Genomic DNA, 57671 nt, shown 5'->3' with positions numbered 1-57671 from the left:
ATTTGTTCAGGAAAAGTGGTTTGTATATACTCATTGCAATTTGCCCATTTGAAAAAGGACCTTAAAGTAGAGAGGGATTTATTAATTGTAGCAACCTTCATCCCTCTATTCATTAGCAGATCTCGGTATCTAACAAAATCCTCTTGATGAAGTTGGTTCAAATCCTTTTGCATTGATTGAAGCCAAGAATAAAACTGTTTAGTCTCATGGACATACATTTTTATTGTACTTTCTTCCTTCTTTTGTTCCTTTAAAAACGATTGATAATCTTCCAGTAACTCTTCCATGGTCACACCTACTAGTAAGTGATATTCAACATATAACTGAAAATTTTATGATGAATGAATAATTCTACGATGAATATTATTATATAATGATTTAATATATTTAGACAATTCGCATATATCTGGATATTTCCTCTCATTTCCAGTTTATTATTGATAGAGGACGTTTACCTTACGAATGCTTATAAGTACTGCCCTATCCTCTAAGATACAAGGGATTACTCCAAATATCCTAAAAACATCGAACATCTATGATTACTTATATCAGGATTACACTTAAATTATTTATAATCAAAAACACACCCAACGAATTTCCTCATTAGGTGTGTTTTGCTTTACTATCACTCTATACAAAATAGTTCATTTACCAACAGCCTATTTCACTTTTCTCGCCGCCTGCTGTATTGGATCCCATACACCATTATATGGTGGTGCATACGCTAAATCTAACTCTAACAATTGGTCGGTTGTCATTGAATTAAACAATGCTGTTGCCAGGACATCAATCCGTTTATCTACACCTTTTTCTCCAATAATCTGTCCGCCAAGTATCCTGTGTGTCACTTTGTGATAAACCAGTTTAACAGTCATTTTCTTTTCATTCGGATAGTAACCCGCAATATCAGAAGCTTTAATTGTCACTGATTGATACGGTATATTCAGTATCCTTGCTTCTTTCTCTGTAATACCAGTCCGTCCAAGTGTTAAATCAAAAAATTTTATAATTGAGGTTCCTACCACACCTTTAAATGTCTGGTGTTTATTCACAATGTTTAAGCCGGCGATTTGACCTTGCTTGTTTGCATGGGTACCTAAAGGAATATGATCATCCTTCTCTTTTATACGATGATAGTGAGTCGCGCAATCACCGGCTGCATAAATATCGTCAATACTTGTTTGCATATAGGCATTTACTTGGATTGCACCATTCACACTTGTCTTCATTCCAGTACCTTCTATAAATGAGACATTAGGTCTAACACCAACCGCTATAAGTACAAGGTCTGTTTTGTATTCACCTTTATCGGTTTTTACATACTCAACATGATCAGTACCTTTAAATGCTTCAACAGATTCTTCCATTTTAAGAGTAATGTGCTGCTTCAATGATTCCTCATTTATAAGCTCTGACATATCTTTATCAAAGATTTTCGCTAATTGCTCATTTCTCTCAATAATGGTTACATTCATACCTAACTCAGCAAAACTTTCTGCCATTTCAAGACCGATAGAACCACCACCAATAACAGTTACATGTTTGATGTCTCTCTCAAGATAGTCGATAATTCCCTTTGCATCTGGGATCGTCTTTAATTTGAATATGCCTGATAGATTAACACCTCCCCACTCTGGAAGCACTGGATTAACTCCTGTAGCAATGAGCAGACGGTCATACGATAACTCGAATGGTTCACCGTTTGAATGGTCTATTCCACTGACCACTTTATTTTCGGGATCAACCTTTTTCACTTCATAATAAACTCGTGCATCAATTTTGTATTTCTCTTGAAAAGCAGTCTGCGTTCGTGCAATTAGCTTTTCTGTTGATTCAATTTTACCGCTGATTACATAGGGAAGACCACATTGTCCATATGAATAAATTCCCCCCTTTTCAAGAACTGTAATATCATGTTCAGCACTATTCCGGACAATTTGCATCGCAGCACTCATTCCCGCTGCATCTCCCCCAAGAATGATAACCTTCATGTTCATCCCTCCTTATAAACATTTAGGGTCTTCCCCCCACTGCGTTAAAGCATTAATGAACTGAGGGATCAGGCACCTTTTTGATACAAAAACCTAATTTTTCTTCAACCAATCAATCAACTCAACATATTCCTGCCATACATGTAGATGCTGCTCTGCATATATAATCGCTTCAGACTCTTCTCCTAATCCATAGGTAGCAGGGGTTGATACGGGAAGTTTCTTTTTTCGGATCAAGTAATCAATGACATATGGATTTTTGTCCTTTGCTGTTTTCAAAAGTTTTTTTGCCTTATTTGAGGGTCCATTTTTTAAATACTCGACCAATAGCTTATTGTAAGTTCCATGCGCTGTTATTTCTTCGTTGTATTGGTTTAGGAGAGATTCCGCTTCTTGGATCATCCCATTTTCGACGTAGGCGATGAATAGTTCATAGCGGACTGCTTGATTATCGTTTGGATTCAACTCTAAAAGTTCCTCATACTGTCTAATCGCTTCCTCAAGCATACCAATATCGTGTAAAAGCATACCATAATTATATTTTGCACGCATATATGGGCGTGTGCTTACGATGCCCCAAAAATGACCTTTGTTTTCGCTAAAAAATGCTTGTCCTAACTCTTTTTCGCCAGCCTCCATGCCTAGTAGGTAAAGCTTCTGTTGTTCTGCCGGGTCTGTTTCATCCTCAGCTAAAATAGTGTATGCGTCTGGACTATTTGGATACAATTTCAAGGCTTTTTTAGCAAGCTGCTGGCGCTTATTTCCGTTAGTTTCATACGCATTAAATAATAGGTCCTGCGCTTTTTCCTTGTTTGATAATTTAACTTGCGATGATTTCGGGTTGTTTATTCGTTTATTCATAAAATCTTTAACTTCGTCAATCGAGTTAAAATCTCGATTATCCATTTCACGCTCCAAATTAAGAAGCTCTCGTTCCATTGTAATTTTTGAACTAACAAAGGCGTTGTCCACATTATTATTTTCTAAGACGTCGTCTTCATCATCATCAAAATCTTCTCCGTATATATCTTCAAAATCAAAATCAATATTCTCTACTGCATCTTGTAGATTCTCAATCTCATCGGAAAGAACATACTCTAAGTCTTTATATTTTGACGAAATACTACTGCTGGATACATTGAATTCCTCAGCCAATTCTTTTTGTGTATACAACCCTCCAAACGGTTGCAACCTATCAACTAAATAGACTAACGCCGCTTCATATACGGCCGATTTTTTTATTGTTGGATTTCTTCTCATGCAGTAATTATGCCAAAGGTAAAAGCCTAATGTAATAACGGTATCTTCATGAACATCATTTTCGACATATTCTCGAAAGTTTTCCGCAACTTCCTTATGCTTTGGAGAAATCCATTCTATATCATCAATTGATATTTCATCTTTCCCAAACAAAAAGAGGTCAAGAACTTCAAGAAAAGATGAAGCCATAAAATCGATAGGACTTTCTTCCTCACTATTTTTAAATAGCTTTAAAACTGAGTTCTCCATTTCTTCTGATTCACTAGCGGGCAAATCAAGAAATGTTGTAAAGAAAACAGATGTCTCGCCAGAAGGTAAGCTTGTCCCTAATATTAAACCACCAGCCTCTACGGTATGTTCCTCATCGAAGGATTTTACCTTCTTTACCTCTTTTGTAAATAGGTCTTGAATTGTAATATACTGGTTGTCTTGATGTTTAACGGTAGAAACAGATGGCCTAGCGCTTCCCCACAACCGCACAATATCCTTTATTCTTGGCCTGTTAAACTTATGTAAATGCCTATCAATATACTCTTCCATTATCGTTTTACCATCTAACTTTACTGAAGTAATAAACCATGTGTACCCAAAAAAGCGAAACATTTCAATCGCATCATCAGGAATATCAAATTCCTCATAACACTGTTCCAAATAATCATCCATATCCTCTTGGTAGTTTTTCATTGAAAAATGAATAATATCAAGCTGGATATCATGAAGTTCCTTCTCTATTAAGAGTTCCATTGACACAACTGTTTTCTTCCCACAGCACTTTTTATACTTTTCTCCACTACCACACGTACATAAATCATTTCTTCCAACTTTTAACATTGGCTTAAATCACCTTCCTACATTTAGTTTAATCTTATTCGATACATCAAATTAACTAAGTGATAGCACTCCCTCTTATTTTCATTTCTCCTTACCTTATTATATATCACAACTATAAATCAATAAAATGATACTTTTTGTGGTTGACCCTAAACATTATTAGCACTTTAAGGGGGCAGGGGGCAGGCACTAACCAAAAGAGAAACATCAAGCAATATCTACAGGAATGTCATCATCAACAGTTATAAACAATATACTAAATTTTAAGGAACCAACTAGAAATTGGGGGTTATGTTTATATGGAAAACCAAACCAGTTCGATCGTTCAACGATCATTGGATGCATTATTGGAGGATGACACGTTTTTACCAGACTTAAAAGGGAAAACGCGAGAACAAGCGTTCACTTCGTTAGGAGCAATCCTTTCTACTCCAAACCATGTCCATAAGTCATTTTTAAGAATTCCATTAGAGGATGGGCAGGTTGTTCGAATTCCGGCCTTTCGTGTTCAACATATTAACGCACTTGGACCTTACAAGGGCGGAATTCGTTTTCATGAATCAGTCAATGAGGATGAGGTTATTAACCTTGCCTCATTAATGACCTTGAAGAATGCACTTCATGATGTTCCTTTTGGTGGCGGAAAAGGTGGGGTTGTATTAAATCCTAGGACACACACTATTAAGGAATTAAATCTAATTTGTAAAAAGTATGTTCGGTACTTTAATGATATATTGGGTCCTGATAAAGATATCCCTGCACCTGACGTTGGTTCAAGCGACCGAGAAATGGATTGGATGATGTCCGAATATAAAAGTATTAATCCCGGTCTACCTTACCGGGGTAGTTTTACAGGTAAAAGTGTAGTAAATGGCGGATCATTAGGCAGAGGAGCAGCGACTGGAAAAGGGGTTTATTTCACGTTTAGATACATGATTGATGATTTCATGAAAAAGCATACTAACTTGCTCTCAAACTCTGATAATATCTTTGCAAGAACTGTATTAGATTATAAAAGTCGCCCGCTTACCATTGCTGTTCAAGGCTTTGGCAATGTCGGCTCAGTTGCGGCACTTGAGGCATTTAATTGCTCTCAATTACAGAATAAAGTTATCGCTGTAAGCGATAGAAACGTGACATTATATAATGCAAAGGGTTTAGATATCCCAGCATTAGTTAAATTCACTTTAGATAACAATGGTGACCTACCGACTACAAATGAACAGTTAGCCCAGACAGGAGTGAATGCAGAACTCCATGACAGGGAAGAGATACTATTTCTAGATGTCGACTGCATCATCCTAGCTGCGTTAGCGGACCAAATCCATAAAGGAAATATGGATAAAATTAAGGCACGCATCATTGTTGAAGGCGCCAATGCTCCTGTGACAAGTGAAGCTGATAATTTTTTAAGTGAAAAAGGTATCATCATTGTTCCTGATATTCTCGCAAACGCCGGGGGAGTGATTGTATCCTACTATGAATGGCTGCAAGGTCGGGAAACCCAATTTTATAGTGAGGAAGAAGTATTCAAGCTCTTATATAATAAGATGCAATCAACAATGGACACCATTCTTCCAAAATTTTTTAGCGACCCGTTTCCATTGAGGCAGAATTGTTATATCCATTCCGTTATGAAATTGTCTACAGTACTTTATAGGCAAGGCAAGTTGTATTGATGAGAAGGATCAGGTAGCAAGAATGAATCATGTGCCTAATCCTCCTCCCATGTTTATGTTTTTTTAAGACAAAGGACAAGTACAAAAACAAAAGCGTAAGGCGCCCGCCTTTCGGTGACAAGCATAAGACAAGCCGGCTGGAAGGTTGTTCTTTAACCTTCCGGACGGATTGTCCGAAATGCGTAAGCGCCTTGGTCAGAAACGAGAAAACTGGTCGACAAGAATGCCACGTCCTGTGGCATTGTCGACACTTGCACATCGTGTGCTTCGGAGACTCCGCCGAAAGAAGCGTTCTTTGCTTCTGTAGGAGGAGTTGAAGTTTCCCCTCGTTTCTAGGCGCTGGAGCTAGACAGGCTTATACCATAGAGCCGGGTGGCGCCTGGAGCTGGACGCAGATAGACAAAGACTCGAAGTTATACACAACCTTACAATTTTATAATTTCCTATACAAAAAAAGAAAAGCGTAAGGCGCCCGCTTCCGAGGAACGTCACTATCTTACCAAAAACTTTAGAATTACGTGTCATAGTAGTTCTTCTTATTTTATTAAATCAAATTTGGCGTGGTGGGCATCAGATTGCTGTTTTGGTTACCGTTTTCTTATTTTTGTGCGATTTCGGGCATCAGATCGCTGTTTTGGTTACCGTTTTTTATTTTATGTGCGATTTCGGGCATCTGATTGCTGTTTTGGTTACCGTTTTTTATTTTTTTTGCGATTTCGGGCATCTGATTGCTGTTTTGGTTACCGTTTTTTATTTTTTTTTGCAATTTCGGGCATCAGATCGCTGTTTTGGTTACCGTTTTTTATTTTATGTGCGATTTCGGGCATCTGATTGTTGTTTTGGTTACCGTTTTTTATTTTTTTCGCGATTTCGGGCATCTGATTGCTGTTTTGATTACCGTTTTTTATTTTTTTCGCGATTTCGGGCATCTGATTGCTGTTTTGATTACCGTTTTTTATTTTTTTCGCGATTTCGGGCATCAGATTGCTGTTTTGGTTACCGTTTTTTTAATTTCGCGCGATTTCGGGCATCTAATTGCTGTTTTGGTTACCGTTTTTTATTTTTTTCGCGATATCGGGCATCTGATTGCTGTTTTGATTACCGTTTTTTTAATTTCGCGCGATTTCGGGCATCTGATTGCTGTTTTGGTTACCGTTTTTCATTCTTTTATGAACCATATTCATTACTCTTATATAAATGGAATGCTATAAAATAATGTATGAATCACTAAACAAATTTTTATGTTAGAATAAACGTAAGCAATTTTTTTAAATACTCTTACTGAAACTAAGGAGGTAATATAGATGAAAAAACGTACAGATCCAGTGGATGTAGTTATTAAAGAAAAGAAAAGGCAATATACAGGGGAAGTAAAGCGAGTTACCTTGTTTGCAAACGCAAAAGTAGTGGAAGCCCAGACAACTTCATCTGAACGATTCTATATCGTTTTTTACCGTGAATCCTTTATTTATGGAGAACAACTCCAAACAATTGAAAAAGATACCTTTATTGATCAGGCATGCAAGCAGGGGATAACCTTTGAAAATGGCCACCCTTTGATTTCATCCCTAGTTCCAAGTCATTCAATTAATCTCCCTAACAAAGGTAAAATTTTTACCCATCTACAAAATCAATACTCCCTTAAGGAAGTCGCGTATATTGCAACCATGCTAGATTCCTTCTTACCCAAAGAGCAAATTCTAAACGTTATCAATAAAATTTATTTCCACTTTAGAAGAAACGGTAACTATCTCATGGCCTTTCAAATCAATCACTTGCTTCCAACATTTTCTCCTTTATTGAAAGTTTCACTTGAGCGCTTGCACTCCCAGGAATATAGCTCATATAATGACTTTTACGATTCTTCTCATCTATCTTCCATTTATGAAAAAGATCCTCTTTACGTTGAGTTTTACTGCTTTAAAAATCGGTTCGAACCTAATAATTATCAATTTTTAAAGGACAACCTACTAAAAGAAGAACGTTTACTTGAAGTAGTATGTTTATGGTTGGAAAATGAGAACTCACAGGAAAAGCTTTACTCTGTTGAAGAGTATACGAATCACGCATTAACGTTTATAACATTAACACAGTGGATGACCATACTAATTAGATTAGATGTTAACGTGTTTCAAGTTTTACCAACCACGAAACGCATTATCGAAGAAATGCTAACAGAAGGCTATTATGAAGAAGCTATTGAGTGCCTGTTGCCGTTTATTCATGACTTACCGGCGTCATTTGATGATTTAATGACTGAGTTGTGGCTACAATTAGATCATAAGACAATAGAAGCTAATCTAGATAGCTTTATTCCTCTTTTTAAGCATATTGTTCAAGTAAAAGGATCAAAAGAATCGGAACAAATAATTTCTGATCTTGTCGAGAAATTATTTGTTGACCATAAGCTACAAACAATAGTTGACAAACTTGCTCCTATACGCCAACTATTACCACACTCACTAGTCATTCAAAAGATTTCTAATATGGTGAAAATTGTTGAGGATCCGGATCGAATGATGGAACTCGGTGAATATTTTGCCTACTTTAAACAGTTTGATGAAGCAATCGAATGTTTTTTCTGGGAAATGGAATGCGAACCACAAAATCCGGATCCTGTTCGGCAAATAACAAAAATGTATCAGCAAAAAGGGATGGTAAACGAAGCTTCATCCTACCAACAACTCTATAACCAGTTAAAAGCTGCTAAATAAGAAAAGCGAAAGGCGCCCACCTATCGGCGACAAGCATAAGACAAGCCGGCTAGAAGTTTGTTCTTTAACCTTCCGGACGGATTGTTCGAAGTGCGTAAGCGCCTTGGTAGAAACGAGAAAACTGGAGACTCCGACGAAAGAAGCGTGCTTTGCTTCTGCAGGAGGAGTTGAAGTTTACCCTCGTTTCTAGGCGCCTGGAGCTAGACGTAGATAGACAACACACGAAGTTATACACAATCTTACAATTTTATCAATTCCTAAACAAATAAAAAGTCCCAGGTCTTTAGGAAAACCCTGGGACGGTATTTGGAAGGAAGGTTCTGTAAGGCTTTCACTTACCTTTAGCGCCCAAGGAATTTAGTTATCATTGGACTAAATTGCCTGATTTGATTATATGCGCCTTTCATTTGTGAGGCTGTTGTTCCTATCTTTTTAAAATCAAACTTTCCGTCTTCTTTTCGAAAGAATGACAATAAATCCCCGCTTTGTCCACCCGAAGACTGAACTGGCGATGAACCTCTTCCAATAGGTGGGATTATTGGTTGTCTATTTGGTCTTACCTGTGGACGAATTGGCGAATGTGGCCTTCCAAACGGACCACCTAATTGTCTTCTATATTGTGGCGGAATCTGCCGTTGTGGAAACATAACAAACTCTCCTTTCTAGTTTTACTTATAAATATGAAAAACTAGTAAACAAAGGAAGGGTACATGTCTTGAATTTATAAATAAAGGATTAAAAAAACCACAATTTTTACTCTTTTTACTTTAAGACAGGCCGCATGTCCTCTAGCTTATCAAATAAATGCCATACAAAATTGTCTAGTCCTTTATCGCGGTACGGATGGAATTCTTCCATTTCTGGGTCATTTAAAAATGCTGAAATTGATTTTTTAGATAACCATTCTACAAGCAACAAAATTTGTCTTGGTTCAATGTCTCCAACAGGACTTGATTCTAGATTTCCTACTGCAACAACTTTGCCTCCATGTCTTGATAATGCTTTGTCAGCTTCTTTTGAATAAGTTGCATAGCTATGTTTATCTTTTAAATTAAATAAATTTAATGCGTAAACAGCCATTTTGTCTTCTCTCCCTCATGCACTTTTATTTTTTGAATTTAAACTGGTATCACATTAAAAACTGAGTTTTTTCTGATCGTTGCTCCCTTTCCATTACATACCGTCTGGTTAGTATTAACTTTACATTTTTTATAGATCTTTTTCAATGTTTTTAGAACATTCTAACTCTAATTACAGTAAAAATAATCTGAACGAAACCATGCATACATGACCTATGAAAAATATTACTCACTCTATCAAGTTAAATCACGTAACAAAAGAAGGAATATTCAAATAATAGGCGAAATAATAAAGTATACTATAAAACTTGGAGGTATCTTTATGCCTATTATTCGTACGCCGGAAGACCGTTTTACCAATCTTCCAGACTATCCATTTAAGCCGAATTACGTTGATATAAATGGTACAAGAGTCCATTATCTTGATGAAGGCGAAGGTGAAGTTATTTTATGTCTTCATGGGGAACCCACTTGGTCCTTTTTATACCGTCATATGATTCCCCTCTTGTCTCAAGAACACCGAGTAATTGCGCCTGATTTTATTGGCTTTGGTCGTTCAGATAAATATACAGAACGTGAAGAATATTCCTTTGAAATGCATATGAACACATTAAAGGAATTCATCAACTACCTACAGCTTGAACGTATTACAATTGTTGTACAGGACTGGGGTGGTCTTATCGGCCTAGGTGTTGTTGCAGATACTCCCGATCTTTTTGCTCGTTTAGTTATCCTAAATACAGGGCTTCCAACCGGTGAAACCTCCCCTACAGAAGGCTTCCTAAACTGGAGAAACTACGTGGAGCATACACTTGATCTTCCTATAGGTAAAATTATCCGCCGGAGCTTAGCTCCTGGAAATAAGCTATCTAAGGAAGTTATTTCAGCCTATGATGCTCCATTTCCAACAGCAGACTACAAGGCAGGTGCGCAGGTTTGGCCACTTCTAGTTCCAATCACTATTGATGATCCTGGAGCTGCACAAATGAGAAAAGCTAAGGATGTTCTTAAAGAATGGGATAAACCAGCATTTGTTGCATTCTCAGATTCTGACCCAGTCACCCGTGGTGGGGATCGCTTCTTCAGAAAGATCATCCCTACAGCAATAAATGAACCTGCAGTCGTCATTGAACAAGCAGGTCATTTTCTGCAAGAAGAGAAAGGTGCAGAAATCGCAGAGCATATTATCGCTTTTACCAAGCGGAATCCACTATAAGAAAAGCGCAGGGCGCCCGCCTATCGGCGACAAGCATAAGCCAATCCGTCCGGAAGGTTGTTCTTACCTTCCGGACGGATTGGCTTATGACCTCGAGTCGATGGCGCCCGGAGCTAGACACTAAAACTTGGTACAAATTTTTATGCTTTCTTATCTTTTAAGAAAAGCGCAGGGCGCCCGCCTATCGGCTTATGAGCGTGTATGTGGCGAGAATGCTAGCATTAAAAAACGCATTCATTAGAATGCGTTGGGATAACTTTTATTACGGTGGGTCTCAAAAACATAATGCACTTGGGTTATTCTTTAATGAATTCCTTTGTGCTTCGTACCGTATCAATTGGTCGAACTAATCTTTCTATTTCCTCGCGTTTCGATTCTAGGAACGGAGGTAGTGATAAATTCTCGCCAAGTGTTTCATATGGCTCATCGCCCATGAATCCTGGTCCATCTGTTGCGAACTCAAATAGGATTTGTGGTGCAACTCTTGAGTATAATGATCCAAAAAAGAAGCGATCAACAAAGCCAGACGTTTGGAACCCGAAACTTTGAAGACGATTATTCCACTCGTCTATAACTGAACGATCTTCGACACGGAAAGCCGCATGATGAACTGTACCAAAACCTTGTCGACCTTGAGGTAGGGTGTCGTTATGCTCTACAACTACCTGTGCTCCATTACCGCCTTCACCCACTTCAAATAAATGAAATGAACCCTCTTGACCTATTTCTTTAAACAGTAGAACTTTTTCCAGCATTTCTTTAAAATAATCAAAATTAGCTACACGGACAAAGATTGGTCCTAATCCTGTAATAGCAAACTCTAATGGAATTGGACCATTTTGCCAAGGAGTACCAGCTGCAACACCTTCATTGTTTTCATCTGAAATTAATTGATATTGTTGATCGTCGAAATCAACTAGGGATAGTGTTTTTGTACCAAATTGCTCTTTGATGCCTGTATGTTCTACTTCAAGACGATCAAAACGTTTTACCCAATAATCTAATGAGGCATCACTTGGCACACGAAATGATGTTTTTGAAATTTCATTTGTCCCATGAACACCTTTTGGTATACCAGGAAAATCAAAGAATGTCATGTCCGTACCAGCGCTGCCTGTGTCATCTGCGAAAAATAAGTGATAGGTTTGAATGTCATCTTGATTTACCGTTTTTTTCACTAAACGCATGCCTAATACATACGTAAAAAATTCATAGTTTTTCTCTGCACTACTTGTAATTGCTGTTACATGGTGTATTCCTTTTAAACCGTTCATCTTTCATTCCTCCAACCTAAAGACACCAATGTGCCCATTCTTTTATAATAGGGTACCTTTTTCACAATAGTTTTAATGTTATTTTTGAAAAAATTATTATTTTTTCTTTCCAGAATTATATCTTTAATTAAAGTATCTTTAGTTCAGGATAAATATATCACGTATACAAACTACTGTCAATTAGCAATAATGGCTTTCTCTAAGCAGTACCTCTTAAAATAAGAAAAGCGCAAGGCGCGCCCGCGAAGTTATACACAACCTTACAATTTTGTAAATTCCTAAACAATAAAAAAACAAGCAGTTGTTGATACCTTCTGCTTGTTTAAACTTTAAAAAGTGATCTAATTTTTAAATCTTGAAGTCTATTTAAATAATTCCTAGCGTACCAAGGAAAACAAGTATGATTGTAACTGGAACTACCCATTTCATAAGGACACTCCATGTTGTAAACATAAAAGGTGATAATGTGTTACTTAAGGTGAATTCCTCTTTTACTAATTGTTTATTCATTTTAATCGTTATAAATAGAGCAATAAGTAGACAGCCTAGCGGTAATAAAATGTTACTAACTAAGAAGTCTGTTGTATCAAATACAGTCTTGCCAAAGATCTGAAAGTCTTGTAGTAAACTAAAGGAAAGAGCAGCTGGAATACCCGCAAAAAAGACAACGATACCAGAAATCCATGCAACCTTTTTTCGTGAGCGTTTACCACTTTCTGTGAAAGCGGATACAATTATTTCTAATAAGCTAAACGATGAAGTTAATGTTGCAAATAAGAATAAGAGTAAGAATACCGCTAAAAAGAACTCCCCTAAAGGAATCTGTGAAAATACTGCAGGTAAGACCATGAACAATAGGCCTGGTCCTTCTGCTGGTTCAAAACCGAATGCAAATACAACTGGAAAAATTGCCAGTCCTGCAAGTAAAGAAACAAAAATATTCATTAGTACAATAGAACCTGCGGCAGACGGGATACTTTCCTTTTTACTTAAATAAGAACTATATGTAACCATACATGAGAACCCAACAGCAAGAGCGAAAAATGACTGCCCAAGTGCATACAACACTGATTCCCCTGTAACTTTAGAGAAATCAGGATATAAGAAAAACTTAATTCCCTCCATCGCACCATCTAATGTCAATGACCTTATCACAAGAATGATAAAGAATACAAACAGTAGCGGCATCATGTATTTGCTAGCTTTTTCTATTCCATTTTTAATTCCAACTGAGATAACAATGATGTTAATGAGTAAAAATACTGCTAATCCAAGAAGTGTCACATATGGTGTTGCAGTAATACTACCAAACAAGTCAGGATAACTTGCATCACTCTGAATGACTCTTCCACCAATCGCCATTAGGCTATAAATTAATACCCAGCCTCCAACAACTGCATAAAAAGAAAGTAATAAGAAGCAACCGATTACCCCTAAATGACCTGTAATCGCCCAAAAACTATTGGGTGCCAATTTTTTATAAGCTGTAACTGCCTCTTTCTGTGCTCCCCGACCAATAATAAATTCTGAAATTAACATCGGTAGACCAATTAGGATGGTGAAGGCAACGAAGATTAGAAAAAATGCGCCTCCTCCACTCATTCCTGTAACATAAGGTAATTTCCATATTGCACCAAGACCTATTGCAGCACCTGCTGAAGCCATAATAAAACCAAACTTGGACGACCACTGTTCTCGATTTGTACTCATAGTTCCCCCTTGTAATCTATTATTTTATAACTCTGTTCGAATAGCCCATAGCTCTGGAAAAAAGCGCTGATCCAAGACTTTTTTCAAATAGCCTACGCCTGATGATCCACCGGTACCCATTTTAAATCCAATAATTCTTTCGACTGTTTTCATATGACGGAATCGCCACTGCTGGAGCCAGTCTTCAATATCTATCAACTTTTCTGCTAACTCATACAATTCCCAATACTTATCTGTGTTTTTGTAGACTACCATCCAGGCATCCCGAACGGAATCATTATCTTTATAGGACTTCGTGACATCTCTATTTAATATATCCTCATCAATATGGAGTCCCGCTCTATGAAGTGCCCGGATAGCTACATCATAAAGACCTGGTGCTTCAAAGGCGTCTTTTAATTTACTATGTAACTCAATGTCCTTTTCGTAGATTTTTAAGACATGATCTGTTTTGTAACCAAGAGAAAATTCAACCATTCTATACTGATAAGATTGAAAGCCAGATGCCTGACCTAATGAATCGCGAAATTCCATATACTCCGATGGTGTCATTGTTGAGAGTACATCCCAAGCTTGAATAATTTGAGATTGAGTTTTTGATACTCTCGCTAAACGCTTTTGAGCCGTTGATAAATCATCCTTTTCAATTGATTGGATGGCAGCACCCATTTCATGAAGAATTAGTTTCATCCATAACTCACTAACCTGATGAATGACAATAAACAACATCTCATCATGGTGACCAGATAGTCTATTCTGTGCAGATAAAATTTTATCCAGAGCCAAATACTCTCCGTATGTCATCTTGTTCGTGAAATCGGTATGAATGTTTTTTTCTGAACTAGTTGCGTTTATTTCTTGATGATCATTTTTGTTCATTTTCTATGTCCTCCTTTATATTGATTAAACTTTATATGGTAACCTGATCTACATTCTGATTACCATTCTCACGCAAAAAACGTCATACGGTAATCAGAATAAAGAGTATAGTCACATAGAATCATAGACAACTACAAATCTATGCAACTACACCGCGTTTGTTTTCAAATTGCTTGTATTTCTCTTCTACCATAATCTCTTTTAATATTTGAACAGTCTTCCATACATCTTCAAAAGTGTTATATAGGGCAACTGGAGCAAGTCGAATTCCGTTTGGTGACCTGAAGTCTGGAATAACTCCTTCTGCTTTAAGTGCTTTACAGATTCGTGCTGCCTCAGAATGTTCTAAGTAGATATGTCCGCCTCGTTTCTTGTCTTCAATTGGGTTTCTTATATTGAAGTTGTGGCCTGCTAGTTGATCATTTATTAATTCCATCAAATACTTAGTCAGCTTTAAGGATTTGGTTCGAATTTTATCCATCCCAACCTCATTAAACATTGAAAGCGACCCTATTATTGGTGCCATACTAAAAATATTTGGAGTGCCGATTTGATATGCACCTGCGTCATCTGCAGCAGTTAGCTCATGCTCCATATCAAATTGCTTATCTTTCCTAGAACTAAACCATCCTGCAAGGCCTGGAATTGTACCAAAGTGTCGCTTGTTAACATAAAGACCACCAGAACCTCCTGGACCACCGTTCAAATGCTTGTAGTTGCACCAGAAAGCAAAGTCAACATCCCATGCACTAAGATCATGAGGTATTGCTCCAATTGAATGGCATAGATCAAAGCCGATTAAGATATTACGTTTATGTGCTTCTCTTGTCAGAGTTTCCATATCTAACACCTGGCCGCTTCGATATAGAATACTTGGTAGTACAATTAAGGCAATATCATCTGTCATTGCATTAATAATATCTTCTTCCTTTAATGTATGACCGTCTTTACTTTCCACTTGAAAAAGATGCTCAGACGGATCATAACCTTTTAACTGCATCTGGCTTTTAAGAGCATATATATCGCTTGGAAAATTTAATTCATCAGCTAATATTTTAGTTCTCTTTGAATCTGGTTTATAAAAGGTTGCAACAAGTTGGTGTAAGTTCACAGTTGTGGAACCGCTTACAATAACTTCTTTAGACTCCGCTCCCACTAGTGGTGCCATTTGTTCACCTAATGATTCAGAAAGGTAAAACCAGGGATTCTCCCCACCAGTCCATCCATCAATGCCATATGTCTTCCATGAATCTAGTAGGTCTAGCAATGATTTTTCTGCTCTTTTCGAAAGAAGTCCAAGTGAATTACCATCAAGATAAATCCCAGCCTCTTTGATATAAAATTCTTTACGATATGGTGCTAAAACATCTACTTCATCCTGTTTTAAAGCATATTCATATGTATTATCAAAATTATTTGCGCTCATAACACACCGACCTTTCAGAATATTTTGCTATTTACTGAAAATTATACCTTAATTAATGACACAGTGTCAATGATGTAATGTCAGCTTAAATTAACTATCAAGTCTATAATCGAATTATAGCTCAATACCATCACGATTGTCAGAACACTTAATAACTTGTAAACTAAGATTATACACAAAAAGGCGTTGTCATTTTGAAAGGGATGAAGACATGACAAACCCAAATAACAAACTATCTCCAAGAAAGAAACAAGCCCTAGAGACTAGAAAAAAACTTTTAATTGCGGGAAGAGAAGCCTTCTTAGAAAGCGGCTTTCAGAAAGCGACTATCTCTCAAATTATTAAAAAAGCTAATACCGGCTATGGTACAGCATATGTCTATTTTAAAAATAAAGATGAATTATTTATGATCGTGATGGAAGACCTAATGGATAAATTTTATGAAGTTGCGGAGTTCCCCTTTAAACCAACTACTAGAGATGAAGCTTATGAACTTATTTCGAAGCAGGTAGGGTTGTTCCTTAAACTAGCTGTCGATGAACGAGATATGATGAAAGTTGTAAAAGAAGCTATCGGGGTATCGCCTGAAATTGATGAAAAGTGGTATATGATAAGAGAACGATTCATCAATCGAATCTCAGTTGATATTCGGTTCGCACAAGCTAACTCCCTTGCAAAGCAACACTTAGATCCCTCTCTTGTAGCAAGAGGTTGGTTTTACTCTAATGAAATGTTCATGTGGGAATTGGTAAACAACGAGAGTAAATATTCAATCGAAGACATCATTGTTAACTTAACCAATATTTATACAAGTGGATTATATAAATAATAGTGGGTGTTTGATTTTTAGAATTCTTAAATTAAAACCAACACCTTTTTTTAGGCAAAAAGAGAGTTCAAAAAGTAATGAACTCTTTAATCTCTTAATCAAAATCATTTTTTTAAAAATCCTTTAACAATAACCTTTAACATTACATCATCCATATCTAATAACTCAATATTCGATTGTTCAATTAGCTCTTTTGTATTTTCACAAGGAAAATGGATCGTTCGACTTAAATAATTTTTGAATACTGAAAGAGGCTGGTTAAAGTTTTTTTCTTCCTCTGTTAAATCTTTCTCATTTTTATACGACATACCTTCTAGATAAGGAATATTTAATACATCCTTTATTATGTTTATTACCTTTTCTTGTGTAGACGGATTTGGATTAGCAATATTATAGACTTTCCCATTTTCTCCATATGTTAAAGCAGCTTTTAGAATGCTAGAAACATAATCTACAGGGACTAGATTGGAAGAAGCAGCTCTTTCAATTAAAATATGAAAGGTATTTGTTGTTTCCCTTTTTTCCATTCTTCTTTTCAGTATATGAATGCCTCTTAATAAACCATATAACCCAAAGTTTGTTTTCGCTTCACCTGTTTTTGAATCACCAATAATAATTGCTGGCCTTAGGATACAAACTTGCATCCTATCTTTATAGGAGTATACGATATGCTCTGCATGACACTTTGACTCTTCATAATTGTTAACAAATTGACGATTAACATCATACAACTCTTCTTTCCCCTGTGTTTCCATGCCAATTGTATAAGCAGTACTTACATATAATAATTTAGAAACAATCAGCTTTTCACAAAACTCAAGAACATTTTTTGTCCCATCTATATTTATAAAATCTGTTTTTTCTTTATCTGCTGGGTCAAATGATAATAACGCAGCCATGTGATACACTGCATCAATTTTATTTTTTAACGCCTTTAACTTATCCTTTTTAACTCCAAGCAACGGCATTGTAATATCGCCATAAACTGCTGTCACCCTATCTTGGTTCCTTACATCGCTCATTAATGATTCTGCTTTTTTTTCATTTCTAGCAAGGATAAATATATGATGACCATCTGATAGCAGATCATTTACTAATTGTTTTCCAAGAAAACCGGTAGCACCTGTAAGAAATATATTCATTTAGATCTCCTTTGAACTTATTCTTAATCTTTTTAACACTATTTATAATGTAAATATTTATAGATGTACTGTTTTTCATTTTAACAACGGAGAGTATTCTAGTAAAGGTACCGCGCCACTTAATAAGTTGGTAATAGGAGCCAGATTAAAATTAGAGATACCACTATTTTATTACTTTATTTTTGCAGTTTTATATCTTTTGTATTTAAATAGTAATCAAAGCACTAGAAAGGAGATAATCATGCAATCTACTACTTTTTATTTTACTGGTATGGATGGGAAAGAAATCTTTGCTGCAAAATGGGTGTCAGAAACGAAACCAAAAGCAATCCTTCAGATTTCTCATGGAATGGCAGAGCATGTTGGACGATATGCTGATTTCGCTAGTTTTTTAGTGGAGCATGAAATCTATGTCTATGGAAATGACCACCGAGGTCATGGGCATACAGAAACACGAGACGCGGACCGGGGTTATTTCACTGACGAAAATGGTTTTGAGACCATCGTAGAGGACATGAATGCCTTAACAAATGTCATTAAGAATGAATACCCTAATACCCCTATTTACTTACTAGGTCATAGCATGGGTTCCTTTCTTTCAAGAAGATACATTCAACTCTATGGAAGTAATCTTGAAGGCGTCATTTTTAGTGGAACTGGCGGTCATCCTGGCTTCTTAGGAAAAATCGGACACTATCTTGCCAGCCGCGAAGCAAAGAAACATGGTAGACGTACGCAAAGCACTAAGCTAAATTCTTTAACTTTTGGAAACTATAACAAAGCCTTTAAACCAAACCGGACCGAATTTGATTGGTTATCTCGTGATGAAAAAGAAGTAGATAAATATATTGAAGACCCGCTGGCTGGTGGAGTTTTCACTTCAGGATTTTTTGAAGACTTCTTTAAAGGACTATTATCAATGTATGATGAAGATCAGAAAATCCCTAAAGAGCTTCCTGTTTATTTTATGTCAGGTGATCAAGACCCAGTTGGAAAAAACACGAAAGGTGTACTGCAAAACTACCGACAGCTTCAATCTGTTGGATTAACGGATATATCCTATAAATTTTATCCAGAAGCAAGACATGAAATCCTAAACGAAACGAATAAACAAGATGTGTATAATGAAATTTTACTTTGGATTTTAGACCATCTTTCAAACGAGAACCCTGCTCGTTAATTCTATAATGTTCTAAGCCATTTGGCTGATAAGAAAAGCGCAGGGCGCCCGGAGCTAGACACTAAAACTTGGTACAAATTTTTATACTTTCTTATCTTTAAGAAAAGCGAAAGGCGCGCCCGCCTATCGGCGACAAGCATAAGACAAGCCCTGGCTGAAGGCGTTCTTTGCCTTCGGGAAGGGCTTGTCTTATACCATAGAGCAGGTGGCGCCCGGAGCTAGACACTAAAACTAGATACAAACTTTTATACTTTCTCATCTTTTAAAAAAAGACTAACTCACCCAAAAGGCATTCCTTAAGGAGAGGCAGTCTTTTTATTTGTTTACTTGATTGTTAAAGTTGCGTTCTTACTATGCTTGTCTACAAGTTTTCTAAAAATAAACGAACCACGTCGGCTCCACCAACCACCGTTCCTATTGTGCTTCCTAGATTGGCTAAAGTCACTACTAGTAGAATTCTACTTACTTTATTGTCCCAAAACCCTTTTATGCTAAAAACATCCGTAGAAAGCGTTTCAAAGTCTTTTACACTAGGTCGTCGGAAATAGGCTTGTACAAATCCTGCAAACCATCCTGCTGCAATCAGTGGATTTAGGGATGTTATCGGTGCTGCAATAAATGCTGTAACAATTGCAAGCGGATGTCCAAAAGCAATTAGTGTTCCAAGTGCCGAAAAAGAGCCATTCCATAATATCCAGCTAATTGTTTGCTGCGCTCCAGCAGTAGGATTTGCAATAAAAGTATAGGCAATAACCGCAAGAATAAGAATCGGTATTGCCCAACCAATCATTTTAGGAGCCTTGGATTTAGGCGGAATCTGGGATAAGCGTGCTAAATCATGTTCTTTTTTTATTTCTTCCTTTATGCCAGGAACGTGCGCTGCTCCTAGCACGGCAACAATCTTTTGTCCTTTAGCATCTTTGATTTTTTGGGCTAAATACTGATCTCGCTCATCAATTAGAGGAACCTTTAATTTCGGAAAGTGTTCTGTGAACTCATTAAGCATGCTGCCCAGCATATCTTGATTTTTCATCTTTTCTAGTTCTTCTTCAGATATACTCTCATTACTGAATACACTAAAGATAATTGACATAAGAAGCTTAGCTTTCCCGATAAAGCCAACACCATGCCAAATACGAGAAAAGGTTACTTGAATATTTCGATCAGCTAATACTAGTTCCGCACCTAATTCTTTCGCTGATTCGATCCCTTGAATCATTTCTTGTCCAGGATTAATACCAAATTGTGCGGCCATTCGTTTTTGAAAGGAAGATATTGCAAGATTCATTAAAAGTAAAGACGCTTTTTTATCTTTAATGACCTTAAATATATCCATCTCCCTCCATTTATTTCCATCCATAATCGATTGATATCTTTGTTTATCCAATTCTACACATACAGAGTCTGGTCTTTCAGATTCTATTACTTGCTTTACTTGTTCCGCACTTTGCTTCGATACGTGTGCTGTTCCAATAAGGATAAATTCCTTACCATCTAAATGTATTCTAGTAATATTTTCGATTTCTTCAGCCATAAACTACCATCCTTATCATGCTTCTTTCAATCATATTCTTCATATAGACAGAGATTGATGCTTATCATCCACCTTCTATTATACTAGCTTGCTATGGAATAGTGCAAAAATGTTAACGGAACCTTTATTTCCTAAACAAATTCTATAATCCAACTCCTAATACTTCAAACATGGCATACTAAATTTATAACATTTTTCAGTCAAACTACGCTACTATACGTCATTTAGTTTAAGGTGTCTCCGTATATTTCTATAGCAAGTAATCTACCTTGATTAGTTAAAACAAGTCGTTTACGATTAAATCATAAAAAATCACACGCGGAGGTAGTACCAATGAAAACTGTATTTGATTTTACTGTAAAGATGAAAAATGGCGAGGAAAAATCTTTAAATGAATACAAAGCCCAACCTCTAATTATTGTGAATACAGCAAGTAAATGTGGTTTTACCCCCCAATTTAAGGGTTTACAGGAATTATATGAAAAATACAAAGAGCATGGTTTGGTAATTTTAGGTTTTCCATGTGACCAATTTAACAAGCAGGAATTTGCTAATATTGAAGAAACTACTGAGTTTTGCCAAGTAAACTACGGAGTAACATTTCCTATATTTGCAAAAATTGATGTAAATGGTGTGAACGCAGATCCATTATTCACTTTTTTAAAAGAACAGAAGAAAGGATTGCTAACAAAGAATATTAAATGGAATTTCACAAAATTCCTTGTCAACGACAATGGTCAAGTTGTTAAACGCTATGCACCAACTACTAACCCAAACAAAATGGAAGATGATGTAGAGAAGGTATTGGTTGGTATAAATAAAAGCTAAACTTCTAAACCAGTTCGACATTCAACAGTTATAACAAACGTTTTCCTTGTTGTTTGCCTGGCATTACTAATAAATTCTATCATTGCCTCAAGTCATGCCAGGCACCCCAAAAACGAGATCACCTTATCCATTTCTTTACTAATTCCCGATTTCGCTTTTTAAAGACTTCATTATGCGAAGAAACCATCGCTACCTTATTAGCATCAGGCTCAATAAATTGTTTGGCTTTGTTTACAGCATTTGCAGCATCTTGAAATGCTCCTGCTATTAAGTTTAATTTTCCATCGTGCTTTAGAATGTCCCCAGCGGCGTATATCCCCTCTATTGATGACTCACTATGAACACTACCTGCAATATAATAACTGTCTGCTATTTCAATATTTAATTCACTATTTTCGAGCAATGATGCATCACGTTCATAACCATGACTAATCACCACTTCATCAATAGGTAGATATGAAACCACACCTGTCTCATGATTTGTTAGTTCGACACGTTCAATTACATCATGATTATTACAGGCAATTAGTTTTGTAATTGAAGTATTATAGAAGCAGACAGCAGAACTGTTCACTAGTTGAGAAACCTGTGCTTCATGACCTGCTAATGCATCTTTTCGATAAGTTATATAAATATTCTTTGCTACAGGCTCCAATTCATTGGCCCAATCTATTGCAGAGTTACCACCACCTGAGATAATGACTGTTTTATCCTTGAAATGTTTTAAAGATTTTACTGTGTAATTTAAGTTTGACACTTCATATCTCTCTGCACCTTCTATTTCAAGCTTTTGTGGATTTAAAATTCCACTGCCAACAGCAATAATTACCGTTTTCGAAAAGTGCATTTGACCAGATGCCGCTTTTAACACAAATATTCCATCCTGATTACGTGTAATCGAATCAACTTTTTCATTTAGAATGACTGTCGGATTAAATGTTAACCCTTGTTGAACAAGCTGTTCAATTAATTTAGCACCTGGAATTGGCGTAAGCCCTCCTACATCCCAGATCATTTTCTCTGGATAAACATGTACTTTTCCACCCAATTGTGATTGGTATTCAATTAACTTTGTTTTCATTCCTCTAAGTCCACTATAAAAAGTTGAGTAAAGACCCGCTGGCCCTCCTCCGATCACAGTCACATCAAACAATTCTTGCTGTTTCATTTCCGATCACTCCTTGCAACCAAATGTTATTGATTATCATTATCATTAAAATATACACTTAGTAAGTCATTTTATCAACAAAAAGATAAGCGCAAGATTCCCGCATATTGGCGACAAGTATTCTGACGGGTTCTTTAAGAAGTGGTTTTTCTTTCTTAAAGGAAATTTAGAATTGGTTTAAGGACACTTAAAAACCAAAGGAAATGAACACCATTAGATTTTATTTTAGTAATTTGTTATAATAAAGTGGTTTTAATATTAATAAGGGGGAACTTTTTTGTCAATCGAAGTAGGTAGCAAGGTACAAGGTAAAGTAACAGGCATCACTAATTTTGGGGCATTCGTAGAATTACCGGGTGGCCAAACAGGACTAGTTCATATTAGCGAGGTAGCAGATAGCTATGTAAAAGATGTTAATGATCATCTTAAAGTAGGCGACCAAGTTGAGGTGAAGGTGATTAGTGAGAAAGAAGGAAAAATTGCCTTATCCATCAAAAAAGCTATAGATAAACCAGAAGGACAAACTTCTTCTTATTCCCAACGCCCGCAACGCCAAGGAAGAGATGATAGACAGTCCAAAGACTTTCGTTCAAAAGGCAATTTCAAACCAAAGGAAAATTTTGAAGATAAAATGGTTCGTTTCTTAAAGGCTAGTGAAGAAAATTTAACTTCCCTCAAACGTAACACCGAAACAAAACGCGGTGGAAGAGGCGGAAGACGCGGATAATTATCTGCTCCATCATATAGATAAAGGTAAGCTTGACTAACTGGCTTACCTTCTTTTTGACCATAAATTCCGTTATAAATCATTTAATAGTCAAGATTACCCTATCAAGGATCTGATATTATCAGCCTTTAACGAAAGAATGAATTTATTTAAAGGAAAAAGGTCCCTTTATGTCGAAGGTATAGATAAATAGATAAAGGGGATGACCCAATGAATAAAGTTGGATTATTAAAAAATCTACACAAAGCCAGTCGAGGTAATTTGTTTTCTATAGAAATTCCCAAGGCTTCAAAAGAAGATGAAAAAAAAATTCAAGAATTGATTGGAGAATTAGAAAAAGACGGAAAAATTAAGTTAAGAGAGTGTTCACAGCGAGAGTACTCCGTCTTTTTACATGGAATCATTAAGTATGCATCCGAATAATCGGGTGTTTTTTTCTTTATATAGCCAAAAAAATCCCACAACTATAGTGCGGAATTCTCTACAATAATTTATTTGTTTACTAACATTTCAAGCTCACTAAATACCGCCTCATAATCTTCTTTCTGATCGGCTTTAAATGAGGTGTTTAAGTAGGTAATGATACCATCTTTATTTACCACAAAGACAGAGCGAATCGCGGTTTCGCCTTTTTCGTTAAACACGTTGTAACGTTTTACTGTTTGTTTATGCCAATCTGATAATAATGGATAGGGCAATGTCCCCATGCTCGCTGCAAAGACATTATGCGAGTGGATATGATCGACACTAATCGCAAGCACTTCGGCATCCAATTGTTCAAACCTTGTGTAATCCTCTTTCCAAGAGGCAATTTCTTTAATTCAGCCAGGAGTAAAGTCCATTCCATAAAAAGCCACAAAAATATTTTTTTTGCCATGATAATCAGACAATGCAATCTTTTCTTTTGTCGTCGCAGATAATGAAAATTCAGGGGCATTATCACCGATCTTCAAAGTTGTTTCCAAGTTGATTCCTCCGTTCTAAGACCAAAGTAAAACATACCTTTCCTAAGTATTCTCTCCATTTTTAGCTTATATTAGACTTTTGGTAATCAATTTTTAAATCTTACTTGAATGTGCAAATGCAAGTATCTAATGACCTAGCCTTTGGGCGAGTCAAGTGCTTGATAATTTTTCTGATACTTTCCCCCTGCAGCTACTTCAGAATGATACAAAGCCTTAAGAGCAAAGTTTTTCTCAAGTTCATGTTCTTCCATCAACACTTTTAAGCGCTTTTGTAATTCATAATTTTCTTTGACTAGTTGTTTCATTTGCGTTTTTATGTATTTCATGAGACATTTAACTCCTTTTTAAATGTATGCATTAATGATATCATTTACGATAAAAAATAGATCCATGCGGTTTTTTTTGCACTATATTTTTGATTATTGTCGTTACACGAGAATGTTGGCAAATTTACTTAGGTAATCCAATATTAGTGTGTTATGCTTTACCTAACCATTTTAACACTTGCAGCATTGTTGTCTTCGAGGTCGAGGTTGACTAATTATAAAATGTTAAGTTCAATAAGTCCGTATATCTGGATTTTCATGGATGAGGATTAATTAGTCAGCCTTTTTTGTATTGAGACCGGAGCTAGACGTAGATAGACAAAGACACGAAGTTATACACAACCTTACAATTTTATAATTTCCTAAACAACAAAAAAAGACTCTAAAATAGAGTCCTTTTAATAACAATTAAGCTTTGTTTACGTTTGTAGCTTGAAGTCCACGTTGACCTTGTTCTGTGTCAAATGTAACTTTTTGGCCTTCATCTAATGATTTAAATCCTTCGCCTTGGATAGCTGAGAAATGTACGAATACATCTTCTCCACCTTCTATTTCGATGAAACCGAATCCTTTTTCTGCGTTAAACCATTTTACTGTACCTTGTTGCATATGTGTTTCCTCCTGTGTGAATATAAAATCCACGTTTATTACTATAGTTGCTCAATTAGATATCAAAGGCGAAAAGTTTAAATACTACCACTTATTCTTTCCCTACAGAACCGAACAAAAATAATTCTTCTTTAGAATAACAGATAAAATCTTGAAAAGCAAATTTAATCTAGAAAATTAACTTGATCTTTTCTCTAAAAATCAATTGCCACCAAATACAAGCCACCTGCTTCTGCCATGCCACCCGTTTGTATGCGTTCTTTTGATTCAAGTATTCCCGCTATACTCTCAGCATCTTTTTCACCTAATCCAACTTCAATTAATGTTCCTACGATCTTTCGAACCATATTATAAAGGAATCCATTGCCTCTCACTCTAATTTCGATAAACCCATCAACCTCTTCTATAGAGATAGAATATATTTCACGAACCATGGACTTTTTCTTACTCTTAGCATTTGAATATGAAGTAAAATCATGTTCTCCTAAATACAAACGAGATGCTTTTTCCATTTCTGAGATATTAAGTTTTTTCTCAACATGCATACTATATTTGCGCATAAAAGGGTTTGTATGTTCCTTGTTCCAGATTTTATACAAATAGGTTTTATCCTTAGCATTATACCGGGCATGAAAGCGGTCTTGCACTAATGTAACATCAATCACGCTAATGTCTCGTGGTAAATATCTATACAAATAACTCTTGATTTGAGCCTCAGCCATGTTCTCACTAATTTTAAAATTCGCTACTTGATATAGGGCATGTACACCAGCATCTGTTCTGCTACTTCCGATGATTTCGACTTTTCTTCCTACCATCTCCGATAACACATTTTCTATTTTCCCTTGAATGGTATTATCATCATCACCAAGCCTCTGCCATCCCTTATAGCGTCCGCCATCATATTGGATTGTTAATTTATAATTGTTCATTTTTATCTCCTTTTTTCCCCACTATTGTTTTATTAACCACTTGATGCATATATCACTGAGATGTTTCTGGATTTTTGACAATATGGTAATAGTAAACCATCTTTCCATCAATTTCATCATGGGTTCGGATTAAAAGCCTTTCTTGGAAAAGACTTTTAAACGATGACCTTGCTTCTTCATGATATCGGAAGTCAAGCATACTGTCATTAATAGTCGTTAAATCTAAGTTTATTTTATGCACCTCTCTTAAGATTCTCTTTAGATAGTATAACCATCTGTATAGATCAAATCCATTAATAGCAAAAGGACTCCCTTTTAAATTCGTATTGTAGTTTAATTTTTTTTATTCAATTAATTCCTTGAATTTTAAGCAATGAAAGCGGTTAACACTGTTTAAGTAGTGTTTTAAAGTTGTTGACAAATAGTAAATAGCTTTGTAGTATCTAACTATATTAACTAAATAAGTAGTCAAACTTATCCAGAGCGACCGAGGGACTAGGCCCTACGACGTCCGGCAACCCCCATATATGGGAAGGTGCCAATTCCTGCAGAATGACTTTCATTCTGAAAGATAAGTCGAGATATTTCGTGTTTGTATTTCGATGCCCCTTTCAGTTTAGAAAGGGGCATTTTTACATTTCACTTTTTCGCTAAGCTACACCCTAAAATCGTCGCTTTTCTAAAAAAGGCATTAAGAAAAAGAGGGAATTCTATGATTGAAATTCACAATCTTTCAAAGATTTATGAGACAAAAAACGGAACTGTAACTGGTGTTGATAATGTTTCTTTGGCTGTAAATGAAGGTGAAATATTTGGAATAGTAGGTTATTCAGGTGCAGGAAAAAGCTCGTTGTTACGCTGCATTAATCTGCTCGAAAGGCCTACCAAAGGCAGTATCAAGGTAGATGGAATTGATCTTACTTCATTAAAAAGTAAGGAATTACGAGAAGCTCGTTTAAAAATCGGAATGATTTTCCAACACTTCTACTTGATAAGTCAAAAAACTGTGTTTGAAAATATTGCATTTGCCTTAAAGGCTGCTAATCTACCAAAAATCCAAGTGAAACAACGGGTTGAGAAATTACTTGAAATGGTAGGTCTTTCTGATAAGAAGGATGTATATCCGTCACAGCTTAGCGGAGGTCAAAAACAAAGAGTTGGTATAGCTCGGGCGCTTGCTAATGATCCAAAAGTTTTACTATGTGATGAAGCAACATCGGCACTTGACCCTACTACTACAAAGTCGATTTTAAATCTTTTGAAAAAAATTAATAAGGAACTCAGCATTACGATTGTTTTAATAACCCATGAAATGAATGTCGTTAAGGAGATCTGCAGTCGAATGGCTATAATGCAAGAAGGGAAGGTGATTGAAGAGGGAGCAGTCTATGACATTTTTGCCAATCCAAATGCAGAACTCACAAAAGAATTTATCGAAAGTGTTGTTTCCTTTAATATCCCAAAACTAATCTTAGATTCCTGTGAAGGGCCAATTATAAAGGTGACCTTTAGAGGAAAGGTTGCTGGTGAAGGAGTCATCTCAGACATGCTTCAATCCTTTAAGGTAAAAGGTAACTTCCTACATGGTTCAATTGAGTATATTCAAGATTTACCACTTGGTATTTTTATAATGGAGCTTAGAGGTACAAATAAAGAAACTACATCTGCACTTACTTATATCGAAGAGCGCGCAGCGCAAGTGGAGGTGTTACGCGATGGTAATTGATTTCAATCATCTCGTGGAGCTTATCCCCGATATTAATACAGCATTTTTTCAAACGATTTATATGATTTCAATTTCGCTAATTGTATCAATTCTAATTGGTCTACCAGTTGGAATATTATTATATGTCACCGATAAAGGCTTGTTTTTAGAAAACCGTTTCTTGCAGAGTAGTTTAGGCTTTATCGTAAATCTTGTTCGATCGGTTCCTTTCATTATACTGTTGGTGGCATTGCTACCGTTAACGAACCTACTAGTAGGGACAACTATTGGGCCAACAGCAGCAAGTGTTTCTCTCTCTGTAGCGGCTATTCCATTTTTTGCTCGGATTGTCGAAAACGCTTTGCGCGAAATCGATAGAGGAGTTATTGAAGCAGCAATTGCTACTGGTGCAACACCTTGGATGATTATAAAGGACGTTCTGCTTCTTGAAGCGAGGTCGAGCATTATCTCTGGGGTAACATTAACCCTAATCAGCTTAATTGGATTTTCGGCTATGGCCGGTACCGTTGGCGGTGGGGGAATAGGGGATTTAGCTATCCGCTTTGGTTATTATCGATACGATAATACAATCATGATCGCAACGGTATTCATTTTAATTATTTTAGTTCAGGTAGTCCAACTACTTGGTGATTACTTCGCCAAAGTTGTTGATAAAAGATAAAGAGAAAGAAGGAGAATATTTATGAAAAAATTAGTCACAGGCATTTTATTAATATTAATTGCAGCTGTTATTACAGCATGCGGAAGTACAGCAAGTAACCAAAGTAGTGGAGAAAAAGGTAAAGAATCAAAAGAGATTAAAATTGGGGCTACAGCTGGCCCATACAGTGACATGGTAAAAAAAGCAATCAAGCCTGGATTAGAAAAATTAGGCTATGTGGTCGAGATTGTTGAATTTAGTGATTATATTCAGCCGAATAAAGCGTTGGATAACGGAGATATTGATGCGAACCTATTCCAACATACCATTTACCTAGAAAATTTCGAACAAGAAAACAATATGGATTTAACTGCATTGTTAACAGTTCCAACTGCACCAATGGGTATTTATTCAAATGTTTATAGTTCTTTAGATGAAGTGAAAAACGGAGCAACTATTACGCTTCCGAATGACCCGACCAATGCAGCACGCGCATTAAATACTTTGCGTGACGAAGGTCTAATTACAATTAATGAAAACGCGGATCCATTAAAGGTCTCAGAAAAAGATATTGATGAAAACAAAAAGAATTTAAAATTCCAACCAATTGAAGCTGGTCAGCTACCACGTTCAGTTGAAAGTGCAGATTTAGCAACAGTTCCAGGAAACTTTGCGTTAGCAGCAAGCATGAACTTATTAGATGCTCTTGCATTAGAAAATATGCTTGATTCATATCGAAATGTCGTGGCACTTAGTGCTGCCAATGAGGACTCTCAGCTTGCGAAGGATTTAAAAGCAGTTGTCGCGTCAGATGAATTTGAAAAAGTGATTGATGAAGAGTACGAAGGGTTTGGAAAGCCAGAGTGGATGAAATAAGAAAGATATCGCAGAAAAGAGGTATGACGTGGAAACTTTTTCGATTCATGGAGCCCCAAGTGAATATACAGCAAGCGAATGTATTTTAAATCAATTGGAAGTGAAGCTAATAAAACGCGGCTTCGAGAAGGTTCTATTCGTCCATGGTGTAAACTCTTGGAAAGCAGCAAAATCCTATATACCTGAGTTTAAAGAAGTCGAGTATCAGGAATATACCTATGGTGGGGAATGCTCAATGACCGAAATCGAAAGTCTTTCTTCACTAGTCATAGAGCAGTCATTTGAGGCAATCATCGGTGTTGGTGGTGGAAAGGTGCTCGACCTCGTAAAAGCCGTTTGTCATGAAACGCATAAGCCGTATGTACTTATTCCAACTCTTGCATCTAATTGTGCAGCATGGACTCCGATTAGTGTCATTTATGATGAGAATGGAGCATTTATTCGATATGATATTTACCCAGTTAGTGCAAGCCTAGTATTACTAGAGCCGAGAATTTTGCTTAGCGCACCTGTCAATATGCTTATAGCAGGCATTGGTGATACATTAGCAAAATGGTATGAAGCAGATGTTCAAATGGCGGTTATTGAGAATAAACCAGTTCCTTTGCAAATCTCCCATTATACAGCGAAACAGTGTAAGGACTTGCTATTGAAGCATACCGATGCAGCAATTGAAGCTACAAAAACGGGAGTTTTAAACGATGATTTTGTAAAGATTGCTGAGACGATAATTGTTCTAGGTGGAATGGTTGGAGGCTTTGGCGGTCATTACGGAAGAATTGCAGGAGCTCATTCGATTCATAATGGATTGACCATTTTAGAAGAAACTCACCATGCACTACATGGAGAAAAGGTGGCTTATGGAATTCTTGTTCAGCTCGTGCTGGAGAATAAATGGGATGAGGTGAAAGCACTTCTTCCTTTTTATCGCCAACTTGGCTTGCCACTTTCACTTACAGACTTAGGTGTAGCTGTTATTACTATTGAGAGTATAAATGAAATTGCTATAAAATCGACAATCCAAGGAGAATCAATCCATGCTATGCCGATTGGAGAAGTTACTGATGTAGATGTAAGTAAGGCAATTACTTCATTAGAACAGTTTATTGCATCATACATAAATTGGGTGTTTTTGCACATCCCCCGAAAAAGGGGAATAAGGAGTGCTTCCCTAAAATTTCTAACAAAGTACTCCTTATATATTGTTTATCCCTATTTCAGATATAAATTTTGAATGAGCCAATTCTTGAATGAGTGCATCCATGTTAACAGACTCTTGTTGTATATTAAACTCGTATTTTCCATAGAAGTTAATATGTTGCCATGCGACTGGAGATATTTGTTTCATAACGTCTGAATCTAGTCCCTTTGTTTCTCGGTAAGCCAACATAGATAAGATACTGGCATTGTAAAAAATAATGCAATTGGAGAGTAAGCGACTGCATTCACCCCAGATATGTTGATCATTTTCATTTTTAAAGCGTAATTTCCCAAAATTAGCAAAGGATACTGCTTTACGTAATTTATGATAACTTTCCCCTCGATTTAATGCCTTTTGCACATTCCGTCGTAAAGGTGGAGAATCAATATAATCCAAAAAATATAGACTCCTTATGATGTTATCGTACTCCCATAAAGCACGTTTGGTTTTGTTCTTCCGTGCATAAGCACTCAGCTTACCAATTATAATGCTTTGTGTGGTTGTTTTAACTGCAAGGGATAGCATAATTCGCTGAATATTTTCCCATTCTTCCATAATTAGATTCGTATTAATCTTTCGGACTGGCTTGATCAGTTTATCGCCATATTGACTTGGATGTTTGAATCCGTAAAGAGACTTGCTAACTTTAGCATGAATATCCTTATAGCGAGGTGCAAACTGATAACCAAAAAAGTTAAGAATGGCAAAATTCACTTCATTGGTTCCATGAGTATCCGTGGAATGCATATCAGGCTGAATATCCGTCGAGTTATTGTAGAGAATATCAAACACATAATGGCTTTCATGCTCATTGGCCCCAATAATTCGAGCGTTGACAGGGAAATGGTTGGCTACCATTGTGTAGGAAACAATCCCTTTACCAAGACCGAAGTATTTAGGGGAATGACGAGAATTAATGGTGTTGATTCGAGTTTCAACTTTCTGACCGTCACTACTTGAATGGATCATCTCCCCAATGTCATAATGTTTAAAAATTGGGAGTTTGGCTATTGCATTACTGATACAATCATTCGCTTCTTTTAAAGTCTCCAAACGAATAAAATTATCAGATGTGGCAGCCAGTAACGGATAGCTAATATCAGAAATTCCCCCCATTCTCCCTAACCCCATGTTGGTTCCCCAAGCAATCAGACAGGCGACAAGAATTCGATTGTCTTTATTCTGTTTGGCATAACGTCCCAAGATGTGCTCAAATGAGTCAAGGAATTGACAGTGCTGTTGAACAAAATGCAAAACAGTCCTAATGTCTATTTGCTGTAATGTATCGTAGAATGAGTGATTAATAGATTCTGTGTCCCGGGTATAAGGTAATGTCCATCGGGTATGTGAACCCCGTTTTTTGATTTGAAGATGCTCATTTTCCCCAGATGAAATGCTCTGGTTAACTTTAGTAATTCGATCTTCTAATTGCTTCTCAAGCTCCACTAAATGACTATGAATGGGTTGGTTGAAAATTGTCAGACCAGTATCAGCGATCAACATTTCTTTCTCTTGCCATTGGCGATCATTGATCAGGTTATCCTCAAAACTGCGAAATCGGATACTATCACGACAAAAAATTTCCCCTGCTTCCAAACGGTTGCGTAGGAGGCGATAGACTAAAAATTCATAGCGATCTACTAAAATTGTTTTTTGTTCATAGATATAACGCTTCACACCATCGGATATGAAACCATTTGGCAAATCATCTGAGTGATATTGTCCTAACGCTTTATTCTTATTAAAGGCAGTCTTCATAAAATCGATTGCTTTAATTAATGGATCATTAGTTGAAGGAGCAACGAAATCAACCTGCAAAAATATGGGTCTTAAATAACGTTTAAATCGCCGTGCCTGCTGATCAATCTGTTCCCATTGGAAGGCAGTTTCATCATATTTTATATTTGTCGTGATTTGAGTCGCTATGGATTCCAGTTTCTGACGTTCCAGAATCGTAAATGCACGACTTTGAATATCCTTAAAGGGAGTATCGGCAGGGATATGATCGTCAGTAAATATTTTGAGTAGTTCCCCTGCTTTTTTCATGTCTTGATTGCTCTCTGTATAGCACTCGTAGACACGTTCTTTTGCTGTTACTTTTGCATCATCGATATAACCTCTCACGCTATATATGAAAGTGTTAATCAGATTGTCATGCATCCGTTGATAACGATGAAATACGAAACATAATAAGTATATATATACGACCCATTCATTCAGTCGTTTCAGTCTAAAGACTGAGTAATAGCTTATTAAGGAAGCGTAATACTTGATGCTTTCGTTCGAAATATTTAGCTTTGGTAACAATTCTTGGGCCAAATGATACAATTGTTGTATTTGTTTACCCCGTTCCATCTCTTGCTTTATCTCAGTAGCACTGAAATCTTTCGGCTCATGCTTCAGTAATGTAATCTCATACAATCCAGACGAGTCTTCCAATAACCGATCTAAAGCTTTGATATCCATTTGTTTAAGATGGTTTTGTATCAGTGTGATCAATCGATTTTGTTCATGGGTTATTACTTGTCCTATCATATCTTGTATAAGACTATAAACAGGAACGACAATACGATGCTCAGACAAATAATTCATGATTTCGCGGAATATATAAATGGGTTTACCGCAAAATGTTGCAGCCTTACGAGCCTTTTCCTCCATGGTGTGCCGTTCTACGATGCCACAACTGCGGTAGTTAAATAATTTAAGAATCAATTGCTGTTGTTTTAAACGAGTAGATTTATCAACGGGACTCCAATCATTAAGGTCACTATTGTTGAAATATTCCTTTAAAACATAACGTAGATCCTCTCCTACCTCATGGAGGTCAAATGTAAAAAATAGTTGTTTGGCTTTGAAGTAACCCAATTGTATAACGAAATAAGCTTTAGATTTGATGGAACGCAATGTATGTAGCAGCTCTTTCTCAGGCTGTGAGAGAGAAAAGTAAGAACAACGATCTTCATATGTGAAATTTGGTTTTTCATAAATAGTCTTTATTTCTTCCTCACTAAGAATCCTTAAACGATTTTGGTTACTTTTGTTCTTTTCAATATCCATATTTGTCCTTTCCGAATAGCTCATTCAATTCCTAATTTTTTCAATTCCTTTCCTCCCTTTGTAGCTTTCTATACAAAGTCATTCGGGAAATACCAGCCTTTTCGGCAGCATCCGTTCGGCTTATCCCTTGGTCTATGAGATATAGGGCATAGTTGATCTTTTCCTCGTCTGCTTTTGGCCTTCCCGGAAACTTTCCCCGTTTTTTGGCAGCTAAAATGCCTTCCTTTGTTCTTTCGGAAGTAAGATCTCGCTCAAATTGTGCAATTCCAGCAAAAATAGTAAACAACATTTTTCCATGTGCTGTCGTTGTATCGAGCCAAGATTCCTTTAAACTTTTTAAATGCGCCCCTTTCTGGGACATAAGTTCTGTAATCTCAATCAGATCCTTCGTGGAACGGGATAAGCGAGTTAAGTCCGTTACAACAACGGTGTCTTCTGGTCTAAGAAACACCAACATACGGTTCAGCTCTGGTCGATCCCGTTTAGTTCCTGTTACTTTTTCAAAAAAGATACGTTCGCACCCAAATTCCTCAAGTTGCCTTTTTTGGCGATCCAAATTTTGATCAATGGTAGAAACGCGCATATAACCAAATTTCATTTGCATCCTCACCTTTCAACATGATTGTACCAAAACTATTAAATAATTAATATTGTTACAAATTGTTTTGTTACACATTTTTGTTACGTGATTTATATTAGATTGGCAGACAAAATATTACTTTTCACACCCTGTAACAAAAATGGTCATTTTTGTTACGACTAACCGCATCTCCAATATTTGGCTTATCATGTCAGTGGTAGTGTCAAAAGTTCTATAAAAAATTAGTATATAGGATTAGCTCCCTCTATTTAGGTGAGAAAGCCTGACGGTTGCTCATGAAAAACACGGCAAGGGTTTGATTTTGGTATATAACAAGGGCGAAAGGAACAAAAGAAGGCATGCCCGGGAACAACTATCTATTTGGGAAAATCTCGTATAATTTAAAATAGTGCCTACAGATACGGAGTTTTCAGTTGAAATTATGGACTTGTAGTTTAGAAGGCATTTAGAGGAAGGGGGAAAAATCCCCGAATATCTTACATATTCCCCAAATTTCTAGTAAAATATTAATATATCAAAGATACTTAAAGCAAATAAAATACCAACCTAAAATAAATCTTAAAATAAATATTATTTTTTTTTATAAAGTGGTTGTGGTTTAAGAAATAGTATCCCCTTTATTAACAAAAGGAGATATTTTTTTTACCGCAAATTAGAACGTATGTTCCATAAAAGGAGGAGGTAACGTGGTTGTACCCGAAACTAAAAATCCATTACTATTATCCTTTTTAGAGGACGATGAACATCGTGGTCTTTTTAAAAAATATTGTAGTAATCCCAACATTGAATTGAAACAGAAGATAGACGATAAGTTCATTACCTTTTACTCAAAAATTCGTCTAATTTCATACTTCTCTAAAGCAATCCATTTTGCATCCCAGGACTTTGATAAAAAACAACGATTATTTCAGAGTCGGAATCAACTTTTATTAAATCAGCCCTTTTCTAATGAAGATGGAAACGAGACTGGAACATTATTAGACAGCATTGCTGATGATAGATCAGAAATTAAGTTGGAAGAGTTATTTGAGAACTTAGAAGACTATATACAGGAAAAATCCCTATATCAAGCAATTTCATCACTAACCTTAAAGCAGAAACACATTCTGTATTTATCGTACATCAAGAATTTATCAGATACACATATTGCTGAACGTTTAAATATCAGTCAACAAGCTGTAACGAAAACAAAAAATAAAGCATTAGTAAAAGTGAGGCGAAATATTGGTGCCTGAAGAACAAAGCTTTATACAACTAATTGGTAACTTTGGATTTCCTATCGTAATCACCATGTATTTACTACATCGTTTTGAAAAGAAAATAGAAGGATTGGAAGCTGCTATTCATACTTTAGCAAAAGTAATAGATCCACCAAAGAAGGAATATAAAAATGAATAAAAACATTTCTCCTAAAGAATTAATAGAAATCCTTAGTCCTAAAATAAAGAAAGCTTTATTGCAAACAGATATTAAGAATAGGGAGGATCTTGAGCAAGAACTAATCACAATGATCCTTACCAATCTAAAGAAAAGAGAAGATGAAAAAATCCCTACATTTTTCGAAATACTTGAAAAGGAATACCACTCAGATTAGAGTGGTTATTTGCTTTGCGACAAAAGTTTACATTTTTCCTCAAATATAAATGGTATAATACTCCATAATAAAAGGGTAAAGGCGAGGGTTTAATGAAAAAAATTACGATTGTATTGTTATCAGCTATATTGTTAGGAGGAGCTTACTATATGTTTTTCGCAAAGAAAACGGCAAACGATGAAGAATTTGCTTTACCTGAAGGATATCAAGGGTGTGCGCATGTGGTATATAACGTAAAAAATGCTCCACCATTAAAAGTAACGGATGGCAAAATCGTTCATACTTTTGATGAAAACGGAATTTCTCTCACTTCTTCTCCAGAGGATTTTGGGTGGGAAGGGGAGGAGTTCTCAGGTTTCTATAATGCAACATACTACTATGTAGATAAACAAGGAAACAAAACAAGTGAAATCGAGCAAGAACAGATTTTTAATTCTGGATTAGGTAGTTTAGAGGAAGATGGGAAAGTTCAAATTACTCATTACCACTTCTCAGTAAAAGATAAAAATGCCAGTTGTGAAAAGGATTTAGAAAGAGTGAAGAAACTCATAAATAAATAATTATATTGGTTGTTTTTAAAGCCGATAACCCCTCTTTATTAAATGTAAGCAGCTTACAAAAAGCATTTCTGAGAGGGGTTTTATTAAATGGCAGTTTTAGAATTACGTTTAAAAACTTTTATTCCACAGTCACGTATATTATTTTCGGAATCACCGAGTTTAACAGTTTACTTTGGTGGTGATGGTCGCAGTGAGAGCTGGGATGGAACATATCGAACTTATCAGAAGTTCACTATTGATACAGCTCCTACTGATTATAGCGTTTCGTATTATGAAGATACAGGAACCACTAACAAGTACACATATGACTCGTTAGGTAAGTTAATTAGTACGGAGACCGGTAAAGCACCTGTAACGGACTTATCCTACACAAAACGGGTATCTGGAGGTTATTTGTATCTTGATTGCGTTGTAGCATCTAATAATCCGTTAGTTGCTGGATCTCCAGATATAGATTATCAGTTTACTATTCGTGTAAACAGAAGTGGTGGGGTTTTGTTGACAGGTAACCACGATGGATTCCCGGCATATGAATTATGGAGAAAGAAATCTGGATCCAGCGCTGAACTAATTTGGTCACACGATCCAAGAGATACTGGGGAGGGCATAGGCAGCTTGTTCCCTCCGATGGAGCACCCTGTAAATGTAAGTAAAGCATAGGCTAGAATGGAAGGGTAGCTCTTTTTAATCTAAGAAGCAACCCTTCTTTTTTGTTTTCAACATACACCACAAAAGACAAGCAATTGATATATCTAGTTGCCCTTAGTTTTTTAGTTAACCTTCATCATTTGTACGTCTTTATTTGCACCGAAAACAACAATACGGTTTAACATAGCCTAACTTAAATAACTTCTTGGAATCTTGCCGATTCTTTATTGGGGTAGTGACAGTTTCGCTGGTACTACCCCAATATGCAAGGAGCTTTGGCGGGATTTTAGTGGAGTACTTCTTATTCCCCTTTTTCGGGGGATGTGCAAAAATACCCAAATTGAAAACAGAAAAACGCGGAGCAGGTACAATTCTCAGTTATGCTTGGTGTAGATGTGTGGATGGGCAGGTCAGATATAATCGTAACCACTAGTATCTCCTCTAGAGTGATCATATCAGCGTTACAGTAATAACGTGCTACTTGTTTAGAGTATCTTGGCCAAAAATGAAAAGGGCTTCGGTCATTTAACTTAAAAAGAATTCAGTAAGGTATAAGAAGGGTACTACCCTCTTATACCTTTTTTAGGTACAACGCAGTGAAAACCCTGACATACAGGACAACCCTTCTTTCACTTATCCGTTTTTGCATTTTGAATTTATTTGGTGATGAGGCCCCATAATCTTCCTACAATCCAGCTTTTTTTGTATAGATTTTAATTTCTAAATTTTTAAAAGTTAAGTAATTATTTGTATTTCTTTCTTATATCTTTAGTTATAAGGCTTAAATCAATAGGAGCATTCTTTTCAATGACGATGAATCAGACAAAGTTATTACGGGAAATATATGGATAAAAATATTCAACCTAAAAAGGGGGATATTTCTTATGAGATTCAATCATTTCTCTCGTGACCAGAAAACAAATGAATCATTAAAGTTGTTGGAAGATGTCAGTCATTCAAAGCCTGTCATACTGTTTGAATATTTCATAGTTGCAATTGTTCTAACAAGCTTTTTCTTAAACACTATAACATCAATTATATACGTGCCACTACTTTTTATTAGCTTTTACTTGTTTTTATTATTGATCCATGTATTAGTTTATTGTATTGGAAAGTACGTCTAAATAGAAATACACCTTAATGGAATTTATCGGCTAGGCACTAAAACCATCTTCAATTTTTATATTTACACACCCTTTTAAAAAAATAGAGCGCTGCAAATAACATACTCAGTGTCCGAAAATAGTTCATAAGAAAAGCGCAAGGCGCGCCCGCCTTTCGGCGCGTCGTTTAAAACCCGGCACGTCCTGTGGCGAACATCGACATCAGCACATCCTGTGCAAGTCAAGCATAAGACAAGCCGGCTGAAAGGTTGTTCTTTAACCTTCCGGACGGATTGTCCGAAAAGCGTAAGCGCCTTGGTCAGAAACGAGAAAACTGGTCGACAAGAACGCCACGTCCTGTGGCATTGTCGACACTTGCACATCGTGTGCTTCGAAGACTCCGCCGAAAGAAGCGTTCTTTGCTTCTGTAGGAGGAGTTGAAGTTTCTCCTCGTTTCTAGGCACCCGGAGCTAGACACTAAAACTAGATACAAACTTTTTGTTATCTTTTAAAAAGACTCCTCCTAAAAGGAGGAGTACACTATTTTTGTTGTGCGATTTGCTTTAAATTATCCTGCAACTGGGTAATGCGTTTTAAACCATCTTCACGAAGTCGCTTGTTTTCTTCTTCGATCGATTTTGTTTCCTGCATTCCTTTTACGATTGTATTCCATGACTCTTCAATCGTTTCAATTTTAATGCTTGGTCTACCAGCTAGTTTAGCAATCTCTACACTTTGACTAGAAATGTTTTCAGCATTTCGCTTTAACATTTCGTTTGTACGACGATCTAATTCACTCATAGAATCAGCAACAAGTTTTTGGCGCTTTGCCGTTACAGCTTGGATGATACCATTCTTGAAAATTGGAATCGTAATAACAAACGCTGAATTAATTTTGCCAATAAGCTTTGTATTACCACGTTGTAGTAAACGGATTTGTGGAGCAGTTTGTAGTGAAACCATACGAGCCATTTCTAAATCGTAAATTCGTTCCTCTAGTGTCTGAATTGCATTTTTTAGTGTATCTACTTGTAATTGTGCCATCTGATCACCATTTGCTGCCTTTTGCTCATACGATGGTACTAAGGTAGTTAGTTCTTCTAATTTAATTTGTCCTGCCACCACATACTTTTCCAGTGACATGTAGTAGTTAATGTTACTTTCATACATTTCTTCTAGTGTCACTGTCGATCTAGTCATTTCATCCTTATATTTTGAGATTTCAACATGAACTTTCTCAATTTCTCCACCTAAGGTTTGATATTTACCGAAGATTTTTTCAACCATTCCATTACTTCGTTTAAATAATTTACTGAGTAGACCACCTTTTTGTTCTTCAAAATCCTTCTTATCAAAGCGATCCATAATCTTTCCGATTTGCTTTAACATTTCACCTGAATCCGTTACACTACTTGTTTGAATCATTGATAAAATTCGATCCGAAAACTGTGAAATTAAAACAGCAGGTTCTTTTCCAAATTCCAATAATTCCATTTGGTTTTTCACGTCTATTTGTTGCGCTAACTTAATAACCTCAGGTTCCTGACGAAGTTGTAATCTAATATCGTTGGCTTTCGACTCGGTAATTTCTTCATTTTTCTCGAAACTTGATGCTAGTACATCATTTGTCATTTACTTTCACTCCAAATCTAAAATTTTATTGACTTAAATATCTTTTTAAGAAAAGATGGCTCTTTGAATTCTTGTTGAAATGACATTTCCTCAAGCCAATGCGTATCAAACATACTAGAATCTATGAACTGCTCTATACAGTTATGGCCTGGTGGATTATAAATTACAATGTCTATTCCAAGCTCATTGAATAATAAGATCCTAGCAGCATCAGATCGGGAAAGAGATCCATTAATCTCTGTATTGAATAAAACTAACTTAGGTACATCCTGGGAATAATCAAACAACTGCATTAAGTTTAAGTGGTTAGGTGCAATATCTGTGGCTTGTGTAAATAAATACAGTTGAACATCTTCTACTTTTTCATTATTTTTCGGGATGAGCTTAGGGCTTGCGCATATATTTGATATAACATGAGCAATCGCTAGTTGAATTCCTTCTGGTAAATGCTTATATTGCCACCAATTACTTTCAACCATCTTTTTAGGATGAAGCTTGCCCTCTTTATCAAGTGCGTGTTGATAATGGAATTTATGATTTGCGATAACTTCCTTAGTAAAAGGGAAATTTCTAATTAACTCAGTATTCTTTGATTCAGATAACTTTTGTAACCGGTCCCAATATTCTTTTTTATTTGCAGAGACACCCATAATTTTTGAGAAAATTGAAGGAATCAGAACAGTCCCTTTAGTAACTTGAAAATTTTGTCGAATATGTGCCGGTTCTTTAGCAATTAAGAATAGTTCATCATAGGTCGTTTTTAACGTCACCGATGTCGGAAGATGATTTCTAAATTGCCATGGTTTATAAAGGTGAGATCCCTCATGAAATAGTACATTATTAATTTCTTTTGTTGCTCGATAGGCAACTGTTGATTGACGGTCTGGTTTTTCTTTAGGAAAAGGTTCTAATTTTCCAGTAGCTGGATAAGTAACAATTTGAGAAATATTCTGTTTAGGGTCAATCTCTGCAAATTCGTCTTTTCCTTCAGGATGAAAAATAAGCACATCACACCCAAGTTTCATTAAGTAGTAAAGAAAATACAATTGGCTCTTAGATGCATCTCCATACCAAATAACACGAGGCATTTCAATTTCTAGGTTTATATTTTCTAACCAACCATTGAGATGATTCCAAGACCATTTAATAATATCTACTAACACTCGTCGGAATTCTGGATGATTGAAACCATCTTTGTGATTTTGTTGAAATGTCTCTAAAACAGAAATTAGCGTTTGTCTTATATGACGATGCACAAGATTATTGGGATGAGTCGGAATTAAACGTTCCCCTTCTAAAAAAGCTACAAATCTATTAACTGACAACCCTTTTTCTTTTTGATTAATCATGTGTACCTTTTGAACACCTTGAAACCGTAATGTAGAGATTGATTTATCTAGTATTTCACTCAAGACATGAATCTTTTCAGAAGTATATAACTCATGAAGATTTAGATAGTAATCAGTTTCATCATGGTTCGTACCTAATATTCTTCCAGATAGTTGACAAAAACGGTATTCATCACTTTTCTCATAAGGTGTTCTCTCTGGGAGAGTCTTAAAGAGAGTAAGTTTCCATTTATCACTATCAAGTTTAGCTTGAGTAATTTGAAGATTACGATAATTACTCATTATGTCATCCCCTTTATAAAGATAAAATTTCGGGAGACCAAGGTTATACTTACTACCATGCCATTTATTGAATTACATAATTCATTCAACGGTTTACTTAACTATAAGGTCTCGATATTTTTTTGTCTCTATTTTATATTATATTCCAAATCTATCTACACTAAAAGAGATGGTAATTCTACTGCTTTTTCCTACATAATCTACTTCGGGTACGTAGTGCGTAATTCTACATTGCTTTTACGGTGATTTTGTAAAAACCTTATTATGAATCAATTCTACAATTTCCTCTGAAGCTTCCATCCCTGAAGAAGTAGTTTTGTTAAGAGTAGGATAATGTTCTAACACTTCTCCATGCAAAGGAGCAACTCCAAAATGTCCGTTCGTAATTAAATCATAATCTAACAATGAATCACCTGCTGAATAAATAGTACTTACGTTCAATTCGTTACAAAGGAATTCAACAGCTTTCCATTTATTAATAGGAAAAGGAATAAGGTAAAGTTTTCTACCTTGAAGTGACATTTGCCAGCCAAGATTTCGAGCCCATTCATTAAGGTCAGTTATTTCTTTATTTGTAATAAGACTTCTATTTATAAACAAATAAATAAATAGGTTGTCAGCCTGATTAATCTGTTCAACCCATTGTGGATTTGCTATATTTCTAATCCTTTTTATCATTTCATCTAAAGACAAACAAGCTTTTAATTGCTCATGAATATAGTTTGTCCAGTCTTGCAACACTGAACCACCCTTTAGGATATGACCGCCATTACTTGTAATTGCATACTCAGGTATAATTTCAGTTTGAAATAAATGGATTCTCTTATATTGACTAATTGTTCTGGTTGTTACGGGAATGAAATACATTTCTCTATTTAATTTACTAAGAGAAGCTTTCGTTTTTAATGAAATATAAGATATTTGCCTACCATCAACTGTTTCAATTAATTCGCAGGGACTATTTGTTTGATGTGTATTTAACATTTTTGTAGAATAGATTAAGGTTCGATCCAGATCACTCGCGAATGCTCTCATGACTTTTTCTCCAATTGTTTTATTAAACCACAGCAGCTGTAGGACATTCTAGTATATTCTTGGATAGGAACTCCTCGATCTTTTGCCAGTAAGATGATATGTTCCAAATGATGCTTTTGGCTTGGGTTAATTAGTATCTTCCATGGAACCCTTCTCAATAATACCCTTGTTGTTTCTCCTACACCTGGTTTAATATAATTTGTATTATCAATAGAAAACTCTTGCTGAATCCTTTGAATGGACTTTAAACCTTTCCAGTTTGGTTCTTCATGAGTGGCTTGTAGAACCTCTAGTTTACTATCCACAATCGAAAAAACCTTTTGAAATTCATTTGTAATCGTATCTACATAATAGTTAGAAACATCTTCGGGCAATAATTCTCTATAATACTTAGCCCCATGAAAATCATCAGATCCAATCCATGTCTTATTTACTACCGTTCTACTAACTAAACCAGAAACAGTTGAGTTTAAGCAAGCACTCGGGATTAAGAAATCTTCTCTCGTTCCATATAAAGTAGAACAATAACCAGGATCTGTTAAAACAGCTAATTCAGAAGATAATTGCTTATTATATTTCTCATTATAATTTTTAATTGATAGATCTAACTCTCTTGTGATTGCCCCTTTACCCGTCCATCCATCAACGAAAATTATCTCCTGCTTAGGATAATGTAATGCTATAAAGTTTAAGGCGTTCTCATCAATTCCTCTATCACGAACAATTGATATACTAAAATGCGGAATGAAGGCATCATACTTCAACTCAATATATCTCCTTATCAGTACACCAATAGGAGTCCCAGCGCGAGCAAGGCTACAAAGAACAATATTAAGTCCCCTTTTTCTAACAATTTGTTCAGCAACCACTGCAACAGATAAGGCGACCTTCTCCTTGCTAGTTTCGAGTGATTCATAAAACAACTTCATATAGTCGTCTGATGGCTTATACTCAACCGGGAGCATTTCTGAGTAATGAACTCCATTTTGGATCGACAGTTCTCTTTCCATCGTCTTTTTCTCTATATTAATATGTGACAAATCTTTTAATAAGAAGGTAACATCTTGCTCAGGATAGCTACCTATTTTAGAAAGAGCGCTATTCACATTGCTCACTCCTTTTTTTCTTAGAACATATAACAATATTCACATGCTGTATTCCTCTGTCTCTAACTATATCCATTAGTCCCTTTAGAGAATCCTCGGTAATTTCTTTTTCAAAAAAGAGATAGACTTCATCATAATGATCCTTTGGTATGTTATATATATAATGAACAATCTCTAAATCTTCCGGATTAAAAAATGTAAAGCCGTTTTGGATTGCATATTTTTCTTTAACTTCTGGAAGAATTGGACTTCTTGTTGTCGAATGGAATTTTACCCCTTTACCTAGATGAGCCGATATTTTCATCGGAAGATACATAAATTCTCCGGTTCCTAAGCAAAGGGTCTTAGCACCATAACTAAAGGCACTTAAATATTTTCCAGCATCAGCACAAGCCTGATCAATGCCTAGTCTATCTTTGTTTGTTATCCCAAATCTGCCCGTTTCATTAATATATGGTATATGCATTTCATTATTATAACTAGTCTGGGTAAAGAACTTAGAAACATCTATTACTCTATGATTCACTTTATTTTGCTTTGGTAATGGTGAATAATTATAATTCACACTCTCTAATGCCTCTCCGTCAAACACCATTTCTCCTGATATTAAAGAACATGTGTTGATGGTGATGTCTAATTCTTTTTCTAAGTCTAAAAACTGCCTCACATTATTTTCTGATCGCCAATCCAGTATTGAAATAACTGAGTAGTTTCGTCTTGGAAATTTAGCATGTATATTACGAATAATGTTAATAGCCGTTTTACCCGTAGTAATTTCGTCATCCACTAAAATAATAGGTTTTTGGTTATCAATTTGGCTAATATCGATAAAACAGTGTTGATCGACAGCATGTGAGTGTTCTTCCTCAAATTCTAAATTTGAAGTCAAACCATCAACAGATTCTCTAGTGGTATGGATATAAAAAGCAGCTTTTATACAATCAAAAAATGCATGCCCTAATGAAGTAGCTGTTTCTGCAAATCCAATAATGATTGGATCTTCGCCTAGTCTTAGATTTAACTCTGACAGTAATTGATAAGCTTCTTCTATAACAGCAGAATCTTCTGATAAAAATCCATTTAGTATTGCTGGTTTAGTATGAACACGTTGTCCAGTTGCATTTTCATAGTGCTCTATTGCTAATAATCCAGAAGTAAGTAATGGTTTCAAGGGATGTACAGGTAAATGTTTTCCTAGAACTTTACTGACAAAAAGAAATCCTCTTTTTTTATTAACTCTTGCTGCCATTAAAAATAATTCATCCATTGCAAGATTAAGAGGATTCGAGATGATATTTAACTTTACTGACATGTTAGACGAGATTTGAAGAGTAGGTTGATTCTGCAAGTAAGTCGATGAAGTTGTGGTTGTCATGATACACCCCGTAAATCTTGGATTTTTTCAAAACCTTATCGGCCCATAGGTAATGTGGTTTTATTTCGTTCATCTTATTTAAGTATTCACTTTTTACTACACCTACATTTCCAGTATAGTTTTCAACTATTGATAATGCATCTAAATACTCTTCATTGGACACTACAATAAGACTTTGGACAATCTTCACATGATTTGGGTGAATTACCGTTTTCCCATTCAGTCCATTAGCTAGGTCTAATAGTGTTTCCTTGATTAATCCGTCACCATATTCACTCAGCAATTGAGTACGTACTTTTAGTCCCCCCTCACCATAACTTTCAGAGAATGGAGATTGACGTAATTGTGGTTTTAATATTCTAGTAGTTGAGTTTTCAAAATACTCCCACACTGGTCCTGAGATCACATAATCTCGAGCAAAGAAATTAATTAAATCAGTTATAAAGTCTCGTATAATTGAAATATCATATATCGTTGTATGGCAATTTCGTCGTATACCATATAGTCCACATAGATCTGTAGCACCGATTCGAATGTTCAATATAGAATCTTTATAGTTTTCTAAAAGTTTTTTTATCGTCAAAAAATTCATTACTCTTGTTTCTTTATCGATGATATCAGGTGTTTCAAATATTGGCATTCCATATAATTTAATGTTGGTTTCTTTTACGATAGTAACTAAATTCTCTAGATAGGCTGTCGCGTTGTAAACGGAAAACTTAGGAAACACAAAGCCTGTTAAGCAATCAAGTGACTCTTTAAGCTGGTAACTTATACGCGACATCTGTTCTGGTGATCTTACCCGAAGAAAAATTAGTGGAAGTTCTTCTGTAGAAATAACCTGTTCTTTTAGGGAATTATAGATTGCTTCAATATGCTTTATAACCATGGCTTCTGCCATTTCAACCTCGTTGTCTCCTATTGCATCTTCAAGACAAAGTACCATTGAACAGAGTTCTGTATATTTTTTTGAAATAACAAGTTCGGCAATATCATGTCTGGTTGAAGGCATATATAATGTAGCCCCTAAACTATATTGCAAAAGGTCTTTGGGAGTCGATTTTGTTACGATCGTGGGTTTCATTAAGAAAATACCTTCTCTTTGTAATTCGGATAGATAATTAAAATATCTCAAAATAACACCTCTTAATTTATAAAGTGAACCTTCAATCAATGGGGGTCTTTATCCCCAACTGATTGTTAGTTGAACTTATAACGCTAGGAGCGCGCACGTCCTATGCGCTACGCCATACTTGCACATCCTGTGCTTCGTCGGACCTTTAGGGGCAGTTGATCCCCCACTTAAGCGTGGGATAAAAAAGAAGGAGATATGTTTCTAACTCCTTCTTTCTACTTATTATTCTTTTGAAGCAGCAGCTTCCTTACGCGTTGCCTTAGCTTTGTTATAATAGTGAATTACAAATGTTGCTAGGAATGAAACAATTATTATTGCAAAGAAAAGAAGATGGTCTAAACTGAACCCGAATATACTTGCGAACATTTTAGCTGAAATTATACCAATTAAAACAAATGCAGTAGTTTCTAATTCAGGGAACTTATCAATTAGTTTTAAGAATACACCTGCAATAGTACGCATCATAAGAATTCCTAGCATACCACCAACAAGTAATACCCAAACTTTATCTGAGATAGCAAAAGCAGCTAGGATAGAATCTACGCTAAATGCAATGTCTACCATTTCTACTGATATTACAGTAGCCCAAAACAAACCAAAAGTACGTACTAACCATGAAGTCTTATTAAATTCCTTAACCTCATCTTCACCATCTTTATTGCTATTTTTCTCACGGAAGTATTTGATTACAATCCACCCTAAATAGGCGGCACCTAAAACTTTAATAAATGTGAACTTAACTAAATATACACCTACTCCGATGAATAAGAAGCGGAAGAAATAAGCACCTAAAAGACCATACATAAGAGCCCTTTTTCTTTGTTTCTCGGGTAAGTGCTTTACTAATACCGCAAGTACTAATGCGTTATCTGCTGATAATAGACCCTCTATAACGACTAATGTTCCTATTAATCCCCATGATACTGGATCAGATAAAACCTCACCCCACATTTCGAAGTCAAAAAACATCGCGTATGTTGAAAAAATCTGTTGTAAAATCTCCAATTGTTGCTCCTCCTATTATTGAGCCGAACGAAGAATTTACGTTCAGGGTCTCTTTAAACTTGTAAACCGTAATTACTGCATAAATCTGCTAAACCTCCTGAAAATCCACTACCAACGGCACTGAATTTCCAATCATTCCCATAGCGATACAATTCGCAAATGACAACAGCTGTTTCAATTGAGAAATCTTCTCCTAAATCAAAACGCAGCAATTCTTGATTGTTAGAATCGTCCAATACACGAACAAAAGCATTTGAAACTTGTCCAAAATTTTGGTGACGTGTATTTGCATCATGAATCGTTACGGTTATTCCAATTTTATGCACATTTGAAGGAATTTTAGAGAAATCAACGATTAACTGTTCATCATCTCCATCACCTTCTCCTGTTCGGTTATCCCCACTATGAACAACTGCTCCAGAAGGATGTGAAAGATTATTATAAAATACAAAGTCTTGATCATTTAAACATTTATCGTTCTCATCTACTAAAAAAGCAGAAGCATCTAAGTCAAAGTCACGTCCACCTTGATATTTATTTGTATCCCAACCTAGACCAATCATCGCTTTAACTAAACCAGGATTTGTTTTTGTTAAATCAATACGTTGTCCTTTTGATAACTGAACAGCCATAGTAAATACCCCCATTATTTAATTAGTAGAGTAGAAAAGAGAAGACAAGAACATGAATCTATTTCTTGTCTTCTTTTATTACTTTTTAAATAGATAGGCCATAGTCTGTAGCAATACGTCCAAGTCCACCTTGATAACCAGAACCTACCGCTGAGAATTTCCACTCTCCATTATGACGGTATAATTCTCCGACGATAATAGCTGTTTCAATTGAAAAATCTTCCCCTAGGTCATAACGAATAATTTCTTCATTGTTATCTTCGCTAACAATTCTTACAAAAGCATTGGAAACTTGACCAAAGTTTTGGTTTCTTGCTTCACCATCATGGATTGTGATAACAAAGGCGATTTTTTCAACACTTGCTGGTACAGAACCTAAATTAACTTTAACTTTTTCGTCGTCCCCATCACCTTCACCAGTACGATTGTCACCAGTGTGTTCAACAGAACCCGCTCCAGCCTTTAATTGATTATAAAATACAAAGTCAGCTTCAGATGCACATTTTCCATTTGCATCCAGTAAGAATACGCTAGCATCTAGATCAAAATCTTTCCCACCATCATACTTATTTGTATCCCAACCAAGTCCAACTACTACCTTTGATAAACCAGGGTTTGTTTTAGTTAAATCAACTTTTTGACCTTTAGATAATGAAATAGCCATTTAATTTTCCATCCTCTCAATTTTGGTTTTGCTTATATTTTCCAGTAGTATAAGGAAGTTATTTGTTATAACCATTAACGATGTCTTCTAATTTGGCATCACTTGTACCATTACCTACCGCAGCGAATTTCCACTCACTTCCATGTCTGTAAATCTCTGCAACAACTAAACTAGTTTTACCAGAGTAGTTATCAGTTAAATTAAACTTTAGCATCTCTTGATTATTAGCACTATTTACAACTCTAATAAATGCATTTTTAATCATTCCAAAATCTTGTTTCCGTTTTACACAATCATAAATATTAACAACAAAAACTATCTTATTGATGTTTTGTGGAACTTTGTTGAGATCAACGAGTACTTGTTCGTCATCCCCATCACCTTGACCGGTTATATTATCCCCAGTATGTTGAACACTGCCACATGAGCTTTTTAAATTACCAAAATATATAAGATTTTTTTTGTTTGTAAATTTATCATCTTCTAACATAAGAACGGATGCATCACAATCTATATTTGGTGTTGAAGCACCAAATCCTAAGAATCCAGCTTTTTTAGTTTGTACAGGATCCCAACCAAGTCCGATCATTATTTTTGATAATCCGGCATTACCTTTAGTTAAGTCAATTCTTTGTCCCTTTAGCAATGAAATAGACATTTCTCCACTCCTTTAAATTTAATATTAAATTATGAATAGTAGTGTGCATAAACGTTTTTTCTATTTTCTTTATAGATCGGGCAAAAAATATATGGGTGAATAAATAAAATTCAATTCCTATTCCCACCCTGTAGAAAAATGTAAAAAATGAATATAGGTTTATTCTACTAAATACCTATATAATAATCTAGTTTTTTAATAGAATTAGGTTGTGTAAATATATGTAAGTGTAATCACATAGCGATTAGTATCCACTCTATTATTTACCTTGTCCATTTAAATTTAGTAAACTTATCGTTTTTTTGATAAAATCACTGGATTTTCTAAATAACTAGCTTTTATATCATATGTAGCTTTTGGGATATCTATCTCTTCATTTAATAGCAATTTTAAGGAGAGATAAGGAAAATTAACACCAGAAAAACAACTAATATGAAGCCCTCCACTCATACGAGGATTTATCTCTAACAGCTTTGGAACTCCATTGCGATATTTCACCTGGATATTGAATACAAATGGGATCCGATACTTTTCATAGATTTTTTTTGCGATTTCAATTAGTTCTGGATTATCTTCTAGTACACGTACTCTTCCCTTTCCTTTCTTCCTAGGAACAACGGCATATAACTTTTCTCGATCAGCTAAACAGTCAATACTATATTCTGGACCATCTAAAAATTCTAATACCATTAATGATGGAAATGTCTCCTGCTGATTAAATACTTCACAAGCGTGAGAATAAGGTATCCTAAACCCAATTCCTTTTGTAAATAAATCATCGATACTCTCAATGTGCTCCTTCACGACTCGAAAGCCATTTGCACCTTCTCCAATAACTGGTTTAAAGCAAACAGTGTGTCCCTTTGCCTTCAGGTTTTCATAAGCCGTTTTAAAATCTTCTAAACAGTTTACTATATAGTAATCCGGAATCGAAACTAAAAAATCACCATTTTTATTATTATCCTCGATTGCTTTATACGTTAGTTCCTTATCATCCATCATATTCATCAATTCTGGATCTGGACATACTAACACCTTAGTCCCTATTCTAGTGAATTGAGTGAGATGCTTTGATATCAATACGTTCTCTTTTCTTGGAACAAAAACATCAATTTGATGCTTTTTACAAAAATCAAGACAATAATCAATATATTCTTTACCTGTAATATCTAGCTCTATCTCCGCAAAATCGCAAACCTGCAGATAAACAGCATCTTTATTAGGATGTGTGCCGTAGATGATTACTTCTTTGCCGTCAGGATTATTTCTAATCATTTCTATATAATGAGACACTGTTGAGAACCAACGATTAAACCATATTTTCATAAAGACACTCCGATAACTTTTTTTTGAGTAAATTTCGTAATTCCATAGCCTTGATATGACTAAGTTTTGTAGGGCACAAAAAAGATATAGTTACCACACTCTACCAGAGATGAAAGGAGTGTACCTCCCTATGTAACATTATACGACAAAAAAGCTTGTTTGGCTTGGAAGATTTAATTCAGCAAATGTATATCAGAGAAACGCCTCACACAGGTTAGGAAATTACATTATTCATAAAATCCGACAAGCTATGAGAAAGCGTGATGCTAACTATACCCAAGCAGGAATTGTAGAGCTAGACAAGGCTTTCTTTGGTGCTCCAACCGAAGGCGGAAAATGCGGATATGGAACTGACAAAACCAAGGTGTTAGTAGGGTTATCCTTAAATCAAATGGGTCATCCGCTTTTTCTTAAAATGGAGGTCGTCCCTAATATTAAAGGTGAAACCTTGACTGACTTTGCCAAGAAAAGAATCCAACCAGGCTCAACTAAGACTGTCGGCAGAAAAATTATTTGACATATCCTTTTATAATGGAGTTTTACTCTTTTTCACACTATACAAATACGTAAAGTTTCAGGCAATAAAATAAGGTGTCAAACACCCTAACAAGTTGTGTTTGACACCTCGCTTTTAACTTATAACTTAAGTTTCGCACCTTGAAAATCCAATAAAAAAAGCCCTTTTTCAGAGAAGAAAAAAGACATGGGAATCCGCATGAACACTGGATTTTTGGTATAATTAAGGTACCAATCCAAACCAACCAAAAAGGACGTGTTATCATGCGGAAGAGAGTTAAAGAAATCGAAAATGTATTCCAATCTCATGGATTTTCGATTGATTCTATTATACAAAATGTGATGAAGAAATTCAATTTTCGTTCACTCTGTCATCAGGTCGGGTTTAAAAAGGAACAAGGATACTCTATTACTGATATTTTGTCTTTAATGCTTCTGTTTCCACTTATGCTTATAGACAGTGTTAATGCCCTTTATAAAAGCAATTTCGAAACGATGAAAGAGATGAAGAAGGATGCATTTTATCGTGTGAAAAATAACAGTCGCCTACCTTGGCGAAATCTGCTTTTTAGTGTATCGAAGCAGTTCCAGAAGCTGGTTAATCCTGAAAAGGAAGTAAATCCTAATTCGGCTTTTATTTTTGACGATACGATAGATGCTCGTACAGGAAAAAAGATTGAAAAGATTTCCTACGTCCATGATCATGTTGCTGGTCGGAAGGGGAAAAGTACCCTCGGATTTAAGAACCTGACAATGGGGCTGTTCGATGGGACAAGCTTTACTCCCCTTGATTTCAGTCTTCATTCGGAAAAGGCATTAAAGCGAAAAGACACGAAAAAGCAATACAGAAAAGAGAGAAACCCGAAAACAAATGGGGCAAAGCGGATAAAGGAATGTGATATCGACAAAATCACAAGTGCCCTTCGTATGCTTAAAAGAGCCATCAAGCACGGATTTAAGGCTAAGTATGTGTTGGTAGACAGTTGGTTCTCAAGTAAAGATTTCATATCCACTGTTAGAGGAATCAAAAACGGATCTCTGCATGTTATTTGTGCAGTGAGGCGCGACTTTAGAAAATATGGGTATAACGGCGAAGAACTGAATGCCAAAGAGATTTTGAAGGTACTAAAAAAAGAAGGAAAAGAAAAGCGTTGCCGCAAAAGGAACGTGCGTTATTTTGAGGTAGTAGTCGATTATTCTGGTATTGGCGAAACAGTAAAACTATATTATTGCCGTTATCCATACCAAAAGGACTGGAAACTATATCTATCCACAGATGAATCCTTGTCATTGGTGGAAATGCTTGAAATCTATTCTATTCGTTGTCTATTGAAGTTTTCTTCAAGGAAACCAAGCAGCTGCTTCACTTAGGAAAATGCCAATCCCAGAATTTTGATGCCCAAATAGCTCATGTGACAACAACATATATTCTGTATATCTTTTTGTCTTATTTTCGTAGAATCAATGATTACGAAACACTGGGCGGGCTTTTCGCAGATATGAAAGATGAAATGACACAGAAAAATGTTGCCGAACAATTATGGAGTATGTTTGATGAACTATTAGATATTGTTATATCAGCATCTCCGAGTCTGGATCTGTTGATATCCAATCCTTTAAAAAATCCCAAGAATACAAATATCTTGAGGGTTTATTTGAGGCATCTTTTTTAGGGAATCAGTTGTTTGGACGGGATAATGTTGCATAATAGATCAAAGTGGAATGACATAAAACATAACAGTGACAAGGGAAATCAGTAAATTTTATACCTGAACTCCCTTGTGTTTTGGGGTGCGAAACTTAAGTGATTAAATAGAATATGCTCAGGATTAATATTCCAATTGCAACCAACTTAGGCGCGAAATCAGCCCCAATTTTAGATACTGTTAATTTCTTAATACTATTTGAAGCTATATACATCACGATTGAGACAGTAATCAAGAAAGCGCTTGCATATATATCCCTACTAAGTCTTAACATAGTCTCCCCCCTCCGTTATAAATCTAGCCTTCAAACTCTACTAATGCAGCTAGCAATGCCTTGATATATCCAATTGAATATGCAAAACCTACACTTCCGTAACTCCAGCCGATATTTGAATGTGCCCAGTTTCCATCAAGATCAGGATTATCACCTTCCATCATTGGTACATGGTCAGGATTTAAACAACCATTGTAGCCGACTTTTCGAAGCTCTAATAAAATTTTGAACATATTCATATCACCATCATCTAATAAGGCCTCTTCAAATGCTCCTGCTGTCGGTAGACTCCCCCTCACGTTACGGAAGTGCACTAGGAAGATTCGATCTTTTCTACCATATTGATTAATTTCATTTAGAACTAAAGGACTTCCTCCTTCTTCTGCCCGAGTCCCAATACAATAGATATAACCAACATTTTTGCTTGGAAATTCATCCATAATACGGCGATAACCCAGCCCACCAAATGGTGTATCATGATTTGGTGAATCAGAAGGGTGCATGCCCAAATTAACATTATAATCTTCACATAAAGGAACTAGTTTAGAGTAAGCATCACGGAATCGTCCCCACCATTTTTCATGATCTTCAAGAGTAGGAGTTTGATAAGGTTCCTTGTTAAAGCCTAGGCTTTCACCACGTGCTATCGCTCCCCCTCTTTGTCTCGCCTGGTAACTCTTTGTCATGTAGTTGTATGTATCACCTGCAAAGCGTTGTCTCACAATCTTAATTCCTGCTTCACCAAAGACTTTAACCGCATTCACTGAGTTTTCTAATTCTATTTCGCTACCATCTTCATTGTCCATAAATCTTTTGGAAAGATCAGGTAATGTAACACGGTTAATATCAAGACCAAAGGATCTAACTTTACGTTTCATCTTTAATAGTTCGTCTAAATCAGGGTAGCCCTGTTCTTTTACACCAGGGAAAGAGGACCCTGTTCCAAAATCAACACAATCTACTCCTAATTGACACATTTGTCTTAAATCGCCATCTGTTAAATCAAATTTTGTTGTAGTCACCGATACCTTCATCATCTTATATTCCTCCAGTGATTTATTTGAAGTTAAATAAGTATCCGCTTACATTCTAACTTATAAGAGTATTTCCGCCTACCATTTCATTTGTTTTTTTAATTGTAAGACAAATAAATATGTAAGTCAATAATAAATCTTATAATATTCTAATTACTTTAAATACAAAGTTAATTATCCATATAAATGAACCCGAATAAGGAACGAATCCTTTATTCGGGTTCTCTTTCATATGAGTCGTTATTCGATTTGTAAAACTCAATTAAGATTATTTAACTTTAAATTTTTTAGTGCTTTCCTTCTTACAAAATCAAGATGACGGTACATGCTAGTATACGCTTCAATAGGGTCACGTTTTTCAAGTGCGTTATATATATCAGTATGATAACTTAATGTTTGAGCCAAATTTCGATCTTCTAAAGGGATCTGTTCTAATACTTTTTGATGAAAACTTTGTAACGGGTCAATGATTGCTTCAAAAAGAGGAATATTGGCAGCAAGAGCAATAATTTTGTGAAACTCTTTATCAACTTCTGAGGAATCCTCAGTTGGTAAGGATTTCATTTCCTCAATTAGTTCGTTTAATTTGGCTAAATCTTCATCAGTAATTTTCTCAGCTGCTAACGTAACTAAACCTAGTTCTAATGCGACTCTCGTTTCTATTATCGAGACCAGATCTGTTGCTGAAAGCGCTAACATCATTGAAAAGGGTTTACTTCCAACTTTATCAGAAAAGAATGTGCCATTTCGGGTTTTTCGGTTTACAATTCCTAATACTTCTAAAGAAGTCATTGCTTCTCTGATTACAGGTCTACTTACATCACAAATTTCCATTAATTCTATTTCAGACGGTATTCTGTCTCCTGGTTTAAGTTGTCCAGTAGTGAGTAGCGAGATAATTTCATCAATTACTTGGTTTGATAATGTTTTTCGACTTAGTGATTTAATATCTACACTCTTTTGATTTTCCACATTTACTCCTCCCTTCTTTATAGAGTCTATCTAATTATTAATTGTAAGACAATTTAAATAAATCGTAAATCAATTATCGGAAATTGTCAAGATTCGCTCTTCAACTTGTGTATCAAACTACAAGTTTGGTGTGATTTTATGGATTTTGTTATTCAAATTAATCTATTCTTCTTTTCGTAAAATAAATTTTGATAAACAATCTGGCCTTTACACAAAGAAAATATGATTATTTATTATCTGGGGTGTTTTTCGCAATTTGAATAAAACTTACATAATAGCGAAGACTAATGAAAAAATCTAGCTTCGTTTTTTAGGAAGTGTTAATTATGAATTTCAAAAGTTTTTTAATTCGTATCAGAAAAAGTTTTTGGTACCTTCCATCTTTATATGGATTTATAGCAGCAATTCTTGCTATTTTAAGTACAAAACTGAATGTATATATAGTAAATCAAGAAACTCTATTTTCTATCTTTCCACGTGTTCTTTTTACCGATATCAATCTTGCACAAATCATTTTAAGCTCAATATCTGCTTCATTACTTACGATGACAACCATTACTTTTTCGACAATACTTGTTGTGTTAACAACATATCTATCTGAATTTTCTCCTAGAACACTACAAAACTTTATTACCGACCATAAAACCAGGAGTGTTCTAGGGATTTTTGTTGGTGGATTTATTTATTCGATTCTTTTGTTATTGCTTTTACGAGAAACAACTACCACAACACTATTTATTGTTCCAGCTATCGCAATTTTCATTTCTATTACATGTTTAATTGTCTTTGTGTTCTTCATTCATCATGTGACAAATTGGATTCAGGTTAGTAACTTAATTCACACTATTACATTAGAAACAATTGAGAAAATTAATAAGGATTTAAAAGATCGAAAAGATGTCCTCGAGGATGCCCCATGGGATGATTGGGAAAGTGATGAAATTAAGCATATTACTCCAACAGAATATAGTATAAACAATGCTGGATATATCCAATACATCGATATAGAAGGCCTAGTTAACCAGGCAACTAAAGATGACATTATTATCCGTATAGAAAAACAAGTTAATGATTACGTAGACCATGATACTCCTTTATTATCCTTTTGGACATTATCTCCTAACAAAATTGAAGGAGACTATTATAAATTCTTCGTTATCGGTTCAGAGCAAGCTGCTGTAAATGATATTGAATTTGGACTCACAAAGATTGTTGAAATAGGACTTCGTGCATTATCTACCGGAATTAATGATCCTAATACAGCGATTAACTGTATTGAAAATTTAGGTAAAATATTAACTAAATTAGGGAACAAACATATACCAAATTCATATCATAACGATGATGAACGAAATCTCAGAGTCATTTATAACAAACCCGACTTCTCAGATTTCTTGTATCAATGCTTTTTTCAAATCCGCCAAGCTGGTTTTTCTGATATCTCTGTCTTATCAGCTGGGATTAAAGCATTGACCTTGGTTGCACAAAGCAATCCCAAGCATATAAAGGAGATTGTTTGGGAATTTGCCGAATATATTATTGAAGGAATTGATCAAGATTCTCTCCTTTCTTTGGACAAGCGTTATGTAAATAAACTGTTGGAGGCACTCGCAAACACAACTGGGCATGGGAAGGACTTTGAAGCAATTTGAACAAAGCGCAAGGCGCGCCCATATTGAGGAACGTCGATTAAAACGTCTTTTGATAACCGTTTTTTATTTCTTTCAAGATTTCGGGCATCAGACTGCCCTTTTGGTTACCGTTTTTTATTTTTTTCAGGATTTCGGGCATCAGACTGCCCTTTTGGTTACCGTTTTTTATTTTTTTCTAGATTTCGGGCATCAGACTGCCCTTTTGGTTACCGTTTTTTATTTTTTTCTAGATTTCGGGCATCAGATTGCCCTTTTGGTTACCGTTTTTTATTTTTTTCAAGATTTCGGGCATCAGACTGCCCTTTTGGTTACCGTTTTTTATTTTTTTCAAGATTTCGGGCATCAGATTGCCCTTTTGGTTACCGTTTTTTATTTTTTTCAAGATTTCGGGCATCAGATTGCCCTTTTGGTTACCGTTTTTTATTTTTTTCAAGATTTCGGGCATCAGATTGCCCTTTTGGTTACCCTTTTTTATTTTTTTCAAGATTTCGGGCATCAGACTGCCCTTTTGATTACCGTTTTCTATTTTTTGCAGAGTTTCGGGCATCAGACTGCCCTTTTGGTTACCATTTTTTATTTTTTTCAAGATTTCGGGCATCAGTCTGCCCTTTTGGTTACCGTTTTTTATTTTTTGCGGAGTTATATTTTTTATACCCGACTCCATTTAGAAATCGCCGATACCAAGGTATCTTGTGCCAGGATTTTTGATCTATTATGCCGTTTAAAGTCTAAAAGGATCAACATATTAAGTCTGATAGTATACGAAAAGCGCAAGGCGCGCGCCCGCCCATCGGCGCGTCGATTAAAACCCGCCACGACAGGTAGCGACAATCGAAGTTAGACACAAATACCAGGTAAAAAAATTATACTTTCTTACCCTTTAAGAAAAGCGCAGGGCGCCCGCCTATCGGCGACAAGCATAAGACAAGCCGGCTGGAAGGTTGTTCTTTACCTTCCGGACGGATTGGCTTATGACCTCGAGTCGATGGCGCCCGGAGCTAGACACTAAAACT

54 protein-coding genes, 2 pseudogenes and 1 riboswitch (1 of these 57 running past the window's edge) are annotated in these 57671 nt (G+C 35.8%); of the genes and pseudogenes, 21 read left to right on the top strand and 35 right to left on the bottom strand.

The window, feature by feature from the left end:
- From PY093_RS03680 to PY093_RS03670, 3 genes are all read right to left on the bottom strand, one after another.
- Nucleotides 1–287: the start of a tyrosine-type recombinase/integrase gene (locus PY093_RS03680; RefSeq protein WP_275644525.1), read on the bottom strand. The gene continues 544 nt to the left of window position 1, outside the view; only the first 287 of its 831 coding nucleotides appear in the window; the start codon lies at nucleotides 285–287; the stop codon falls past the left edge of the window.
- Nucleotides 288–659: 372 nt separating this feature from the next.
- On the bottom strand, nucleotides 660–1991 hold the full coding sequence (locus tag PY093_RS03675; protein WP_275644524.1) for an FAD-dependent oxidoreductase: 1332 nt from the start codon (nucleotides 1989–1991) through the stop codon (nucleotides 660–662).
- 93 nt (nucleotides 1992–2084) lie between these two features.
- The gene (locus PY093_RS03670) at nucleotides 2085–4082 is read right to left on the bottom strand and encodes a tetratricopeptide repeat protein (protein ID WP_275644523.1); all 1998 of its coding nucleotides are present in this window, start codon (nucleotides 4080–4082) and stop codon (nucleotides 2085–2087) included.
- Nucleotides 4083–4381: 299 nt separating this feature from the next.
- Here PY093_RS03670 and PY093_RS03665 point away from each other — a divergent pair, with 299 nt between their 5' ends.
- Nucleotides 4382–5761, top strand: a complete 1380-nt coding sequence (locus PY093_RS03665; RefSeq protein WP_275644522.1) for a Glu/Leu/Phe/Val family dehydrogenase — start codon at nucleotides 4382–4384, stop codon at nucleotides 5759–5761.
- A 598-nt stretch (nucleotides 5762–6359) separates the two neighbouring features.
- Here the strand turns inward: PY093_RS03665 and PY093_RS03660 are convergent.
- Complete coding sequence (locus PY093_RS03660) at nucleotides 6360–6527, bottom strand: hypothetical protein (RefSeq protein ID WP_275644521.1); 168 nt, start codon at nucleotides 6525–6527, stop codon at nucleotides 6360–6362.
- Nucleotides 6502–6741: a hypothetical protein gene (locus tag PY093_RS03655; RefSeq protein ID WP_275644520.1), complete on the bottom strand. Its 240-nt coding sequence runs from the start codon at nucleotides 6739–6741 to the stop codon at nucleotides 6502–6504. The genes PY093_RS03660 and PY093_RS03655 overlap by 26 nt, the downstream gene beginning before the upstream one ends.
- A gap of 324 nt (nucleotides 6742–7065) precedes the next feature.
- On the opposite strand from PY093_RS03655, the gene PY093_RS03650 reads away from it, so the two are divergent.
- Nucleotides 7066–8475 (top strand): hypothetical protein, encoded by a 1410-nt coding sequence (locus PY093_RS03650; RefSeq protein WP_275644519.1) that lies wholly within the window; start codon nucleotides 7066–7068, stop codon nucleotides 8473–8475.
- Nucleotides 8476–8816: 341 nt separating this feature from the next.
- On the opposite strand, the gene PY093_RS03645 is transcribed toward PY093_RS03650, so the two are convergent.
- The gene (locus tag PY093_RS03645) at nucleotides 8817–9122 is read right to left on the bottom strand and encodes a YppG family protein (protein WP_275644518.1); all 306 of its coding nucleotides are present in this window, start codon (nucleotides 9120–9122) and stop codon (nucleotides 8817–8819) included.
- 115 nt (nucleotides 9123–9237) lie between these two features.
- Complete coding sequence (locus PY093_RS03640; protein ID WP_275644517.1) at nucleotides 9238–9555, bottom strand: DUF1330 domain-containing protein; 318 nt, start codon at nucleotides 9553–9555, stop codon at nucleotides 9238–9240.
- Between the two features lie 321 nt (nucleotides 9556–9876).
- Here PY093_RS03640 and PY093_RS03635 point away from each other — a divergent pair, with 321 nt between their 5' ends.
- Nucleotides 9877–10770: a haloalkane dehalogenase gene (locus PY093_RS03635; RefSeq protein ID WP_275644516.1), complete on the top strand. Its 894-nt coding sequence runs from the start codon at nucleotides 9877–9879 to the stop codon at nucleotides 10768–10770.
- A 296-nt stretch (nucleotides 10771–11066) separates the two neighbouring features.
- Here the strand turns inward: PY093_RS03635 and PY093_RS03630 are convergent, their stop codons facing one another.
- The 4 genes from PY093_RS03630 to kynU form a co-directional block, all read right to left on the bottom strand.
- Nucleotides 11067–12044 (bottom strand): ring-cleaving dioxygenase, encoded by a 978-nt coding sequence (locus PY093_RS03630; RefSeq protein WP_275644515.1) that lies wholly within the window; start codon nucleotides 12042–12044, stop codon nucleotides 11067–11069.
- Nucleotides 12045–12410: 366 nt separating this feature from the next.
- The gene (locus PY093_RS03625) at nucleotides 12411–13754 is read right to left on the bottom strand and encodes a sodium-dependent transporter (protein ID WP_275644514.1); all 1344 of its coding nucleotides are present in this window, start codon (nucleotides 13752–13754) and stop codon (nucleotides 12411–12413) included.
- A gap of 24 nt (nucleotides 13755–13778) precedes the next feature.
- Nucleotides 13779–14633 carry a tryptophan 2,3-dioxygenase gene (gene kynA / locus PY093_RS03620; protein WP_275644513.1) on the bottom strand — a complete coding sequence of 285 codons (855 nt, stop codon included), beginning with the start codon at nucleotides 14631–14633 and terminating at the stop codon, nucleotides 13779–13781.
- Between the two features lie 139 nt (nucleotides 14634–14772).
- On the bottom strand, nucleotides 14773–16059 hold the full coding sequence (gene kynU / locus PY093_RS03615) for a kynureninase (RefSeq protein ID WP_275644512.1): 1287 nt from the start codon (nucleotides 16057–16059) through the stop codon (nucleotides 14773–14775).
- A gap of 211 nt (nucleotides 16060–16270) precedes the next feature.
- Here kynU and PY093_RS03610 point away from each other — a divergent pair, with 211 nt between their 5' ends.
- Nucleotides 16271–16888, top strand: a complete 618-nt coding sequence (locus PY093_RS03610) for a TetR/AcrR family transcriptional regulator (protein WP_275644511.1) — start codon at nucleotides 16271–16273, stop codon at nucleotides 16886–16888.
- A 104-nt stretch (nucleotides 16889–16992) separates the two neighbouring features.
- On the opposite strand, the gene PY093_RS03605 is transcribed toward PY093_RS03610, so the two are convergent.
- Entirely contained in the window at nucleotides 16993–18030 is a 1038-nt protein-coding gene (locus tag PY093_RS03605; protein WP_275644510.1) for an SDR family oxidoreductase, read from the bottom strand.
- A gap of 241 nt (nucleotides 18031–18271) precedes the next feature.
- Between PY093_RS03605 and PY093_RS03600 the strand changes: the two genes are divergently transcribed.
- Nucleotides 18272–19210 (top strand): alpha/beta hydrolase, encoded by a 939-nt coding sequence (locus tag PY093_RS03600; RefSeq protein ID WP_275644509.1) that lies wholly within the window; start codon nucleotides 18272–18274, stop codon nucleotides 19208–19210.
- Nucleotides 19211–19571: 361 nt separating this feature from the next.
- Here PY093_RS03600 and PY093_RS03595 read toward each other — a convergent pair whose 3' ends face one another.
- Nucleotides 19572–20744 carry a TraB/GumN family protein gene (locus tag PY093_RS03595; protein ID WP_275644508.1) on the bottom strand — a complete coding sequence of 391 codons (1173 nt, stop codon included), beginning with the start codon at nucleotides 20742–20744 and terminating at the stop codon, nucleotides 19572–19574.
- Between the two features lie 333 nt (nucleotides 20745–21077).
- Between PY093_RS03595 and PY093_RS03590 the strand changes: the two genes are divergently transcribed.
- Nucleotides 21078–21572 (top strand): glutathione peroxidase, encoded by a 495-nt coding sequence (locus PY093_RS03590; RefSeq protein ID WP_275644507.1) that lies wholly within the window; start codon nucleotides 21078–21080, stop codon nucleotides 21570–21572.
- A gap of 118 nt (nucleotides 21573–21690) precedes the next feature.
- Here PY093_RS03590 and PY093_RS03585 read toward each other — a convergent pair whose 3' ends face one another.
- On the bottom strand, nucleotides 21691–22740 hold the full coding sequence (locus PY093_RS03585; RefSeq protein ID WP_275644506.1) for an NAD(P)/FAD-dependent oxidoreductase: 1050 nt from the start codon (nucleotides 22738–22740) through the stop codon (nucleotides 21691–21693).
- Between the two features lie 277 nt (nucleotides 22741–23017).
- Between PY093_RS03585 and PY093_RS03580 the strand changes: the two genes are divergently transcribed.
- Nucleotides 23018–23467 (top strand): S1 domain-containing RNA-binding protein, encoded by a 450-nt coding sequence (locus PY093_RS03580; RefSeq protein ID WP_275644505.1) that lies wholly within the window; start codon nucleotides 23018–23020, stop codon nucleotides 23465–23467.
- Nucleotides 23468–23677: 210 nt separating this feature from the next.
- The gene (locus tag PY093_RS03575) at nucleotides 23678–23890 is read left to right on the top strand and encodes a hypothetical protein (RefSeq protein ID WP_275644504.1); all 213 of its coding nucleotides are present in this window, start codon (nucleotides 23678–23680) and stop codon (nucleotides 23888–23890) included.
- A gap of 68 nt (nucleotides 23891–23958) precedes the next feature.
- Here the strand turns inward: PY093_RS03575 and PY093_RS03570 are convergent, their stop codons facing one another.
- The 5 genes from PY093_RS03570 to PY093_RS03550 form a co-directional block, all read right to left on the bottom strand.
- Entirely contained in the window at nucleotides 23959–24420 is a 462-nt protein-coding gene (locus PY093_RS03570; protein ID WP_275644649.1) for a redoxin domain-containing protein, read from the bottom strand.
- Between the two features lie 146 nt (nucleotides 24421–24566).
- A complete protein-coding gene (locus PY093_RS03565; protein ID WP_275644503.1) occupies nucleotides 24567–24758 on the bottom strand; it encodes a hypothetical protein in 192 nt (63 codons plus the stop codon).
- A gap of 408 nt (nucleotides 24759–25166) precedes the next feature.
- Nucleotides 25167–25367, bottom strand: coding sequence for a cold-shock protein (locus PY093_RS03560; protein ID WP_064094055.1), 201 nt, complete (start codon nucleotides 25365–25367; stop codon nucleotides 25167–25169).
- 194 nt (nucleotides 25368–25561) lie between these two features.
- Complete coding sequence (gene truA, locus PY093_RS03555; RefSeq protein ID WP_275644502.1) at nucleotides 25562–26299, bottom strand: tRNA pseudouridine(38-40) synthase TruA; 738 nt, start codon at nucleotides 26297–26299, stop codon at nucleotides 25562–25564.
- A 52-nt stretch (nucleotides 26300–26351) separates the two neighbouring features.
- Complete coding sequence (locus PY093_RS03550; protein WP_275644501.1) at nucleotides 26352–26540, bottom strand: hypothetical protein; 189 nt, start codon at nucleotides 26538–26540, stop codon at nucleotides 26352–26354.
- A gap of 230 nt (nucleotides 26541–26770) precedes the next feature.
- Nucleotides 26771–26877: riboswitch (SAM riboswitch) on the top strand.
- Nucleotides 26878–27011: 134 nt separating this feature from the next.
- Between PY093_RS03550 and PY093_RS03545 the strand changes: the two genes are divergently transcribed.
- Genes PY093_RS03545 through PY093_RS03530 form a run of 4 tightly spaced genes read left to right on the top strand, consistent with a single transcriptional unit; the run spans nucleotide 27012 to nucleotide 30775 of the window.
- Entirely contained in the window at nucleotides 27012–28025 is a 1014-nt protein-coding gene (locus PY093_RS03545) for a methionine ABC transporter ATP-binding protein (protein WP_275644500.1), read from the top strand.
- Entirely contained in the window at nucleotides 28015–28686 is a 672-nt protein-coding gene (locus PY093_RS03540; RefSeq protein WP_275644499.1) for a methionine ABC transporter permease, read from the top strand. Before PY093_RS03545 ends, PY093_RS03540 begins: the two co-directional genes overlap by 11 nt.
- Nucleotides 28687–28707: 21 nt before the next feature.
- Nucleotides 28708–29541, top strand: coding sequence for a MetQ/NlpA family ABC transporter substrate-binding protein (locus PY093_RS03535; RefSeq protein ID WP_275644498.1), 834 nt, complete (start codon nucleotides 28708–28710; stop codon nucleotides 29539–29541).
- 28 nt (nucleotides 29542–29569) lie between these two features.
- On the top strand, nucleotides 29570–30775 hold the full coding sequence (locus PY093_RS03530; protein ID WP_275644497.1) for an iron-containing alcohol dehydrogenase family protein: 1206 nt from the start codon (nucleotides 29570–29572) through the stop codon (nucleotides 30773–30775).
- On the opposite strand, the gene PY093_RS03525 is transcribed toward PY093_RS03530, so the two are convergent.
- Together PY093_RS03525 and PY093_RS03520 are read right to left on the bottom strand one after the other, a co-directional pair.
- A complete protein-coding gene (locus PY093_RS03525; protein ID WP_275644496.1) occupies nucleotides 30737–33799 on the bottom strand; it encodes a Tn3 family transposase in 3063 nt (1020 codons plus the stop codon). The genes PY093_RS03530 and PY093_RS03525 overlap by 39 nt on opposite strands.
- Nucleotides 33800–33839: 40 nt before the next feature.
- Complete coding sequence (locus PY093_RS03520; RefSeq protein WP_275644495.1) at nucleotides 33840–34397, bottom strand: recombinase family protein; 558 nt, start codon at nucleotides 34395–34397, stop codon at nucleotides 33840–33842.
- A gap of 689 nt (nucleotides 34398–35086) precedes the next feature.
- Between PY093_RS03520 and PY093_RS03515 the strand changes: the two genes are divergently transcribed.
- The 6 genes from PY093_RS03515 (at nucleotide 35087) to PY093_RS03490 (ending at nucleotide 38326) form a co-directional block, all read left to right on the top strand.
- On the top strand, nucleotides 35087–35635 hold the full coding sequence (locus PY093_RS03515; protein WP_275644494.1) for a sigma-70 family RNA polymerase sigma factor: 549 nt from the start codon (nucleotides 35087–35089) through the stop codon (nucleotides 35633–35635).
- Nucleotides 35628–35798, top strand: coding sequence for a YvrJ family protein (locus tag PY093_RS03510; RefSeq protein WP_275644493.1), 171 nt, complete (start codon nucleotides 35628–35630; stop codon nucleotides 35796–35798). The genes PY093_RS03515 and PY093_RS03510 overlap by 8 nt, the downstream gene beginning before the upstream one ends.
- Nucleotides 35791–35994 (top strand): hypothetical protein, encoded by a 204-nt coding sequence (locus PY093_RS03505; RefSeq protein ID WP_275644492.1) that lies wholly within the window; start codon nucleotides 35791–35793, stop codon nucleotides 35992–35994. Before PY093_RS03510 ends, PY093_RS03505 begins: the two co-directional genes overlap by 8 nt.
- A 92-nt stretch (nucleotides 35995–36086) precedes the next feature.
- Nucleotides 36087–36554, top strand: a complete 468-nt coding sequence (locus PY093_RS03500; protein WP_275644491.1) for a DUF6843 domain-containing protein — start codon at nucleotides 36087–36089, stop codon at nucleotides 36552–36554.
- An 87-nt stretch (nucleotides 36555–36641) separates the two neighbouring features.
- Nucleotides 36642–37214, top strand: coding sequence for a DUF3238 domain-containing protein (locus PY093_RS03495; protein WP_275644490.1), 573 nt, complete (start codon nucleotides 36642–36644; stop codon nucleotides 37212–37214).
- A gap of 872 nt (nucleotides 37215–38086) precedes the next feature.
- Nucleotides 38087–38326 (top strand): hypothetical protein, encoded by a 240-nt coding sequence (locus PY093_RS03490; protein ID WP_275644489.1) that lies wholly within the window; start codon nucleotides 38087–38089, stop codon nucleotides 38324–38326.
- Nucleotides 38327–38845: 519 nt separating this feature from the next.
- Here PY093_RS03490 and PY093_RS03485 read toward each other — a convergent pair.
- The 11 genes from PY093_RS03485 to PY093_RS03435 all read right to left on the bottom strand — a co-directional run bounded on the left by PY093_RS03485 (nucleotide 38846) and on the right by PY093_RS03435 (nucleotide 50504).
- Nucleotides 38846–39937: a toxic anion resistance protein gene (locus PY093_RS03485; protein WP_275644488.1), complete on the bottom strand. Its 1092-nt coding sequence runs from the start codon at nucleotides 39935–39937 to the stop codon at nucleotides 38846–38848.
- Between the two features lie 17 nt (nucleotides 39938–39954).
- Nucleotides 39955–41568, bottom strand: a complete 1614-nt coding sequence (locus PY093_RS03480; protein WP_275644487.1) for a YceG family protein — start codon at nucleotides 41566–41568, stop codon at nucleotides 39955–39957.
- Nucleotides 41569–41805: 237 nt separating this feature from the next.
- Nucleotides 41806–42603 (bottom strand): HAD family hydrolase, encoded by a 798-nt coding sequence (locus PY093_RS03475; RefSeq protein ID WP_275644486.1) that lies wholly within the window; start codon nucleotides 42601–42603, stop codon nucleotides 41806–41808.
- Nucleotides 42600–43709 (bottom strand): cysteine protease StiP family protein, encoded by a 1110-nt coding sequence (locus PY093_RS03470; protein WP_275644485.1) that lies wholly within the window; start codon nucleotides 43707–43709, stop codon nucleotides 42600–42602. Before PY093_RS03470 ends, PY093_RS03475 begins: the two co-directional genes overlap by 4 nt.
- Nucleotides 43702–45084 carry a phosphoribosyltransferase family protein gene (locus tag PY093_RS03465; RefSeq protein ID WP_345774216.1) on the bottom strand — a complete coding sequence of 461 codons (1383 nt, stop codon included), beginning with the start codon at nucleotides 45082–45084 and terminating at the stop codon, nucleotides 43702–43704. The genes PY093_RS03470 and PY093_RS03465 overlap by 8 nt, the downstream gene beginning before the upstream one ends.
- A complete protein-coding gene (locus PY093_RS03460; protein WP_275644484.1) occupies nucleotides 45023–46219 on the bottom strand; it encodes an HpcH/HpaI aldolase/citrate lyase family protein in 1197 nt (398 codons plus the stop codon). The genes PY093_RS03465 and PY093_RS03460 overlap by 62 nt, the downstream gene beginning before the upstream one ends.
- 222 nt (nucleotides 46220–46441) lie before the next feature.
- Complete coding sequence (locus PY093_RS03455; protein ID WP_275644483.1) at nucleotides 46442–47224, bottom strand: TerC family protein; 783 nt, start codon at nucleotides 47222–47224, stop codon at nucleotides 46442–46444.
- Nucleotides 47225–47277: 53 nt separating this feature from the next.
- The gene (locus PY093_RS03450) at nucleotides 47278–47856 is read right to left on the bottom strand and encodes a TerD family protein (RefSeq protein WP_275644482.1); all 579 of its coding nucleotides are present in this window, start codon (nucleotides 47854–47856) and stop codon (nucleotides 47278–47280) included.
- Between the two features lie 85 nt (nucleotides 47857–47941).
- On the bottom strand, nucleotides 47942–48520 hold the full coding sequence (locus PY093_RS03445; protein ID WP_275644481.1) for a TerD family protein: 579 nt from the start codon (nucleotides 48518–48520) through the stop codon (nucleotides 47942–47944).
- A 58-nt stretch (nucleotides 48521–48578) separates the two neighbouring features.
- Nucleotides 48579–49178, bottom strand: a complete 600-nt coding sequence (locus tag PY093_RS03440) for a TerD family protein (protein WP_275644480.1) — start codon at nucleotides 49176–49178, stop codon at nucleotides 48579–48581.
- A 291-nt stretch (nucleotides 49179–49469) separates the two neighbouring features.
- Nucleotides 49470–50504 (bottom strand): ATP-grasp domain-containing protein, encoded by a 1035-nt coding sequence (locus PY093_RS03435; protein ID WP_275644479.1) that lies wholly within the window; start codon nucleotides 50502–50504, stop codon nucleotides 49470–49472.
- Nucleotides 50505–50730: 226 nt separating this feature from the next.
- Between PY093_RS03435 and PY093_RS03430 the strand changes: the two are divergent.
- Together PY093_RS03430 and PY093_RS03425 are read left to right on the top strand one after the other, a co-directional pair.
- Nucleotides 50731–50994, top strand: a pseudogene (locus PY093_RS03430) (transposase); the annotation flags it as partial.
- Nucleotides 50995–51284: 290 nt separating this feature from the next.
- Nucleotides 51285–52728, top strand: a pseudogene (locus tag PY093_RS03425) (IS4 family transposase).
- 295 nt (nucleotides 52729–53023) lie between these two features.
- Here PY093_RS03425 and PY093_RS03420 read toward each other — a convergent pair.
- Together PY093_RS03420 and PY093_RS03415 are read right to left on the bottom strand one after the other, a co-directional pair.
- The gene (locus PY093_RS03420; RefSeq protein ID WP_275644477.1) at nucleotides 53024–54037 is read right to left on the bottom strand and encodes a mannonate dehydratase; all 1014 of its coding nucleotides are present in this window, start codon (nucleotides 54035–54037) and stop codon (nucleotides 53024–53026) included.
- Between the two features lie 255 nt (nucleotides 54038–54292).
- Nucleotides 54293–55006 (bottom strand): FadR/GntR family transcriptional regulator, encoded by a 714-nt coding sequence (locus PY093_RS03415; protein WP_275644476.1) that lies wholly within the window; start codon nucleotides 55004–55006, stop codon nucleotides 54293–54295.
- Between the two features lie 326 nt (nucleotides 55007–55332).
- Between PY093_RS03415 and PY093_RS03410 the strand changes: the two genes are divergently transcribed.
- Entirely contained in the window at nucleotides 55333–56658 is a 1326-nt protein-coding gene (locus PY093_RS03410) for a DUF2254 domain-containing protein (RefSeq protein WP_275644475.1), read from the top strand.
- A gap of 226 nt (nucleotides 56659–56884) precedes the next feature.
- Here the strand turns inward: PY093_RS03410 and PY093_RS03405 are convergent, their stop codons facing one another.
- Nucleotides 56885–57322: a hypothetical protein gene (locus PY093_RS03405; protein ID WP_275644474.1), complete on the bottom strand. Its 438-nt coding sequence runs from the start codon at nucleotides 57320–57322 to the stop codon at nucleotides 56885–56887.
- Nucleotides 57323–57671: the final 349 nt, after the last annotated feature.

Origin of the sequence: Cytobacillus sp. S13-E01 (assembly GCF_029193815.1) — a bacterium.
In the GTDB taxonomy this organism is placed as follows: Bacteria; Bacillota; Bacilli; order Bacillales; family Bacillaceae_L; genus Bacillus_BV.
The sequence above is the reverse complement of the archived record's forward strand: the minus strand, read 5'-3'. Positions and strand labels throughout refer to the sequence as shown.

Coding starts and splice junctions, on each gene's coding strand:
- PY093_RS03590 (WP_275644507.1), top strand. CDS start 21,078: ATGAAAACTGTATTTGATTTTACTGTAAAGATGAAAAATGGCGAGGAA.
- PY093_RS03675 (WP_275644524.1), bottom strand. CDS start 1,991: ATGAAGGTTATCATTCTTGGGGGAGATGCAGCGGGAATGAGTGCTGCG.
- PY093_RS03525 (WP_275644496.1), bottom strand. CDS start 33,799: ATGGATATTGAAAAGAACAAAAGTAACCAAAATCGTTTAAGGATTCTT.
- PY093_RS03560 (WP_064094055.1), bottom strand. CDS start 25,367: ATGCAACAAGGTACAGTAAAATGGTTTAACGCAGAAAAAGGATTCGGT.
- PY093_RS03595 (WP_275644508.1), bottom strand. CDS start 20,744: ATGGCTGAAGAAATCGAAAATATTACTAGAATACATTTAGATGGTAAG.
- PY093_RS03405 (WP_275644474.1), bottom strand. CDS start 57,322: ATGGAGTCGGGTATAAAAAATATAACTCCGCAAAAAATAAAAAACGGT.
- PY093_RS03445 (WP_275644481.1), bottom strand. CDS start 48,520: ATGGCTATTTCATTATCTAAAGGTCAAAAAGTTGATTTAACTAAAACA.
- PY093_RS03605 (WP_275644510.1), bottom strand. CDS start 18,030: ATGAATATATTTCTTACAGGTGCTACCGGTTTTCTTGGAAAACAATTA.
- PY093_RS03610 (WP_275644511.1), top strand. CDS start 16,271: ATGACAAACCCAAATAACAAACTATCTCCAAGAAAGAAACAAGCCCTA.
- PY093_RS03500 (WP_275644491.1), top strand. CDS start 36,087: ATGAAAAAAATTACGATTGTATTGTTATCAGCTATATTGTTAGGAGGA.
- PY093_RS03495 (WP_275644490.1), top strand. CDS start 36,642: ATGGCAGTTTTAGAATTACGTTTAAAAACTTTTATTCCACAGTCACGT.
- PY093_RS03625 (WP_275644514.1), bottom strand. CDS start 13,754: ATGAGTACAAATCGAGAACAGTGGTCGTCCAAGTTTGGTTTTATTATG.
- PY093_RS03640 (WP_275644517.1), bottom strand. CDS start 9,555: ATGGCTGTTTACGCATTAAATTTATTTAATTTAAAAGATAAACATAGC.
- PY093_RS03535 (WP_275644498.1), top strand. CDS start 28,708: ATGAAAAAATTAGTCACAGGCATTTTATTAATATTAATTGCAGCTGTT.
- PY093_RS03545 (WP_275644500.1), top strand. CDS start 27,012: ATGATTGAAATTCACAATCTTTCAAAGATTTATGAGACAAAAAACGGA.
- PY093_RS03505 (WP_275644492.1), top strand. CDS start 35,791: ATGAATAAAAACATTTCTCCTAAAGAATTAATAGAAATCCTTAGTCCT.
- PY093_RS03645 (WP_275644518.1), bottom strand. CDS start 9,122: ATGTTTCCACAACGGCAGATTCCGCCACAATATAGAAGACAATTAGGT.
- kynU (WP_275644512.1), bottom strand. CDS start 16,059: ATGAGCGCAAATAATTTTGATAATACATATGAATATGCTTTAAAACAG.
- PY093_RS03520 (WP_275644495.1), bottom strand. CDS start 34,397: ATGAAATTTGGTTATATGCGCGTTTCTACCATTGATCAAAATTTGGAT.
- kynA (WP_275644513.1), bottom strand. CDS start 14,633: ATGAACAAAAATGATCATCAAGAAATAAACGCAACTAGTTCAGAAAAA.
- PY093_RS03450 (WP_275644482.1), bottom strand. CDS start 47,856: ATGGCTGTTCAGTTATCAAAAGGACAACGTATTGATTTAACAAAAACA.
- PY093_RS03665 (WP_275644522.1), top strand. CDS start 4,382: ATGGAAAACCAAACCAGTTCGATCGTTCAACGATCATTGGATGCATTA.
- PY093_RS03410 (WP_275644475.1), top strand. CDS start 55,333: ATGAATTTCAAAAGTTTTTTAATTCGTATCAGAAAAAGTTTTTGGTAC.
- PY093_RS03540 (WP_275644499.1), top strand. CDS start 28,015: ATGGTAATTGATTTCAATCATCTCGTGGAGCTTATCCCCGATATTAAT.
- PY093_RS03635 (WP_275644516.1), top strand. CDS start 9,877: ATGCCTATTATTCGTACGCCGGAAGACCGTTTTACCAATCTTCCAGAC.
- truA (WP_275644502.1), bottom strand. CDS start 26,299: ATGAACAATTATAAATTAACAATCCAATATGATGGCGGACGCTATAAG.
- PY093_RS03650 (WP_275644519.1), top strand. CDS start 7,066: ATGAAAAAACGTACAGATCCAGTGGATGTAGTTATTAAAGAAAAGAAA.
- PY093_RS03585 (WP_275644506.1), bottom strand. CDS start 22,740: ATGAAACAGCAAGAATTGTTTGATGTGACTGTGATCGGAGGAGGGCCA.
- PY093_RS03475 (WP_275644486.1), bottom strand. CDS start 42,603: ATGAGAGCATTCGCGAGTGATCTGGATCGAACCTTAATCTATTCTACA.
- PY093_RS03490 (WP_275644489.1), top strand. CDS start 38,087: ATGAGATTCAATCATTTCTCTCGTGACCAGAAAACAAATGAATCATTA.
- PY093_RS03575 (WP_275644504.1), top strand. CDS start 23,678: ATGAATAAAGTTGGATTATTAAAAAATCTACACAAAGCCAGTCGAGGT.
- PY093_RS03420 (WP_275644477.1), bottom strand. CDS start 54,037: ATGATGAAGGTATCGGTGACTACAACAAAATTTGATTTAACAGATGGC.
- PY093_RS03480 (WP_275644487.1), bottom strand. CDS start 41,568: ATGAGTAATTATCGTAATCTTCAAATTACTCAAGCTAAACTTGATAGT.
- PY093_RS03485 (WP_275644488.1), bottom strand. CDS start 39,937: ATGACAAATGATGTACTAGCATCAAGTTTCGAGAAAAATGAAGAAATT.
- PY093_RS03630 (WP_275644515.1), bottom strand. CDS start 12,044: ATGAACGGTTTAAAAGGAATACACCATGTAACAGCAATTACAAGTAGT.
- PY093_RS03435 (WP_275644479.1), bottom strand. CDS start 50,504: ATGAAAATATGGTTTAATCGTTGGTTCTCAACAGTGTCTCATTATATA.
- PY093_RS03670 (WP_275644523.1), bottom strand. CDS start 4,082: ATGTTAAAAGTTGGAAGAAATGATTTATGTACGTGTGGTAGTGGAGAA.
- PY093_RS03655 (WP_275644520.1), bottom strand. CDS start 6,741: ATGCCCGAAATCGCGAAAAAAATAAAAAACGGTAATCAAAACAGCAAT.
- PY093_RS03440 (WP_275644480.1), bottom strand. CDS start 49,178: ATGTCTATTTCATTGCTAAAGGGACAAAGAATTGACTTAACTAAAGGT.
- PY093_RS03465 (WP_345774216.1), bottom strand. CDS start 45,084: ATGACAACCACAACTTCATCGACTTACTTGCAGAATCAACCTACTCTT.
- PY093_RS03565 (WP_275644503.1), bottom strand. CDS start 24,758: ATGAAATACATAAAAACGCAAATGAAACAACTAGTCAAAGAAAATTAT.
- PY093_RS03600 (WP_275644509.1), top strand. CDS start 18,272: ATGCAATCTACTACTTTTTATTTTACTGGTATGGATGGGAAAGAAATC.